Origin of the sequence: Salibacter sp. (assembly GCF_031581065.1) — a bacterium.
GTDB lineage: Bacteria > Bacteroidota > Bacteroidia > Flavobacteriales_G > Salibacteraceae > Salibacter.
In genome coordinates, this window is the sequence record NZ_JAVLBN010000003.1 from 57,672 (window position 1) to 112,634 (window position 54,963).

Below are 54,963 nucleotides of genomic sequence, written 5' to 3' on the forward strand. Positions count from 1 at the left end.
GGTTCACTTTCAAATTTCTACATAGTTGTTGATCAAGGGTCAGGCAATCAAAATGTCACAGCTACTGGAGCAGTGAACAACACCTCTTTCAGTAATTTACCTGTTCAAGGATCCGTACAAAACCGATCAACCTGTTACGCAGCAAATAGTTACAATAACTGGGTTTATTACGATTTTTATCCAGCTTCGTGTAACCAATCTTTGACAATTACATTTGTTGATGGCCCACCTGCTGAGACAACACCAGCTTGTAATGGACTTTTTGGTTTCTCAGTAACTAAAACCTTCAATGATAATGCTGCGCCAACTATTGTTGCCAATGATTTAAATGTGAGTACATCATCAACGAATTGCTCTTATGTAGCGGGGTCGTTTTCAAATGTTACTGTAACAGATAATTGTGATTCAAATCCTAATGTTTCTTACAGTATTAACAATCAGTCAATTAACCCTTCAACTTACCAATTTCCTGTAGGCTCAACAACAGTTGATGTAACAGCATCTGATAATACAGGTGTACCAACTAATAACACTTCAACATCATCTTTTAACGTTGTAGTTTCAGACAATATTAGTCCTACCGTCCAGGCGCAAAACATAACTATACAACTCGATTCCAATGGACAGGCTACAATTTCCACATCAGATGTCGAAAATGGGTCATCCGATAATTGTACAACTCCTACATTAAGTTTAGATAAAACAACTTTTGATTGCAATGATCTAGGTGCAAATACGGTTACACTTTCTGCAGATGATGGGAATGGGAATATTTCAGCTGTTTCAGCAACTGTTACAGTATCAGATAGTATAGCACCATCAGCAATTTCTCAGGATATTACAGTATATCTCGATGCAAATGGCCAGGCAAGTATAACAACCAATGATATCGATAACGGATCAAGTGACAATTGCTCGATAAGTAGTATGACACTTGACCAAACGAGTTTCACTTGTGCGGATACCGGTCAAAATACGGTTACTTTAACCGTAACAGACGGCAGCAACAATGTGTCAACATCTTCAGCTGTTGTAACAGTTGAAGACACAATAGCGCCCAATATCCAAACTCAAAGTGTAACAGTTTACCTCGACAGTTTAGGTCAGGCAAGTACAACAGCTATGAGTATAGATGCTGGCAGCAGTGATAATTGTGCTATTGACACCATGTTCTTAAGTGAAAGTAACTTTGATTGTTCACACATCGGCACAAACACGGTACAGTTGATTGCTACTGATGTTAATGGTAATACTGATTCATCAAGTGCTATTGTAACAGTTGAAGATACTATTGCTCCTGAGGTAATAACTCAGGGTGTAACCCTTTATCTGGATAGTACAGGAACGGCAGTACTAACGCCATCGGTATTTGATAATGGTTCTAATGATAATTGTTCAATAGACAGTATGAGCTTGAGTCAGGATACATTCACATGCTCTGATTTAGGCTTACATGTTGTTGATTTACATGCAACAGATCAGAGTGGTAACGGTGCAACATCAAATGCTCTTGTTTCTGTTACAGACACCATAGCTCCCCTGTTGAGATCTTTCTCCAACATAACAGTTTATCTTGACAGCTCTGGCACTGCCTCAATTGATGCGGGCATGCTCGATAGTAACTCAGTAGATAACTGTAATTTAGATACTATTTATCTATCTCGTACAACGTTGGCATGTGCTGACCTTGGAAGCACAACAGTAGAGTTAATTGGAAAAGATAGATCGATGAACGAATCGCGATTACTGGTAAACATAACTGTAGAGGACACACTTGCTCCTTCGATTGAGTGTCCATCGAGCTTTGATGCATGTGCCGGTATAGTGGACTTCCCAGATGCTGTCAGCAACGATAACTGTACCAGTACAGTAACTAATACAGGGAATGTTTTTTCAGGAGACAGTTTAACAGAAGGTGAATATGTAACATCATTTGAGGCTGTTGATGAAGCGGGCAATGTGGCTAGTTGTACAACAAGTTTTAGTGTCAATGCTATTCCAGAAGTGGATCTTGGAGCAGACACAGCAGTTGGCCCAGGTCATGTTGTGAGTTTTTCAGTAAATGATACAGTCAGCGAATACCTTTGGAGTACAGGAGATACAACCAGATCTCTTGATCTAAAAGTATTGACAGACACAACCGTTTGGATTAGTGTAACTGACAGTAATAGCTGTACAGGATCAGATACAGCAACTGTTACCATTCTCACAGGTATAAAGGGATCTGAAAAAACTCTTAATGTGAGTGCTTATCCAAACCCAACCAGAGGTGAAGTAAAAGTTGAATTGCTTGGGGTAGAAAATTTGAATTACCATTTAATAGATATGGCAGGAAGAATACTCCAAAGCGGTAATATGCAATCGGGTTTAAACCGATTAGATATAAGCAGATATGCAACATCAGTTTATTATCTTCAGCTTCAAAATGAACAAGGAGAAGGTATAAAGGTTATACGATTGGTTAAGCAATAATTTCCAAGGTTTAGTTTAGTTTAACCATGTTTGTTAGGTATAGCAGGCTTGATTTATTTCAAGCCTGCTTTTTTTTTAACTCAGAAGCAATATCCAGTTAATCCAACATCCAGCTAAGTAAAAATCATTCATTTGTTATAAATTCGCCAACTTAAGAATTAATTGACAATTTGAAATTTAAGCTAAGCAAAATAAAGCCTCAGGATACTGAGTTTTACGAAATATTATTCAACTATTTCGAAAATCAAGACAATGAGGTGTTTTGTTTTTTAGCCTTTGATTTAGAAGAATATGTGTTTTCAAACAAAATCAAAAGTCATCTAAATCTAGACAATGAGCAAGTCAAAGCTATACTAAATCAAGGTATTGACCCGGTTTATGAGGGTTACGTAGAGAGTCTTGGTAAATTCGGCATTGGAGAAAGAAGGAGATTTCTTCGAGTAGATTTAAATTTGAATCAAGAAACTAAACCATTTGTTACAACAAAATTAGTTGACTTTACCCCTATTGGCCTAGATTTTATTTTATTCGTTCTGTTCCCTTCAAAATTGTTCTCACCTAAGAAAATTAATGAGAATATAATAAAGTTTATATACGAACCCTCTCACTCTGTAGGCTTATTGAATAATGATACAATCACCCTTTCAAACTCAACGAGTTTGAAGCTTGAAAATGTTAAAGTAAAGACCCAGACAGAGTATAAAGGAAGAAAAATAATCTTTTTTCAAAACCCGAATTCAAACTACCTCAATGAGCTTATTAAAGATTTTAGTGAAGTCCTAAAAAGTAGGGACGAACAAATTCATTACAGAGAGTTACTGACAGAGTCTATCTTCTCAGGTTATTGGGATTGGAACATCAAAACAAATTATGAGTATCTCAGCCCACAATTCAAAGCTATGTTTGGGTATGATGTTGATGAAATGGAACATTCTCCAGAGTCATGGCAAAAGATCGCTTACAAAGAAGACTTACCTAAACTATTCGCAGAATTTGAAAAACATGTAGGTTCTAGAGGAGCCAAGCCGTTTTCCTCAATTACAAGATTTTATCATAAAGAAGGACATACTAAATACGTTTTATGTAGCGGGAGGGTTGTTGAGTGGGATGAGGACTGGAAACCAAAAAGAGCAATTGGTACCCATGTCGATTTGACCGAGCAATTTGAAACTAGAAAAAAACTAGATCAAAAAACAGAGGAAGCGCATAATATTTTTAGTTTTTCAAACTCATTGTTCTTTTTGATTGATAAGGAAGGAGAGATAGTTTGGAACTCACCTAATATCAAGGAGAAGCTCAAAACTTCTAAAGGTGACTTAACCGGAAAGTCTGTTTTAACACTACTAAATCGAAAATCAGACACAATAAGCTCCTTTTTAGAAGATAAAATTGAAATTAAATCTGCACAAAATGAAAGGTGGTATGAAGTCTTTGCAACTGAAATTAGGCAGCACCTAGAAAATGAGAATGTTGATAGTGCAAAATATTTTTTTCAACTCCAGGATATTACTGAAAGAAAAAAAGCTGAAGAAATTTACAAGAAAAATTTAGAAAAGGAAGAGAAAATTATTGAGCAGCAAAAAGTTTTTCTTTCTGCGAGTTCTCATATTTTGAGAACTCCACTTTCTGTAATTAACACCAATATAGAGATTATAAAAGAAAAACTTAAAGCTTTAGAACTATCTAATAAGTTCTCTAACATAGAGGTTATTCAAAATCAAGTTAAAAAGATCAATGGTCTGATCTCTGATATGACAGAATATACCAATGTTAAAGAAAGAGAAAAGTCAAAAGTTAACGGAGAAGAGTTAATCGACTTAATAGTTGAAGAAGCTAGAGATCATGAAATAGGTTTCTCTGTAGAAACAAGGACATCTTTGAAAAATTACTATACTAAGTCAAATAAAGTTAACCTGGCAAACCTATTAAACACTTATTTTACTTTAATAAATGTAGGCGGAGAGCAAAATCATTCATGTGAAATATACAGGTCAGGAAATGAGTTGTGTGTTGTTTCCCGTGGTGGTTTAATTGAAGGGTTTCACAACATTGTTAAAAAACACTTTAGTGACGATAGTACTTTTGATATAGATCATATGTCTAGTAAAATAATAGAGTTACAGTTTAAATTTGAATTTTTTATAGAATTGGTCAATATTGAGCTATTAAAATTCAATTTTAAAGAGGCTGACGATAACACAATCTCTTATAAATTAGCATTTAATCTATATGAAAACTAGAAATATTTTAGTTGTAGAAGACGAACTGGATCTTTTAAACTCTATTAGAGATATATTAGAACTCAAAGGTTATCACGTATTTGACTTTTCAAACCCACAAAGTGCTCTAAATTATATCAACGAAAACAAAAATCAAATTGATCTCATTTTAAGTGATATAATGATGCCTGAAATGAGTGGTTTTGAATTTTTGAGAGAAATAAGATCTAATTCTGAGCTCGATCTTATTCCATTTGTTTTCCTAACTGCTAAAATTAAAGAGGACGATGTAAGGTACGGCTTTGCCCTGGGTGCTGATGATTACTTAAAAAAACCATTCGAGATTTCCATTTTATCAAATTCTATTTCTGCACAGCTAAAGAAAAGAGATTCTTTTTTAGCGCTACTTGAGGAGAATAGTAAAAAAGTAAAAGTAGCTACAAACACATTTGATCAATTGTCCTTTTTTAACAGTCATCTTTTACGTGCACCTTTAGCTAATATTTCAACTATTTTAGAAGAAAAGAACTCTTTAAACGAAGAAGAAACACAGTACATTAAAGGACAAGCAAAGAGAATTGACAGGGCTGTCATGTTATTGACCTCTAAAATGAGCAGGTTCAAAGGTGAAATGGATTACCAGGTCAAAAAATTACCTGACTTCAACTTACTTGAGGAAGTAGTTTTTGTAGACGATGACAACTTCCAGTTACAACATATTAAAATGTTGTTTGAAAGGTTTTTTCCTCACATAAAACTCAGTAGTTTTTCAAACCCTCTTGAAGTGATCAACATTAAAGATGAACCCCAATTGCTAATTACAGATATTAACATGCCTGAAATGTCAGGTTTTGAGCTTTTAGAGACCCTTTCTTCCAAGGGATTTCATCCACCTACAGTAATACTTACAAGCAGTATTGACTTAAATGATTTGGAAAAAGCTATGTCATTTGAGAATGTTTTTCAATTCTTAAGAAAACCATTTACGCCTACTGATTTTGAAAAGGCTTTTATCAATAATAAAGGTGAGCCAGGAAGCATCTCATAAAGACTATCTATCTTTAAAGACTACAAAGGATGAGGTACCCTTGTTAACATTTGATTCTATCATAATTCCAGCATCTTGCATGTTAGCTGCTTTTTTACAGATCAAAAGCCCTAATCCGGTACCTTCATAATTTTTCGTGTTAGACCCTCTAAAAAAAGGTTTAAAAAGTGAAGCTTTATCTTTTTCGGGTATTCCTATTCCATTATCTGTAACACTTAATTTGATGAATTTCTCTTCTTTTTTGCAGTTTATTTTAACTTCACCTGTGGAATATTTTAACGAGTTGTCAATGAAGTTTGTAAGGATTGTGGTTGTTAAATCAATATCCATTCTAACTTTTACATCAATACATAAGTCGAACTTGAGGCGCTTAAACTGATCCTCGTTGTTGTGATAATAACTCTTTAGTGATTGCTCTAATTTTTTTAATGGAATTTTTTTCAAATGTGAAGCTCTGAAGTTATCGCTGTCCAACTTACTATTCTCTAAAAGGTTGGCAATTATGTCGAGAAGTTTATTCAGCTGTTTTTTTATTCGTAAAAAGTATTTGCTTTTGTCAATGTTTTTGAAAGATGAATTGAGTAATTCAAGGTTCGTTAAGATAGTTGAAATAGGGGTTTTAAGCTGATGACTTCCCATATCAATTATGGACTTCTCTAAATTGATTAACTCTTGTGATTTACGAAGCACCTCCACTTTTTCTTTTTCGAGTTCTCTTCTCTTCGAGATGTCCCTGGATGTTGAAACTATTTCGATTAGCCTCCCATCTTCATATATTCCTTTAGCATTAGTTTCAAGAATTATTTTATCACCATTTTTTCTAAACATTTCAATCTCACCTTCATAATGCGTGATCTCTTTATTTATCAATTTGACTAGTAAAGAATCTAATACTTCTCTTTTTTGTGTCGAAGTGGTCATTTCAAATGGATTTTTACCAATCAGCTCTTCCGGTTCATAACCTAGTACATTTTTGACTGATGCTCCAATAAACTTTATCTTTACATTCGGTTTATGTATACATATAATATCAGAATTATATTTAGAAATAGAGTTCAATAATTTTGATTGATAATCTTTTTCTCTATTAAGCTTGAACTCTTTAGTGATATCAATAAGTATGATCTCAAAGCTATTACCAGTTTTAGATTCAAACTTGTCTGCATATACTTGTAGCCATTTGTTGTCAGTTTTTGATTTGGCTTTGAATTTAATTCTTTCGTGATGAGAGTTATTTTCAAAGAATTTGCAAATCTTATCCTTATCAAAGTCTGTTATTAAATCCTTTAACTTGCCTCCTTCAAGTTCAGAATTATTTAGAATTTTATAAGCTCCTCTGTTGGCATAGTTGATTGTACAGTTTTTATCTAATTGAAGAAGCCCAACTGATGTAGTTTCGATTAATCTTTGATATTTCTTACGGAGATTTTCTTCTCTTTCTTTAGAGTTTCTCAACTCAGTTACATTTTCAGAAACTGCAAAAATCATTCTTTCACCCCGGAAATTGAAAGGCGATTTAGTTGTGCGGTATATGCGATTTTCTCCCTTGTAGGTGGTGAAATCCTCATACTTGGTTAACGACTTATTTTTGTTCAGAACCTCTCTTTCAAAGCTATCAAATTGATCCAGTTCACTTTTAACTTTATGAACTTCACTGTTATTGAAATTTTCTATTTCTTCTTTATCTTTTCCAAACAGATCAGCAACAGCTTGATTTACTTTTATAAAGTCACCATTTGAATTCTTGACAAAAATCAAAGATGGACTTAGATCAAAAATGTTGTTTAAAAATTGAGCAGTTTCCCTCTGCAGTTTATAATTTCTGTGTTCCTCATCAACGTTTCTCATTAAGCCAACGACATATACAGGCTTATTATTCTCGAATTTTGCCTTACCCTGGTGTTCAGTATAAATGATGGTTCCATCTTTTTTGACCATCCTGTATATTGTCTTCTCAAAATAATCTGTATGTTTTTTTAAATGCTCATTGACGGGCTTTAAGGCTTTTTCTAAATCTTCAGGTAGAACATGTGATTCGTATGTCTTAAAAGTAGTATCGAGCTCTGAGGAATCCTCATATCCCAGTAGTTGACCCCAGCTCTTAGAATAATAAACTGTGTCTGTACACAAATCCCACTTCCATATTCCAATATTTTGTTTTTCAGTTAGCAGATCAAACAATTCTTTTTCGTAAAGCATATTAAATCAATTTTTTTGGCTAAACTTCTTCGGTGAAACTCTGTATTTGTCCTTAAAGCACTTTGAAAAATAAGATAGCGAGTTATACCCTACCATTGAGCTTATTTCTGAAATAGTGTTTGAATTCTGCTTAATCAAATGTGCAGCTCTCTCCAATTTAAAATTGTTTATAAACTCAGAGTAGTTTTGACCTGTTACGCGTTTAATTTTTTTCTGAACAGCTGAAGGGCTCAGATTTAGTAAGTTCGCCATTTTTTCCAATCCAAAGTCAGAGTCACCACTATGCTTTTGCACTTGATTTTTAACTTCTTCAAGAAATGAGATGTCCTTATCTTTATGGTATTCGTGATCAGGAGTTTGAATTATCTTTTTTATTTGACCCCTTTTTCTTTCTATGATGTTGTTAATTAGGTTAATGAATACTTCGTTATCAAAGGGCTTGTTTAAAAAATAATCACTCCCTTTTTTAAGGGAGCTACTGTAATCTTTTTCTATTTTTCTAGCTGTAATGATGATAATCGATATGTGATCATATTGCTTTTTTGATCTTATTCGATCAAGTAATGTTAAACCATCCATCTCAGGCATCATGATATCTGAAATGATGATTTCTGGCTGATTGTACTTAATTTCCTCAAGTACTTTTTTTGCCGAATCGAATAATGATACGTCAATATTCCTTAAGAGGAGTAACTCTTTTAAAGATTCTCCAAACCCCTTATCGTCTTCCACTAAAATCACATTTGACATTGTTCTTCAGGAATTTTTGTTCAAATTTTGAATTTTGGCTCTAGCCTTTCAATATTTGCTTAAAATTAAATCTTTTTTACTTTAGAATGAAAGCCGTTTTAAAATATACGGAATTTCTATTACTAATATTGAAATAACTTTAGGAAGGGTTTTGTTCGAGTCTATGGAGGGTTTTTTAGTGATCTGTATTAAGACTAAATAAAAAGAGCAAGTGAGAACTTGCTCTTTTTGTTGTACCCGGGGCGGGAATCGAACCCGCACGGTATTGCTACCACTGGATTTTGAATCCAGCGCGTCTACCAATTCCGCCACCCGGGCAGATGTGTTTTGAATGAAGTGGAGCGCGAATTTATCAAAAAAATAAAACTGCAAGTCCTTTTTTACAGATTGATTTACCTTTGCATTATCAAAACCACTCAATTTCATACGGTTAAAGTTTTGGATAAATAGTATTAATTTGGTTAATTTGCAGCCCTTTTGGCAAAGGAGGTCTAAGGCATGGATAACAAAAGAGTTAAAATTTTCACAGGGTCTGCAAGTCCCGAGCTGGCAAAGAAAATTGCCGCTTCATTCGGTTCTGAACTGGGTAACCTCACTATTCAAAAGTTTAGTGACGGTGAATTTACAGCCAGTTTTGAGGAAACTGTTCGAGGTCAGGATGTATTTCTCATCCAACCTACTTTCCCTCCTGTTGACAATCTTTTTGAGCTCTTACTCATGATCGATGCAGCCAAGAGAGCATCTGCGAGACAAATTGTTGCCGTGATGCCTTATTTTGGTTTTGCCCGTCAGGATAGGAAAGATAAGCCGCGCGTGGCAATTGGTTCGAAACTCGTAGCTGATATGCTTACAGCTGCAGGCGTAACGCGCATCATGACAATGGATCTCCACGCTGATCAGATCCAGGGCTTCTTTGAGGTTCCGGTTGATCACTTGTTTGCCTCAACAGTATTTTTGCCTTACATAAAAGAACATTACGACCTCAGCAATCTCGTGATTGCAGCACCTGATACAGGTGGTACGAAAAGAGCAAATGCTTACGCCAAGTACTTTGACCTCGAAATGGCGATTTGTTACAAACAAAGACGCGTTGCCAACGAGGTTCAAAATATGATGGTGATTGGTGATGTTAAAGGAAAAGATGTGCTTCTCATCGATGATATCATCGATACGGCAGGTACGCTTTGTAAAGCTGCCGATCTAATGGTTGAAGAAGGAGCAAAATCTGTAAGTGCAATGTGTTCTCACCCTGTGCTTTCAGGTCCGGCTTACGAGCGATTAGAAGATTCACAAATCAGTGAATTGGTTGTAACAGATACAATACCGCTCAAAAAGCAGATAGACAAAATAAAGACGCTAACAGTTTCTGAATTATTCGCTGATGTAATTGAGAATATTGAAGCGCACAAATCGATAAGTTCAAACTTTATTATTTAAAAGAAGATAAATAATCAACAGCCATGAAAACGGTTACAATAAAAGGATCAGTTCGCGAAAAGATTGGTACTAAACATGCCAAAGATCTTAGAAAAAAAGGGTTTGTTCCCGCGGTTATCTACGGAGCTGATGACAACACGCACATCGTAATTGATGAGAGAGAATTCAACAAAATTGTTTACACTCCAGATGTTTACAATGTAAAAATTGATGTTGATGGCAAAGAATACAGCACAATTTTCCAGGATGCTCAATTTCACCCGGTAACAGACAATGTTTTGCATGCTGATTTCCTCATGGTTCAGGATGGAAAACCTGTAAAACTCCAGATGCCTGTTAAACTTACCGGTAGTTCAATTGGTGTGCGCAATGGTGGTAAACTCGCTCAACCAATGCGTAGAGTGGCAGTTAAAGGTATGATCGATGCTCTTCCTGACGGAATTGAACTCGACATCACTAAATTACGCATCGGTCAGTCGATCAAAGTTGGTACTTTGAAAATTGACGGTGTTGAATTCCTCGATCCTGAATCCAGTGTGATGGTTGCTGTTAGAGCTTCTCGTGGTGCTGTTGATGAGGATCTCGATGGTGAAGGGGGTGAAGAAGGAGAAGGCGATGAGTCTTCTGAAGAAGGAGAGGAAAAGAAAGAAGAAGCTTCTTCTGAAGAGTAAATTTTAGATTATGAAGTATCTCATTGCGGGCCTCGGTAATATTGGTTCGGAATACGAGAATACGCGACATAATATAGGTTTTAAAATACTCGATGAGTTAGCTAACTCATCGGGTATTTTTTTTGAACAGGACCGCTACGCGTATAAAGCCGAATACAAGTTCAAAGGGCGTACATTTGTTCTCATCAAGCCCACTACCTTGATGAACCTGAGCGGAAAGGCGGTTAATTACTGGCTCCAAAAGGAAAAGATTCCTATTGAGCGCTCTCTTGTCATTACTGATGATATCAATCTGCCATTTGGCAAAATTAGGATCAGAGTCAAAGGAAGTGACGGAGGCCACAACGGGCTCAAGGACATTCAAAAAATTCTCAATTCCAGCAAATACCCCAGGCTCAGATTTGGTGTTGGAGATGAATTCTCAAAAGGTAGCCAAATTAACTATGTGCTGGGGAAATGGTCGGCTGAGGAGGAAAAGGATCTGACCGAAAGAATCGACCTCTGCGTTTCTGCGATAAAGTCTTTTGGCACGATTGGACTCGCCAGGACGATGAATCAATTCAATAATAAGTAATTACGGCATCGACCACATGATAACCCTGTCGTTGGCAATATATTTTTGCCAGTCATCGGTGATGAGGATAGCGACAATATCGCTAAGTGGTAAAAACCCGAGTCCGCCACCGAGTGTAAGCGTGTATATCAACGGAACTTTTGTGGCTGTTCCCAAATAAAGTCGATGTACTCCAAATGGCCCAAGGGCAACAGCTAATACCACTGCGTAAAATTTCTTGTGTTTGGTTTCAGGATCCTGAATTTTAGACTGTAAAAACGTTCCTATTTTCGCTTTCAATCCCTTAACTTCCTGGCTGTCATTTAAGGTCACACTCACAGAGCTGTCAAAAGAATAGTTCATTGCTGATCCGGCAAATAAATTGCCGCTCAACAAAAGCGAAAAGACAAGCGTAAGTGTGAATCGAATCATGCAGCGAAGTTATAATTTCCATTCTTCAATCAAACGCAGCAAGTATTCACAAATTTCAAAACATTGTGAAAATACGCTTGTTTCACTAATAGAAAGGAAGAAGTATGAAACGTGATGATGAGTTAATGAGGATTAGAGGAGTTGAAAGTGATGACAGTCAAATAGATCTTGAGAGTTTTGTCAAAATGAGGCTCAGGCCAACCATCGTATTTCAAAAACCGATTCTCATCTCCCTGATTAGGCACTACGTAAAGGAACGAAAAACAAATTTCAACGCCTTCAACCAAAAAGTTCAAAAAGATATTATCAAGGACTTCTTCAACGGGGAAAAAGAGCTGAGAAGAATGCTCATTCAATCTGTCATTGGGCTTTTTACCATCAACGAACTCGAAACATATTACCAGCACTCAATGCGACTTGACACAGAAATAAATGATTACATCAAATCAGAAATCGTGAATAATATTGAACAGCTGTATTGATCACAATGATTCAATATTTTCCAGGTAGTATTGTGCCTGTTTGAGGTATTCCGTTTTACGGTCAGATCCCATCTTATCCCAGGTTCTGTACATCATTCCAACCCTGTGGTTGTCGCTCAGTTTATCTCGATGACGTTCATAGAATTGCCAGTACAAACTGTTGAACGGACACGCCTTTTCTCCTGTCTTTTTGGAGTGGCTATAATGACACGACTTACAATAATCGCTCATCTTATTGATGTAACTAGCCGATGATACATAAGGCTTTGTGCCAATGATACCACCATCAGCAAACTGGCTCATTCCGCGTGTGTTGGTAATTTCCACCCACTGGATTGCATCGATGTAAATTCCCAGGTACCAGTCATCCAGTTCATCGGGGTTGATACCAGCCAGGAGAGCAAAGTTTCCTGTAATCATCAGCCTTTGAATATGGTGAGCATAGGCGTGATCAAGGCTCTGACTAATGGCGTGACTCATGCATTTCATTTTTGTTTCCCCTGTCCAGTACCAGGATGGAAGCGATTTACTGTGATCAAAGAAATTGAGCGATTCATAGTCTGGCATTTTTGCCCAGTAAATACCACGCATGAATTCACGCCAACCCAAAATTTGACGCACAAATCCTTCGAGCTGTGCAATACTAATTTCTTCTTTCCTGGTTTCCCACTCTTCAACCGAACGATCTACAACTTCTTTCGGACTCAACATTTTGGTGTTTAGTGAAAAGGAGAGGCGAGAGTGGAAAAGACTCCAGTCGCGATCAGTCAATGCATCCTGGTATTTTCCAAAAAGCGGTAAACAATCGTTCATGAAATGGTCGAGCAAATCCAGGGACTGCTTACGGTTTACAGGCCACACCAATTTTTCGGCTTCTATATTTCCAAAATAATCGACTCCTTTTTCATCAATTATTTTCACTATTTCAGTGACATCGTTGTCAAAGGATTTTGGAGTGGGAACTTGTTGATCTTTTGGAAGTTTTTTGCGGTTTTCTTTATCGTAATTCCATTTTCCGGTTACAGGCTCCTTTCCATTCATCAGTACATTGTGCTTTTTGCGCATGTGCCGGTAAAAGCTTTCAAGTAAGTATTGCTTTTTATCCTTGAAAAAAACCTGCATCTCTGTCCGTGAAGTGTAAAAATGCTCGGTATCGAAAAATTCGTTCTCAATGCTCAGGTTTTGACAGAAATCTTTAAGCTGTTCATCGAGTCGGTATTCATCGGGAAGTTGATACTCAAACTTTTCAATTTTTTTTGATTCGATGATTTTATTGATCAGATCACTGAAATCATGTGGGTTTTCAGGATCATTGAGCTCAATATATTTTACATTGTGTCCTTTAGAGCTCAGCCACTTTGAAAACTCGCGCATAGCGGCAAAAAAGGAAGTGATTTTTTGAATGTGATGGCGAACATAATCGGTTTCTTGTTTTACTTCTGCCAGTAAGTAAATAACGTCTTCGTCAACTTTTTGAAACCAGGAATGGTTGTAATTGAGCTGATCACCAAGAATGAGACGGAGTGTTTTCATAAAAACGAAACACGCTTTTAAATTTGTTGTTCACAATGATTATGGTTGGAATAGATTTAGGTTCACAGCTGGCTGGTACCACAGCGCTTGCAGTTTTGGATGGTGATGAAGTAGTTATCAGGCAATCTGAAAAAGGAAAATCTGCTGATGATTTCATTCAGAACCAGTTGAAAGAATTGTCTGTTGGCTCGTTGGTTGGAATAGACGCACCGCTCAGCCTGCCCGAGGTTTACAGTAAAGAAGCCCTGGATCTTACTGAAGAACCGGATTTTCATTACAGGGAATGTGATAAAAAGGTTAAGGCAATGTCACCTATGTTCCTGGGCGGACTCACAGCAAGGGCGATGAAGCTAGCGCATCACCTTCAACAAAAAGGCCTTAAAATATTTGAGGTTTATCCAAAGATGGTCTTTCAAAATTCCATTCAGAACCGCGAAGGCTATAAGAAAAAGTGGAATCGTATCCTGGCAGAGGAATGGTTGTGCGAGCTAGAAGCAAAACACGGTTTCAAACTTCAATCAGGCCTGGAGAACTGGCACCAGTTTGACGCTGTTTTGGCTCTGACCGCTACTCTTAGAATTTACAGGGGAGAAGCAGAAAAGGTTGGCGATGAAAACGAAGGAGTTATTTACTTTTAGGACGGTACCACTTTTCTTTAAAAGCTTCGAACAACCAAACATTCATCATGATGAGTAACATTCCGTAGAAAATATCCTCGAAAGGGATAGTGCCTATTCTGAGGCCAATGAATTGTCGCTCGTTGTACCAAACAACTTCTTCTTCTATTCCGGTGCCGGTAAGAACTCCGTTGATTGCAAAAAAACCGATAAGTGCCACGAGATAGGCTCTGTAGAAGTTTCCCAGCCACTCTGCTTTGGCAAAGTAGTGCATGTAAGCGATAAAGGTAGCCAAAAAAATGAATGTCCAAAAAGTGTAGCTGAGATCATGGTAATAGATCCCGATGACAATACTCACTGATATCAGGATTAAGCTGATATTTTCACTTTTATCGTTGAACCAGGTGTTCTTTGGCCAAAAGTAGTTGAGGACCTCATAGATAAAAACACAGGCATAGGGAACTGTAATGAAAAAGAGCCATTCTCCTAAAGGGAGATGCATCAATTCAATTCCGGTTAAGTAGCGATCATTAAAACCCCAAACTCCTTTTTGGGTGAAAATGGAGTCCCATGTAATGAAGAAAACTCCCACAACAATTATGGCCGGAAAAAGCGCTTTCCATTTACCAGCGAAATCAACTCTTGGCTCAAAACTCCTCAAGAGCGGGATTGAAATGGTTGCAAGGTTTAAAAACAAGTACAGATAAGGAGTATCTAGCATAATCAGGCTGCTTTAGCGCGTTTATTTCTGTGCCGTTCATAGGCCTCTTTAAAATAACCCCACGGCACCACGAGCATGCCAAAAGACTCACCATCTTCTTTTCCCTTGTGTTTGTGGTGAGCATTGTGCCCTTTGCGCAAAGCGTTGAAATACGGGTTTTTAATACCTCTAAACCATTTAAAGCGCTGGTGAATCAACACATCGTGTACTAAAAAGTAGCACACACCGTAGATGAAAATTCCTATTCCCACAAAGAGCTTCCAGTCGTAGCCGTGCATCATGCCAAACATAGTAAAGAGCCAGCTAGGCACAGCAAAGATTAGAAAGAACACATCGTTTTTCTCAAAAAAACCAGGCTCTTTTTGGTGATGATCTTTGTGGAAATACCACATGAAGCCATGCATCACATATTTGTGCGTGAACCATGCCATAAACTCCATGAAGAAGAAAGTTGCAATGACAATTAATATGGCTAAAACGGCATTCATTACTGTAAAGATAAATTTAAAATTAAGAAGAAAACCAGCATAATACTATACAAAGACAACCCTAATTTGTTTGAACGCGAAACGTCAAGTTTTTGATACACAAAGTGCATCAAAAAGCCGATGAACCACCAGGCCAGGTAGTTTTCGGTCGGAACCGCAGCTGAACTGAATTCCCAAAAATCGAGTACCGGAGCAACCGGCTCAATGGCGGCATCCAGCATAACCATTAAAGTTGCTCCCACAATGGAACGAACGAGCTTCGTGGCAAACAGCATTTGAGCAATTGATGCTGTTGAAATAACAAGTATCAACCAATTGACCCCAATCAATGGAGGCGTTCCCCAAATCCCAGGCCCAAGAGCTGAGAGGTATTCATATTCGCCAAAGATGACACCGGTATTGATTCCGGCTACTTCAACGAGGTATCCCGCAATATATATCCCGATTGCAGCCAGCCACCATTTTGTGGTTTTCTCCTGGTGAACGATGAGCAGGATCAATGACAGGATGAGGTTTAATGGAGTCAAAGTGATAAAAAGATCGCGATAAGGTGTTTGAAAGCCGATCAACCCGATAAGATGGAAAATGATCAAAATAGCGATGCTGTGTTTGTAGCTGTACTTTTTCATTGCTCGATCAGTTCATCAACAATTTTAGCTGATAACAGGCAGAGTGGGATTCCGCCTCCCGGGTGCACACTTCCTCCGCAAAAGTAGAGGTTTTCAATACTGTTAGAGAAATTTGGATGACGGATGAATGCCGCGAGCGGGTTGTTTGATGCGGCTCCGTAAAGTGCTCCACGATAAGAAGATGTTTGAGATTGAATCAAACGCGGATCTAAAACTGACTCGTTCTCGATCAGTGGCTTGATGTCGATTCCGAGAGATTTGTAAATCTTATCGTAAATCATCTTCCTGGCTTTGTCGATTAACTGGTCCCAATCCTGACCGTAATCTGCCGGAGCGTTGATCATGACAAACCAGTTCTCGCAACCTTTAGGTGCGTCAGTAGAATTGTATTTTGACGAAATGTTGATGTACACCGTGGGATCTGACTGCAGTGATTTTTTCCTGAATAGTGAGTCAAATTCTTCTTTGTAGTCATTGGAAAACAAAATATTGTGGAGGTTGAGTTCTTTGAACACACCTTTGACGCCCCAATAAAAAATCAGAGCCGAGCTGGAGCGTTCTTGTTTAAGGGTGCGTTCAGGAGCTTTTTGTTTGGGCATCAACTTGCGGTAAGTGGGAACGATATCCATGTTTGAAACGACAAGATCTGCAAACTCTTGTTTGCCAGTGTTAAGTTTAATGCCTTTTGCTTTTTTATTCTCCACAATGATTTCATCGATGTAAGACTCAAACTGAAACTCAACACCAATATCCTTTGCGAGCTTGAAAATAGACTGGGTGATTTCATGCATTCCGCCTTTTGGGAAAAAAGTACCAATCCCGTGTTCCAAATGAGGAATCATAGTCAGGACCCCAGGGGCTTTATATGGGTTGCTCCCATTGTAAGTGGCGTAGCGATCAAAGAGCTGAACGAGTTTTTTACTGGAAAACTTTTTGGCGTTCACTCGATGCATGGATTTACCCAGGTTGAACTGCCAAATTCTCAAAAGAGCTTTTCCCACATGGCTTCTCAAGTAGTTTTTGATTTTGTGTAATGATTGCTCAAGAAAAACGGGGGAGTTGTATTCGTAGAGTTTGTGAGAATATTTTAGGTAATCGAGTACTTCAACCTCGGGAACTGAAAAAACCTTTGCAGCCTCTTCAGCAAACTTTTTAGGATTTGTAGAAGCATTAAAAACTGTGAGATCATCCCAAAAGTAGTGGCATGCAGTATCCAACTTAATATAATCGAAATAGTCTTTTGGGTTTTTACCGCTCAGTTTGAATAAATCATCTACTAAATGCGGCAAGGTGAATAATGAAGGCCCTGCATCAAAGCGGTAATCTCCCTGTTGGAACGCAGTCAATTTTCCTCCCGGGTAGTAGTTAGCTTCGTGGACTTTAACTTCGTAACCTTTAGCTCTTAATCTTATGGCTGTGGCGAGTCCGGCTATACCTGCACCTATTACTTTTGCTTTCAAGAAACAGCTTTTCTGAATTTAGTTTTTGCAAGATTTAAATAATCGGGACGATCTGAGGCGTATTTGTGGATGAATTTTGAAACAACTTCACCTTCATGGATAACAAATACGCCAGGCATTTGCCAGCCATCACCTTGTTCCTTACCCACTAAGTGACCTTTGAAAATTCCGGCAACAATTGCTCTCCACCAAACTTTTAAACCAAATACCTGGCTCCAGGTACCTCTTTTGAGGTGGAAATAATCGTAGAGGTGTAAGCCCGGGTCACTTATTCTGTGTAAATCGTTTAAGTGGTAAATATTTAAAATTTGTTCAGCATATTCATCGTTCATTTGATGGACAAGAACAATTTCAGTATCCTCGTTTTCAATGTCATTTCTAAGATTTAGTAGTTCTGTCAGTGTTTCACGGCAAAAAGTGCAACCAAAGTGCCTCAAAAACACCAGTAGTACTTTGCTATTCTCAGAAAGTTCAACTAATGTGACGCCTTTATTTGTTACCATATTTTCCATTCTGCACCTCTCTTCTTAAATCCTTTTCTGTCAAATTATTAAATGCTTACATGTGAATAAGCAAGTATTGGCTTTTTTTGTTCAAAATTTTTGAAAGTTATTGAAGCTTTAAATTTTTGTTTCTTTAGTTGCGATTAAACAAGCCCTAAAGAGTTTTGTTTTTCAAATATGTTGAGAAACAAAAATAAACTTCAAATCCTTTTTGTGGGTTGGTTTTTAACCATGCTTATTTTGCTGATTATCTTTTTTCCAGAAGATAGACCCATAAGGCTAAATGATGTCAGTTTTCACGTCACTGAACCGGAAGAGCTCTTTTTTAAAAACGTGCGCAGCTACTATTACGAGTTTGAAAAGAGGGAGGATGCCAATTTTCATCTGTATCGAATAAAGAGTAGGAATAAAGACGCGACACAGCCCAACATCACTTTTTTCATCGCCAATAACTGGCTCAAAGATGAAGCTTATATCATTGCTGAGCCCAACAGCGCAGTTGATACTGCAAAGTCGCTGAAGGTGCGGTACTCGGTTTCCGGATCTGACTGGGATACTGTTTCATTGAATACGCCAAACAGCTACAATAACTACCTTTTTGCCGGAAAAATTTATCTCGCAATGACTGAAGATGCCCGTTTTGAAATTCTCAACAATGGAGAAACGAGCGAAATATTTGGTCCTGATGACCGGCCAAGTGTCAAGAAAACGCTAAAAGACTATTTCAAGTTGGTGGGCAAAATGCCTTAGCGCCAATATACGCTTATGTATATCATTTCAGGGTAATCTGGAGCGAGTTCTTTTCGGTCAGATCCTGAATAGTTGTGCCAGTTGAGGATTTTTTTAGCATCTAAATGATTTAACTCCGGAACCCAAAGCTTGATGTACTCTGCGTTTTTGTCGTACTTCTGAGCTTGAAGAGCTATGTTGAAACGCCTTTCTTTTCTAGGGTCAGATCCAACTCCAGAAACGTAATTCCAGTTTCCCCAATTTGAATAAACATCATAGTCGATGAGTTGAGATTCGAACCAGTAGGCTCCGTAACGCCAATCGATATTGAGGTCTTTGGCCAGGAAAGAAGCAACGTTCTGTCTCCCTCTGTTACTCATGAAGCCTGTATGGAGCAACTCGCGCATATTGGCATCGATGAACGGAACTCCTGTTTTCCCGAGTTTCCATTTTTCAAACAGCTCATTGGGCTTTTTCCATTCTTTGTGAACATCCCACAATCCGGTAATTTTGAAAATGGAGGTTTTGTGTTTGACCATTAAAAAACGGAAGAAATCGCGCCACATCAATTCAAAAATAAGCCAGTAAGTGCTTGAATTACTCTTTACCTCCTGCTCAAACTTTTTCACTTCGTGGTAGATTTTACGAGGAGAAATACAACCGGCAGCGAGATACGGTGAAAATTTAGAGCTGTAATCTGCCCCGATTAAGCCATTTCGTTTTTGTTTGTATTCGAGGAGTTCACGGGTTTCCCAAAAATAATGTTGTAATCTATCCAATGCAGCATTTTCACCACCATTAAAAGCGAGAGCAGATCGGTCATCGGTTTGTGGTTCTTCTAAATTGAGGTCGTGAAACGCTGGAATATTGCCGGGGTGAGTTAATAATGGCGTTTTGATTTTTGATGGAGTGTGAAAAGTGGATCTGACCGTTATTCTTTTATCAACCTTTTTGCGAAATGGAGTGAACACGTCAGGCATTTCTTCACTATCAAAAGGGAGGTCATTTGGATGAAAAAGGGATGCTTGATGGTAAAAATGAGTTTTGATATTTAGCTTTTCAACCTGGTTTTGAAGTTCTATTTCTTCATGAGCTACTTCAATGGAAGTATAGATTGCTGTCACCTCAAATTCTTCAATAAGGTTTTTGAAGATGTTGATCGGATTTCCGGATCTGACCATTAGCTCTCCGCCTTTAGCCCTTATGTTTTGCCTGAGGTTTTCAATGCTTTCGATGATAAATCGCGTTCTGAAAGAACCCGTTCTCACATGCCCAAATTTTGACTGAGCCCAGTATTTCTCATCAAAAACAAAGATTGGTAGCACCTGGTCGCTATTGTTTATTGCAGAAACCAGGGCTTCGTTATCGTGTAGCCTGAGGTCGTTCCTGAACCAAACTATTGATGTTTTCATGATGAGGAAAGTACAAAAGAATGGAAATTGTTTTGAGTCAAAAACTATATTTCACGTGTCGATGCTATTGATAGGGCGGGCAATTTTAATATTTTGCTTTGATTAGCCGTTGTAAAATTTTATTTTAGCTCCATGTGTTTATGAGAAGTTCAATTTTAATATTTCTTGCTTTGATTGGGACGAATGTGTGTTTCAGCCAAAGCCAAAGCGGTCATAGTATTGCTCGTGTTTGGAATGATGCATTAATCGAATCAATTCGAAATGATTTTGCACGTCCCACTGTACATGCCCGAAATTTATATCACTTGTCAACTATTTCATATGACGCCTGGGCGGCCTACGATCCTTCAAAAGAAACAGTATTTCTTGACAAGGTTTATCATGGGTATCAAGTAGATTTTGATGGGGTTGTAATTCCGCAGGATGTTCACTCTGCCAGAGTTGAAGCAATATCTTATGCAAGTTACAGGTTGCTTATGCACAGGTTTCAAAATTCACCCGGTTATGCAGGGGTTGTAAACAGGGCAGATAGCATCATGCAATCTTTGAATTTTGATGTCTCAAATACTTCAACAGACTATGTTAATGGCGGTCCTGCAGAATTTGGTAATTATTTGGCCCAGGAAATGATAAGTTACGGTCATCAGGATGGGGCTAATGAGCAAAATGATTATGCAAATAATTATTATCAGCAGGCAAATCCTCCAATAGCAGTTGAACAGCCTGGTAACCCAAATATTAACAACCCAAACAGATGGCAGGCTATTTCATTAACTGTAGCTATTGATCAGGCTGGGAATCCTGTACAATCTACCCCGCCACATTTATCTCCGGAATGGGGGAATGTTGATCCTTTTGCTTTACATGATACATTGATAACTATTAAAACAAGAAACAATAATAACTACAATGTTTACATGGATCCGGGTGGTCCATCTTTGATCGATACTACTGATACAGCTGGCCTGAGCTCTTTGTACAAGTGGAATTTTTGTATGGTTTCAGTTTGGCAATCACACAATGATCCTAACGATACAACAATGTGGGATATCTCGCCAGCATCAAGAGGTAATATTTCAGGATATCCTTTGAACAACGATAGTTTACCTAATTTCTATAATTTTTTTGAAGGGGGAGTTAATGATCCCAATCAGGGGTACTCTGTAAACCCAAAAACAGGGCAGCCTTACACACCGCAAATTGTTCCGCGAGGTGATTATGTTAGGGTTTTGGCTGAGTTTTGGGCTGATGGTATCGACTCTGAAACACCACCCGGCCATTGGTTTGAAATTACAAAAGAAACGATGGATGATTCGTTGTTTCAACGAAAGTGGATGGGACAGGGAGCAACTCTTTCAGATTTAGAATACGATGTGAAATCATTTTTAGCTCTTGGTGGCGCTGTTCACGATGCAGCTGTGGTTTCGTGGTCAATCAAAGGGTGGTACGATTTTATAAGACCTGTTTCTGCTATTCGTTATATGGCGAGTAAAGGGCAGTGTACAGATACGAGTTTATCGAATTTTCATCCTGCTGGAATTCCGTTGATTCCCGGTTACATTGAAGTTGTACAACCAGGTGATACGCTCGCTGGTCAGAACCAGCAGCATGTGGGGAAAATAAAGCTGTACTCGTGGAGAGGTCCAGATCATATTACCGATCCAAATGTTGATATTGCCGGGGTTGGTTGGATATTGGCTGAAAACTGGTGGCCTTACCAGCGCCCATCATTCGTTACACCTCCTTTTGCCGGGTATGTTTCAGGGCACTCAACTTTTTCAAGTGCAGCGGCTGAGGTTTTGACACAAATGACAGGAGATCCTTTCTTCCCGGGGGGAATGGGAACTTTTGATGCTCCACAAAACGATTTTTTGCATTTTGAAGAAGGGCCAAGTGTAGATATTGAATTACAGTGGGCAACTTATAAAGATGCTGCAGATGAGTGTAGTTTATCGAGAATATGGGGCGGAATTCACCCTCCGGTTGATGACATAGATGGAAGAAAAATGGGGGTAGATATCGGAGATATTGCTTTTACGAAAACGAATGAGTTTGTGTCAAAGAAAAAGCCGGCTATTACGGATCTTACTGTCACAGATTCACTCATTTCAAGAAGTGATATTGGGAACTCCATTTCGTGTGTGTTTACTTTTGATGAGTACATGGACACTACGAAGTTACCCAACTTCACCTTTTTAAATGATAATCCGTTAACTGTTTGTTTGGACTCTGTTAGTTATTCCTGGGTTGATACAAATGTTATAGAATTGAACTACCATGTAAATAATAGCATCGAAGAGTTAGATAGTGTTACAGTTAAGGTCTCAGGAGGGGAGGGTCAAAATGGTGTAGTTCAGTCACCTGTTTTATTCAGAAAACCTTTTGAGATTGATACGAAAAAGCCAGAGGTCATATCTGTTACTGTTTCCGATTCTGTGTTGAATAGCAAAACTACCGGCTTTAAGAATGTAGAGGTTGTTTTTTCAGAACCCATGGATACATCGGTACTTGTACAGGCTGAATTTATAGCGCCTACTTCTATTCAGCAAGACCTCTCTTATGATCAGGGACAGAGTTACTGGATAGACTCACTTAGCTACGTTGCTCATTACAATACTCAGGATTTGGATAATGAATACTTTCAAACTGAATATGCTATTACTTCAGGATCTGATTTGGCGGGAAACGCAATTGTAGCTGATACCGCTCATAATGTAATTACAGTAGATACAAGAGAGCCTGCTTTAACGAGCTCTACAATTAATGATACCGGGTTAACCAAAACAGATATTGGTCAAAACGCTATGACGGTAACCCTCACGTTTGATGAGGAAATGAAAACGAATCACAAGCCCGCTCTATCTTTTTCTGATACTAACGTTTTTACCGCTTTAGCGCAAATATATCAGCTAAGCGAATGGGAAAGCGATTCTGCTTATAAAGCGGTATTTAGTTTGAATAATAACAGCTTTGAATCGCACAACATTTCGGTTCTGACTAACTCTGTAGTTGATCTTGCCGGCAATTCACCACAACAACAGCTTTTGCCACAGTTAATACATGTTGACACTAAAAAACCATCAGTTACATCAATTCAACTATCAGCAGATACTGTTTACGATGCTCATAAGGGCGTAGCCAATTATGAAATGTCGTTGAGGTTTGACGAGCGAATGGATACTACACAGTTGCCTGCAGTTTCTACATCAGTTAGTTCTGTAGATGCGAGTTCTATGATTTATAATCCATTTGAAAGTGAGTGGCAGGGAGATTCATTGTTAATTGCCAGGTTTAATATTCAGGATCACGATGTTGAGGTTGATCAGGTAGGTGTTACGGTTAATTATGCTAAAGACTTACTAGGGAATAACCAAAACCAGGGAAGCTTCCCTGATCAATTGTATTTTGATACTCGTAACCCTCGTGTTCTATCAGCGATGACGAATACTTCTAATGTCAATAATGAGACTGATGTTTTATCGGCAATCATAGTGTTTGATGAAGAAATGAATACTTCAGTTTTTCCGGAGCTTTCATTTAGTGATTCCACTGTAAAAGGGATATTTAATATTGATCACACTGCTTCAGCCTGGCTAAATAACACCTCCTATAAACTAGAGTACACTATAAATCAACAAACATTTTGGCAAACTGACATTGAAGTTTATGTGGATAAAGGAACAGATCAATCAGGGAATAAAGTTTTGGTGGATACAGTAATGTCCGGGTTTGAAGTTGACTTAGCTGCAACTGGAATAAGCATGAATAACTTACAGGGAGATGTTAAAGTTTATCCAAACCCTGTCAAAAAAGGCAGGGAGGTCATTATTGAGACAAGCTCGAATATTAGCAAAACTGAAGCGACACTCAAAAATGTGGCTGGTAAAACGATTCTAATTCAAAGTTTGATTTTCGAAAATGGGCGCTCTACTTTTAGTACAAAAAACACAAAACAGGGAGTTTATTTTTTAACCCTAAACCTTAAAAGAAGTCCAATAACAATTAAACTCGTAGTCGTTGAATAAATTCAAAGCATACATATTATCGCTTGCCTTGTTCGTTATGCCCTTTTTGATGTATGGGCAGTCCTTTAATGATGTTGCCGGCTCACAGAACATTCATACGGGACTTGTAACAAACGATCGCTATGGAAGTGGAGTCAGTTTTTTTGATATTAATAAGGATGGATGGGATGATCTGACGTTTGCTATGGAAAACGACAGTTTAATAGTTTTTCTAAATGATAGTGGAAGCTATGTCAAAACAGATGTTTCCATCTACTGTAATGGTCCTGTAAAACATGTGCTGTGGGTGGATTTTGACAATGATGGAGATTACGATTTGTTTATGACAACTTACTCTGGAGCATTTGAATTGTTTGAAAATGATGGAGATTTAAATTTAACAAATATAACTTTACAGGCAGGGCTTTCAAATGCATTTGCAAACACATATGGTGCATCTTTTGGAGACTTTAATAAAGATGGGTTCCTGGATTTTTATGTGTGTAAATATGAATATGGGAATAACGCATCTCAAAATAGAACGAATGAATTATATAAGAACAACGGGGATGGGACTTTCACAAATATTACTCAAAGTGCAGGGGTAGGAGATTCAATTAAAACTACTTATCAAAGTGTGTGGATAGATTACAATAATGATAATTGGCCTGATCTGTTTGTGATGAATGACAGGTTACCCTATAACAACAGGCTATATATCAACAATCATAATGAGACCTTTACTGATGTAGCCGATAGTGTTGGGTTAAATATGCCTCAGCAATTTCCAATGACAAGTACATTTGGTGACTTTGATAATGATGAAGATTTAGATGTGTATCTTACTAATACGGGGGATTATTACAGTACTAAACTCTTCATAAAAAATTCAGGGATTTACCAGGAGCAAAGCAATCAATACGGTGTTTCTCTTAACGAATATTCCTGGGGAGCTACATGGGTTGATTTCAATAATGATATATGGAAAGACCTTTACGTTGCAACAGGGCACCCTGACGACTCAAGTGTAGCCCCTCAGGTTGCAAGTCATTTTTTTATAAATAATAACGGTCAGGGATTTAGTAATGGTGATTCAGTGTTTTCCAACTCAACTGTAGCTGCTTCATATGCAGTTGCAAGAGGAGATATTGACAACGATGGATTTTATGATATTGTTTCTCATAACGGAAGAAATGACGATCCTTTCCTTTGGCAAAACACTGGAAACCAAAACAACTGGATCAAGATTACTGCTAAAGGAACAGTCTCAAATAAACAAGCTATAGGGACTTTGATCAAAGTTTATGCTGACACTAATGTGTTTACAGAATACACTTTTTGCGGAGAACAATACGTAAGCCAAAACTCACAGCATTTGATTTTTGGCCTTGGACAGCTGACAACAGTTGACTCTGTGAAACTGCGCTATATTAGCGGGCATACTGATACGTACTACAATCCTGCAATAAACACTCATCATTACTTTAAAGAAGGCGAAACACTGTCAGAAAGTGTTCAGATAATTGGTGACACAGCTACATGCACAGGAAATGATTACACGAAACTTGTTTTAAATGGTCAGGGATATCAATCTGTTATTTGGAATAATGGAGTACATTCTGATACTTTGGAAGTTACTAATTCTGGAAGCTATTATGCTGAAATAATGACATCTCATGGCGTTTCCTTTACTACAGATACCGTTAACGTAAACTATCACTCCACTCCTTTTTTGACGGAGTCTGCAACAGACATAAGTTGTTACGGAGACTCCACAGGCGAAGTACAGGTAGAGCCCTATGATTCCAGCTTTTCTATACCTTATGAGATTATTTGGTCAACAGGTGATACAGGGAATACAGTATCAAACCTGAAGTCTGGGGAGTACGTTTATTTTTATTCTGATTTTTATGGATGTGAGGATTCAGGAATAGTCCTTATCGATGAACCACAGGAGTTGTTCGCACAGTCAGTTGCGCAGGATGTGGAAACAGGAAATGATGGGTTTGTCGATGTCCTTGTTTATGGGGGAACGCCACCTTACAGTTATTCATGGAATGGTAACAGTCAGAGCCCGCCATACGATAGCTTGAGTGTAGGGCAATACTTTTTAGAAGTTTCAGATGCTAATTCCTGTGAATTGTTCGATACAGTGATAATCGACTCAGCTCAAGGTCCTTCAACAGGTTTGGCAAATGAGTCAACCAACAATGACGCATTGATTTATCCAAACCCTGTAAACGATGATTTTATTAATGTCAATCTGCCTAAAAACTGGGATATAAGCAGGGTTGAAATCCTCGACCCCATGGGTAGGCTGGTTGCCGTCAAGAAGTCCGGCTCTGACCGAAAAATGAGGATTGATATTTCAAAAATCGGGAATGGATTGTACTTTATTCGTTTTTATAGAGAAAATGACATCCTGACTACGAAGAAATTAATTAGGCATTAGTTTTCACTCTCTTCTTCAGTTTCTTTGTGACCCTGTCAAAACGCCAAATCAAAAGAATTGCGCTAACTGTTAGGCCACTAGCGAGGCCGTACCAAATACCATCAACACCAAACGGGCCTATTATGCCGGCTAAATAACCTACGGGGAGTCCAAAAACCCAATAGGCGATAAGCGTTATAAAGGTTGGAATTTTGACATCCTCTAATCCGCGCAGAGCTCCGAGGCCAATAACCTGAATGCCATCGCTCAGTTGAAAAACAACAGCAACAATCAACAAGCTACTGGCAATTTGAATGACTGTTTCATCAGTGACATAGAGTTTTGGTAGAAGATCCTTTCCGGCAAAGAGTAAAACACCAGCAATGAGCATAATCCAAATTACCATTTTGATTCCGGTAAATCCGGCTGTTCGTAGGCTTTGAATATCGCGTCTTCCAAGCTGGTTTCCAACTCTTACGGTTGTTGCTGCTGCTAATCCGGTTGCTACCATATAGCTGATTGAGGCGAGGTTGATGGCGATGTTGTGAGCTGCCTGAGCTTGCGGAGATATCCATCCGGCCATTACAGCCGCACCTGCAAAAGCACCCACTTCAAATACCATTTGCATACCGCTGGGGACACCAATTTTGAGAATCCGGTTGAATGTGTCCCACTGAATGCGCTTCCATTTAATAGCTTTCCAGTATTTCCTGAACGGATTATTTGCTATCACAAGCCAGGCAATACCACCCATCATTAAAAATCTTGCTATAAGTGTTGCGTAACCGGCTCCGTCTAAACCCATAGCCGGGAGACCAAATTTCCCGTAAATAAGAAGGTAGTTGAGCAAAATATTGAGCGCATTGGTAACCAGCGTGATAATCATTGCCGGTTTCGTACTCGAAAGGCCTTCAGCAAACTGTTTAAATGCGAAAAACAACATGGTGGGCAACAGAGACATGTTGATGATAAACATGTAGCTGAGAGCTGATTTTTCGACTCGAATATCCTGGTCAAACCAATGGAGGTTGAAGTTGAAGATTAATACAATACCGGTCAGAACCAAACCCAGCGCAGCATTGATATAAACCGCATGCTTGAGTAGGGAGCTTATCCGTTTAGTGTTTTTCTCGCCATCAGCATTTGCCACGAGCGGACTAACAGCATAGCTGATGCCAATACCAAATACAAATACGATGAGAAAAATACTGTTAGCAAGAGTTGAAGCAGCTAATGGAATAGTCCCCACCCGGCCAACCATAATACTGTCAGCAGTAGCAACCATGATTTGGCCAAACTGGCTGAGCATTACAGGGTAGGCCAGGCGCCACGTTTTAATTCTATGCCAGGTGCTCCTTTTCATTTCCGCGTCAAAAGTACAGAGGTGTACATTACCGCAGTGGCTCTGACCATAAATTTTCTTTAGAGATTGAGTTTGCGCAATTCTTCTTCCAGGCTCTGATTGTGGTCGAGATTGAGCTTTTTCCTGAGCTTGGAGCGCAAGTTGTTAACATATGAGGCTTTGCGGTTCAAAGTAGCAGCTATTTCTTTTGATGACATTCCTGACTTTATGAGGCGAGCTATTCTAATCTCTCTATCAGTTAAATCCAATTTTTCTTCTAAAGTTAAAGATTGGTCATGAGTCATTGTATTACTAATCGCTTTTTCCTTAAAGTTGAGAAGTGTTTTGAGCCTGTCTAGGTTTTCCCGAAATGTGAGGTACTTTATTTTCATTGATTTAGGGAGTCCAGGGAGCATTTCTTTAATGTTAAGACTGAGCTCATCAAAAAATGGAATCAGCTCTTCAAATACATTATTTTTAATTGAAATGAGCTCTTCTTTTGTTTGAGCCTCTCTGCTTTTGGCTTCAGCGAGTCTTTTTTGTTTTATAAGACTCGCTTCTCTTGATTCATTGAGTTTGAGCTTATATGAAGTTTGTTTTTTATAAAGGAAGAGCACTATTAAGATGAGACCAACAATTAAAGCTAAACTGACTATTACAATAATTAAAAGCTGATTTTCTCTTTCTGATTGTTTGACTTTTTTATCCAAAGATGAAATTTGAAAATCCATTTGCTTGATTTTGTTGTAAATAGATAGATCTTTCTTGATGAGTGAGTCATTTGCCTCAAAAAAGCCTGATGTCACTTTATGATAATGCGTAAGTATTGAGTCTTTTGACCCTACCCATTGATTTTTGCTTATCATATAACCAATTGTAGCAGCATATTTTTGATAATCACTATCTGAAGCAAACTTTAAGAGATCTTCGAGTTCTTTATTGGTAAGGGCCAAACCATCAATTTCTCTGTAAAGATCAAGAGCAAAATCGAGGAAAAAAGCTGTATCCTCCAACATTTTAGTCTTGTCCTTGTTAAGAATGATCCTCGCGCTATCAATTTCACCATTATCAAAATAAAATCTTGCTATTTCAGTCCTTATTGCTGTTTGATAGGGTCCTGGATCGTCTTGAGTTTGGTTAAGGAGTTTGAATGAAGTCTTTCTAAGAGAGTCTGGTATCAAATCTGAGTAACAGCGCAAAACATTAATTGCTATTAACTTATTTGTGTTTCCATTTGATTTCAAATCCTTTTTAGAAGGAAATACTTCAATTAGCTGTTTTGCTGCCTTATCATAGTTCTCAATAGTATTGAGAATGGCCGCAATGTTATTTTGAACATTCTTTGTGTTGATGTAATTCAGATCTTTATTGCTGTCAACAACTGTTTGAAAATAATATAGGGCAGTACGGTACGCGCCAAGTCCATAATAGCAACTTCCAATGTTGACTTTATTTGACAAAATTGCCAATGTGTCTTTTTCGAGTAAAGATAGATCGAGCGCTTTTTTAAAGTAATGAATAGCAGAGTCATAACGTTGGACATAGTAAAACCCTGTTCCAATAGACTGAGCTAATATATAGTTTTGTCGAGCAGTTTTGCACTTTCTTTCATTAATTAGCCTTTTAGCGTTTTTGATGCCTTTATCAATATCACCCTTATCAATTGTGTCCTGAACCTGAAAAATTTCAACATGTAGCCAATCTTCACAATCATCAACCTTTGATCGCAGGATTTTTGTGGTTTTTTCCAGTGAAATATTGGGGTGGTTCTTGGCTTTGAAGAATACGTTTAAGGTTGGAGTAAGAAATTTCTCATCTGTCTTTATCAAAGTTTGATTAAATTCTTCAATCTGTGATTGAGTCAAAGAATCGGTATTTTGAATAGAACTTAAAAGAGAGTCGAGGCTCGTTTCGGCTATCATTGATGAAAACGTGATAAGCTGAAAGATGAAAAGTGTAAGTGTGAGCTTTTTGAGCAAAATATCTTTTTTTATTGTTTTAGAAAAATATTGATGGCAAAGTTAGTCAGTTCTCACATTTTCTCACATTACGGTATTAATCATACGTTATAGGGCTGTTAAAACAAGTGTATGATTAGGTTTGAAGCGTCTAAGGTTTATTGTTTTGGTTAAAGCAATAGTTAATTAGCAACGTACTTGAAATCTAACAGTTTGAATGTTTGAGTGCAAAGGGGGTACGTTGTCATAAAAGGAGGCAGTTTTACTGCTTCCTTTTTTTATTTTAAGAACGGCTTCATCATTTCAGCTAGCACTCGATCATCTGCTAATCTCGGAATTTTGTTTTGACCACCCAGTTTTCCTCTTTGTTTCATCACATTATTGAACCCACCTTTCACAACTCTTGAAATTACAAGGGGCCTCAGGATATTTCCCTGTATTAAGTCTTTGTAATAGGGGTTTCGGTCCTGGAGAGCCTTGTCTAGTTTTAGTCTAAAAGCATCGAGGTTGTGGGGCTCATCATCAAACTCGAAAAACCACTCGTGGTAGGGTAATCCATCCTCAGGGTTGATTTGAGGAGCTAAATGGAATTCTTTCACCTGTGCATCAAAGTGATGAATAACTTCTTTGAGGCTACTTTCCACTTCCTCTGCAATGACGTGTTCACCAAATGCAGAAATAAAATGCTTGATTCTGCCTGTTACAACAATTTTGTAAGGATCGAGGGAAACAAATTTTACGGTGTCGCCAATGTTGTATCCCCACAAGCCCGCATTTGTGCTGAGAATAATAGCGTAGTTTTTATTCAGTTCCACTTCACCTAAATGATAGCGAGGTGGATTTTCTTCGAAAAATTGATCGGCCGGAATAAATTCGAAAAACATTCCGGCATTGACGTTGAGCCGTAACCCCGGTTCTAACTGTGAATCCTGAAAAGCAATAAATCCTTCACTAGCGGGGTAGGTTTCTACGGAATCGATGCTTTCGCCAATCAACTTATCAAAAACGGGCTTGTAAGGAGCATAATTGAGCCCTCCATAAACGAAAAGCGAAAAGTTTGGGAAAACTTCCTTCACATTATTAGCAGCGGTTTTTTCTAAAAGTTGCTCAAAATACATTTGGACCCAACTGGGAATACCGCTAATGAGCCTCATATCCTCAACCCGGGTTTCTTCAATTACTTTGTCAACTTTGGTTTCCCAATCATCAATGCAATTGGTTTCCCAGGAGGGCATTCTGTTTTTTTGCAGGTAATTGGGGACCCAGTGAGCTGTGATTCCGCTGAGCCTACCAAGTGGTATATCGCCAACTTTATCGAGTTCAGGGCTGCCCTGTAGAAAAATCATTTTTCCATCTAAGAACGAACTGTTGCCTGTTTCAGCAATATAGCTGAGCAATGCATTTTTTGCAGCGTTTACATGATAAGGGACGGAGTCTTTTGTTAAAGGAATAAACTTTGCCCCTGAAGTAGTACCTGATGTTTTGCAGAAATAAGCCGGCATACCTGGCCATAATACATCTTTTTCGCCCTTTATGATTCGGTCGATATAAGGCCTGTGTGCTTCGTAGTCACGGATGGGAACTCTATTCTTAAAATCAGAGTGCGTTTCAATATTGGCAAAGTCATGGTCAGATCCGAATGCCGTTTTTCGGGCTCTTGTCACCAAATTTCGCATTATTTTGAGCTGAAGATCAACTCCTCTTTTAGCATCGCTTTTGAGAGCGCTGCTAATTATGTGTGCGTATGGCTTGCTAAGCGTCCCTTTTAATCCCATTTATTAAAATTGAATGAGTGAGCTGATGTTACTCGTGAATAACTTGACCGAAATAGCGAGAATAATCACCCCGAATATCTTTCTGATAATATCAATTCCTGATGGCCCCAAAAAACGCTGCATTTTAGCCGATGATTTGAGCACTGTATAAACAAATGCAATGTTGATTATGATAGCAGTAATAATGTTTTCTGTTTCGTATTCGGCTCTGAGTGAGAGAATAGTTGTCAATGTTCCAGCTCCTGCTATTAAAGGAAATGCAAGAGGGAAGACTGCTGCTGTTTTGGGTGCATCATGCTTAAATAGTTCTATACCCAAAACCATTTCAAGCGCCATAAAAAACAGGACAAAAGCTCCGGCAACAGCAAAAGAGTTGACATCTATTCCAATGAACTTCAAAATGGTTTCTCCCACAAAAACAAAAACAATCATGATGATAGCTGCTACAATGCTGGCCTTTTCACTTTGAATATGGCCTAATCTTTCCCTGAGGTCAAGAACAATAGGAATATTTCCAATAGGATCAACAACAGCGAATAATACCAGTGTTACAGTAATAATCTCTTTTAAACTCAATTCCATTTTAGAGTGACCTTACAAGTTTTTGAATGATTTTGGGGAAATGCTCGTGCTCGAGTTTTTGCACTCTCATGGCGAGAGATTCGGGAGTGTCAGTTTGCTTAACCGGAATGCTTTCCTGAAAGAGAATTTTTCCCTCATCGTATTCTTCGTTCACAAGATGAATCGTAATGCCTGTTTGTTTTTCGCCAGCTTCAATTACAGCCTCGTGAACTTTATTACCATACATGCCTTTTCCGCCAAACTTTGGCAATAGAGCAGGATGAATATTGACAATTCTGTCTTCAAATTCTTCCAGCAAAAAAGGTGGAATTTTGCGCATAAAGCCAGCGAGAACGATCAGGTCAATTCCGTGTAGCATATTGAGCATGATCTCCTCGTCATGGAGTTGCTCATTAGAGAAAATTGCGGTTGGTACACCGCGTTCAACAGCTTCATCGAGAACACCTGCTGTGTCATTGTTGCTGGCAACCACCGAAACAAAAATCTGAGGGTTTCCGATAAAATGATCCATTATTTTTGCAGCATTCGTGCCTGTGCCTGAGGCTAAGATGGCAATGTTTTTCATAATTTTAAGTTCTGTTTTCGGTCAGATCCAAAAACAAGCTTTTGTAATTTATTAATATACAGCTATTTGATTAACTTTCGGCAAAATTAGTATTAATCAATTGGTTTGTTCTCAAATTCAACATTAAACTTAGAACATGGCAAAAGATTTCATACCCTATAGTATAGAGACGTTTTCAGAAGAGGAAATGTTGGAGAGATCTCATGATTTTGCAGAATGGCTTTCGGAAAGACGAACAGTTAGGCACTTCGCCAAAAAACCGGTTCCGATCGAAGTGATTGAAAATATTATTGCTGCTGCCAATACAGCTCCCTCGGGAGCAAATCTTCAGCCCTGGACTTTTTGTGTGGTGTCGGATCCGACCATTAAAAAGGAAATAAGAGGGGCTGCAGAAAAAGAAGAGTATGAAAATTACAAAGAACGAATGAGTGATGAGTGGCTTGAAGATATTGATCACTTAGGGACTGATCATCACAAACCATTTTTAGAGGAAGCTTCACACCTTTTAGTTGTTATGAAACAATCACACGGCTACAATAAGGATGGGAGCAGAAAACGCCATTATTATGTCAATGAAAGTGTGGGGATAGCTTGTGGTATGCTTTTGAGCGCTATTCACAATGCCGGTTTGGTAGCCGTTACACATACTCCAAGTCCCATGGGATTTTTGAAAAAAATACTCAACAGACCACGTAACGAACAGCCCTTTTTACTCATCCCTGTAGGATTTCCAGCGGATAATACCGAGGTTCCCAACATCGCCAGAAAGAGCTTAAGAGAGGTAATGAGCTGTTATTGAGATAGTAACAAAAATTTGTACCAATTAAAGGTTTTACTTTTCTTTGCAGCGTTTCTAAACTCTAAAATTAAGGAAAATGTCTGACATCAAAAGTAAAGTTACTTCTATCATTGTTGACAAGTTAGGTGTTGACGAAAGTGAAGTTACTCCTGAATCTTCATTCACTAATGATCTGGGAGCTGATTCATTAGACACTGTTGAACTCATCATGGAATTTGAGAAGGAATTCAATATCGCTATCCCAGATGATCAAGCTGAAAACATCTCAACTGTAGGAGAAGCTGTAAAGTACATCGAAGAGAACGCGGATAAGTAAACATCATCTTGCCAATTTTTAATACTACTGTGGCATGCAATTGAAACGAGTTGTAGTTACGGGTTTAGGCGCGCTTACACCCATTGGAAATTCTACTCAGGAGTACTGGGAAGGACTTATTAGTGGAAAAAGTGGAAGTGCCCCCATTACTAAGTTTGACGCCTCTAACTTTAAAACACAGTTTGCCTGTGAGGTTAAAGGCTTTGACCCAAAGGATCATTTTGATCGCAGAGATGCGAGAAGAATGGACCTGTTCTCGCAGTATGCTATGGTGGTAGCTGATGAGGCAGTGAAGAATGCTAATCTGCTCGATAATGATGATATTGATATCAGCCGGGTTGGAGTCATATGGGGCTCCGGAATCGGTGGTATTCAAACATTCCAGGATGAAGTGCAGGGTTTTTACAGAAATGATGGAAACCCTCGCTTCAATCCGTTCTTTATTCCAAAAATGATCGCTGATATTGCTGCCGGTAATATTTCGATCAAGTACGGTTTTCGCGGACCAAACTACTCTACAGTATCTGCATGTGCTTCGGCTACTAATGCATTGATCGATGCTTTCAATCTCATTCGTTTGGGGAAAGCTGACGTTATTGTTTCAGGTGGGTCTGAAGCTGCAGTGAACGAAAGTGGAGTAGGTGGATTTAATGCTCTACAGGCATTGTCAACTCGTAATGATTCTCCCGAAACGGCATCGAGACCTTTCGATAAAGATCGCGATGGTTTTGTCCTCGGTGAAGGAGCCGGGGCAATTATTCTCGAAGAGTACGAGCATGCTGTTGCCAGAGGGGCCACAATCTATGCAGAAATTGCAGGTGGCGGACTCAGCGCTGATGCTCACCACTTAACAGCTCCCCATCCTGAAGGACTGGGCGCTACAAGTGTTATGGAAAACGCTCTCAATGATTTCAGCGGTGTCAAAAAAGAAGATATCGATTACGTGAATGTTCACGGTACTTCAACACCATTAGGCGATGTGGCTGAAGTTAAAGCGATCAAAAAAGTATTTGGTGATCACGCTTACAAGATGAATATTTCATCTACAAAGTCGATGACGGGTCACTTGCTGGGAGCTGCGGGAGCTATTGAAGCAATCGCTTCAATCATGGCGGTTAAAGAAAATATCGTTCCGCCAACAATCAATCACTTTACCGATGATGAAGAGATTGACGATAAACTCAATCTTACTTTCAACAAAGCAGAAGAAAGAGAAGTAAATGCGGCTCTCTCAAACACATTTGGGTTTGGTGGTCACAATGCTTCAGTGATCTTCCGCAAACTTGTGAAGTAGCACCTTGGCACTCAGTCGATTTATCAAAAACTTCTTAGGAATTTCACCGTCAGAACCGGAATTGCAAAAGGCTGCTGAGGTATTTGGGTATGTCCCTGAAAATGTAGAACTCTTCAAGCTCGCGTTCAGGCATAAATCTGTCTTTGAAAAACGCAATGCCAATAATGAACGGCTCGAGTTTTTGGGTGATTCTGTCCTGGATGCTATTGTAGCTGATTACCTCTACAAACATTACCCTGAGAAAGATGAGGGCTTTTTAACCAAGATGCGCTCCAAAATTGTGAGCCGAAACACGCTCAATAAAATGGCGATGGATTTGGGAATCAACTCGCTTATAATAGCACGTGTAGAACGCTCTAAAAACGAAACTTCTCTTGGCGGAAATGCGATGGAAGCGCTGATAGGCGCTGTTTACCTCGATCGTGGATTTGAGGTTGCTAATCAGTTGATCCAGGAAAGGCTTCTGCTCCGGTTTGTGGAGTTGTCAAAATTTGAAAAGCTCGACTTTGATCCCAAAAGCAAATTAATCGAGCACTCTCAAAAATCGCGCTTCAAGCTCAATTTTCAAACAATAGAAGACTCAAAAGAAGGAGATGCCTTTAGAACTTACAAAGCAATTGTCAAAATTGACGGGAGAAATGTTAGTGAAGGAACGGGAAGATCTAAGAAAAAGGCAGAACAAGCAGCGGCCAAAATAGCCCTTAACCAAATAGCAAAAGAGAAATAATATCCGGTAATAGCTCTAAATCTCTATTAGAGTAGTAATTTCGAAGCCTGAAATGGCTAAGAAAAAGTTAGTTCTCGACACAGGTGATCAACAGGATTACTTTTTGGCAGGAATCAGCTGTCATCAAAAAGAGTTTCGTTTTGTTTGGGGGCTCGATCAGGTTTTAGAAAGCAAATTTGAAAAAGAACCCGACTACCAAATCAAAACCACATCAGGTGAAACGGCTTCATTTCCTTTTTATATTTGGGAAGAGCCTGAAGAGCACTTCACTTACTTTGTACTCGGGAATAGAAGCCCGGTTGGTACATTGGTGCCGGAGTTTAAACACGCTGATTATATCTTTGCTATTACCGGACTCTACAGTCAGCTCGATACGGATGCTATTTGTGACCAAATAGGTTCGCTAAAAATGGTTCTGACCGTTTTTGAGATTGACCCACAAAAAACAAAGTCGACTAAAAATTTGATATTGGAATGAATAGATTGAGAAATAAAACAAAAATTGTCGCTACTCTTGGGCCGGCTTCAGATTCAAAGGAGCAAATAAAAGAGTTGATCCAAAACGGGGTCAATGTTTGCCGTTTGAATTTTTCACACGGTCAACACGAGCATGTTGCGAAGATCATTGACAGGATACGTGAAGTGGATCGTGAACTGGGTTCCTTTACCGCTATCCTTGCCGATTTACAGGGACCAAAAATCAGGATTGGTGATGTTGAAAACGGAAGTGTGAATCTTGAAGATGGATCTGAAGTAACTTTTACGGTTAAGGAGCAGTTGAGTAATGCTGAAATAATTTACATCAACTACGAGCAGTTCCCTACTGATGTGAGCAAGGGAGAGCGCATTTTGATCGATGATGGAAAATTGATGTTTGAAATCGTTGATACTGACGGCAAGCAAGAGGTAAAGGCTAAAGTTTTACACGGAGGTGAGCTCTCATCCAAAAAAGGAGTGAATTTACCCAATACGCTTATCTCACTTCCCTGCCTCACAGAAAAGGATCGCAAAGATCTCGACTTCATCCTCACCTGTGATGTGGATTGGATAGCGCTTTCATTTGTACGCAAAGCAAGTGATATTGATGAGTTAAGAGAATTGATCAAAGATGCCGGACAAGACATCAGGATAATTGCCAAAATAGAAAAGCCACAGGCAATCGACAACCTGGATGGAATTATCGATACAACCGATGGTGTCATGGTTGCACGTGGAGATTTAGGTGTTGAAATACCCATGCAGGAAGTGCCGCTCATTCAAAAAGAAATTGTGCGCAAATGTCAACTTCAGGCAAAGCCGGTGATCATCGCCACACAAATGATGGAAACGATGATCGATAATATTACACCAACTCGTGCTGAGGTCAATGATGTGGCAAACGCTGTAATGGACGGAGCCGATGCCGTAATGCTGAGCGGAGAAACATCTGTTGGGAAACACCCCCATGAGGTGATTAAAGCGATGTACAAGATCCTTATTGAGGTTGAATCCTTTGGAGGCATTTACTACAAAGAGTTTGAGCCCGATATCAATCAAGATCGTTTTATCTCTGACAATGTTTGTTTCTCGGCAGTTAGATTGTCTAAAAGGACAGGAGCATCCGGAATTGTGACCATGACTTTTAGCGGTTACACAGCTTTTAAAATTTCATCTTTCAGACCCAAATCTCACGTGTTTGTGTTTACGGGAAATATCAAGCTTCTCAACACGCTCAGCTTGCTTTGGGGAACGCGTGCGTTCTTCTACGATAAGTTTGTGAGTACTGATCAAACGATCGATGATATCAAGTTTGAACTCAAGAAAAAAGGCTACCTGGATGAAGATGATCTCGTGATCAACATCGCGAGCATGCCCATTGCAAATAAAGGCATGTCAAATATGCTTCGCCTTAGCTATGCTTAAATGATTTACGAATTTACGGTCAGAGCCGGGCGAAAGTCCGGCTTTTTTTATTGTTGTGGGATGCTGATATCAACCCGTGTGAATTCTTTCGGTTCTGACTGTAACGTGAGTTTTCCATTCATGCTTTCGGTGATTCCTTTAGCTATTTATAGCCCAATTCCGGCCCCGTTACTTTTTGGGTTTCCACGGTAAAAGAGATCGAAAATTTTGGGCATTACTTCTTTGTCTATTCCTTCTCCATTGTCGGTTATGGAAATGCTTAAAGATTTTTTGTCATCAATGTTGATATCGACACTAATTTTGCTATCACCCTCATCTTTTTGATAGTTGATAGCATTTGATATAATAGCACTAAGCACAACATTGAGTTTTTTGGAATCACCCATAAATGATTGGTCAGGTCCGTTTATCGTCAACTCAACATTGTTTTGGTGCATGAAACGCAATTGATTCCATAGATTGTAAATTTGCTCTTTTGGATTAAACACTTCTACTAATAGTTATTTTTTAATGTAAGAGGATAAGTTTCAAAAAGCAGGAGCATTAATTGTTTAATCAGTCGTGATAACCCAACTTGTAAAATGAGAATAAATACGTTGTTATAAAAATGATGAAACTCAAAAAAAGAGCAATTCTATTGTTATCACCTGAAAAAGACTGTATTTGTTTTACTTGTTCTGGATATACTCCTGGAGTTCACTCACTGAAGACTCAAATGAAAAGGCATCATTCAATTTGAAGTAATTGTCAATGTCATAGGTGTGTTCGTATGCATATTTTGCAAATTCGAGTTTGGTATCTTCAAAACTGAACTGCTCCATCAAGCCTTTGACCTGATCTACTGTCAAACATTTTGATGAAGCAAATTGCTTTGCCGTGTTGAGTTTTGTGTCAGAAAATGACTGATTCTCAATTGTGCTGATAATGCTCGAATATTCTTCATCAGATGCCGGCCAATCACAACCAACCGCACCAGTGTAGCCCGGCATTTGGTAATGAGTTGGTTCTTGTGGTTCTGAATATGTTGGTTCAGGAACATCAGCTGTTGATCCTGTTGATTGCAAAAAAGTGAGTAGTGATTCTCTTTTGCTTTTAGAATCAAAAGTATTCACTACTACCATGTAATCTTCAGTGTTGAAAGTGCTTCTGTAGGCCAGGCGAGCTATTCTCATGTTGTCGACCGTGCTGTATTCAAGTTTGAGAAGAGCAGCAATTTGCTCAGCTAAAAAACACTGATGATCCAGTGCATTTTCAATAGCATCTTCACGCTTAAACATATTTTCTTCTTCCAAATTGTACTTGAAATCCATGAACTCTTTTGCATTCATTGAAGGAGAAGAACACATTGTGCCGTTTGGAACAAATTGCCCGTTATAGCTTTGAGCAGAGTGTTTTACTTCCGTTTTTTCAATACGTTGATCAACTCTTTGAACGTTGTCAATGCGTTTAAAACCTGTTTTCACCTCATCGGGGCTGTTTTCTTTTACTGTTACATCAGGTTCCGTTTCAAAATGAACAACCTCTTCTTTTGTTGGTGTTGGCATTCCGTTGATAGAAGACTCACTGTGCCAGCGCATCACATATCGGCCGTTATTTTTCATTTTTATCGCATAAACCGATTCCATTCCCGGCTTTAGAAAAACATTTTTATCAATGACTCCCTTGCTTTTATCTTTGAACTCAATTTTGACCGAATAACGCGGCTGATCGAGGTTCTTGATTTTTACGTTCGATTGAGCTGTATCAGTTTTTTGAATGCCGTTTATCGTGAGGTGGAAAAGCTCTTCGGATTCTGAAAATACAGTCAGGTTGCTTTTTTGGCTGTAAGAAGTGAGTGCGATAAAAAGACCTAATAGAATTGATGCAAAATATTTCATAGTTATTGCTTTATGAAGATAGTTATCAAAAGTGCTGCCAAAATAAATAATAGTTTATAAATCAGTAAGGTAGGGGTTTGTTGAGCGCTAATTTACAATCTGTTTGTCATTGGTCATAGCCCAAAGCAAAAAATAAGGGCAAAGGACTCCCCAGTGCTTTAATCAAAGTTTAAACCAAATATGGCTTGCTCCGTTTCTTCAATAGTCAAAGCGAATATTAAATTTGTCCTTCTTAGCAAAAATACGACATGTCAAAAAACAAAGTATACATTCCCATCATCATATCACTAGCAGTTGCAGTAGGATTTCTTTTGGGAATAAACCTCAATACAGGATCATCCACAATTTCCTTTCAAAAGATCAACCCGGGGGAGAGTAAAAACTTCAATATTCTCAACGAAGTAATCGGATATATAGAAAGTGAATATGTCGATACAGTTCAGCGACAAAAACTCGTTGACGAAACTGTTCAGTACCTGCTCCAGGAACTCGATCCGCATTCGTATTACATCAGTGCAAAAGAGTTGCAGGCAATGAATGAGCCACTCGAAGGGAATTTCGAAGGAATCGGAATTCAGTTCAATATTCAAAAAGATACAGTTGTTGTGATCAACCCTTTACAGGGCGGGCCATCAGAAAAAGTTGGAGTAAAAGCCGGAGATCGCATCATCAAAGTAGAAGAAGAATTAATTGCCGGGAACGGAATCTCCAACAGTAAAGTTTTAAAGCTTTTAAAAGGAGATAAAGGAACTAAAGTGGATATCACGGTAGAACGAAATGCGCAAAAGCTCGACTTTACCATAACTCGCGATAAAATTCCAATTCACAGTGTTGATGTGGCTTACATGATGACGGGTAAAACGGGTTACATCAAAGTGATTCGCTTTGCTAAAACGACCTACCAGGAGTTTATGGATGCTGCTAATGAACTCAAATCTAAAGGAATGGAAAACCTGATTATCGACTTACGCGGTAATGGAGGAGGTTTTCTCGATGCGGCTGTAGATATGAGTGATGAGCTTCTCGAAAGCGGAAAAATGATTGTTTACACAAAAGGCAGGGCGAGGCCAAAAGAAGTTTACAAATCCGGATCTGGCAATTCATTTACTGAGACTTCGCTCGCTGTTTTGGTCGATGAGAGTTCAGCCAGTGCCAGTGAAATTTTGGCAGGAGCTGTTCAGGATAATGACCGCGGACTCGTAATCGGGCGCAGGTCATTTGGTAAAGGGCTCGTGCAGGAGCAAACGATGTGGCCTGATGGCAGCGCCACACGATTAACCGTTGCTCGCTATTACACACCCACCGGAAGATGCATTCAGCGTCCTTACGATGAGGGTGTTGAAGCTTATCGCGAAGAGATTTACGACCGCTACAAGCACGGTGAAATGATGCATCCCGACAGTACGAATTTTCCTGATTCATTGAAATACGAAACACCTGAAGGAAAAACCGTTTACGGAGGTGGCGGAATTTTTCCAGATATTTTTGTTCCCTACGACACGGCTGGCGGGTCAACCTTTTTAAACAGGCTCGTTTACCGCGGAGTCGTTTATCAGTGGGCGTTTGATTATGCTGATACGCACCGGGAGCAGCTCAATGGAAACTATGAGTCGGCAAGGGAATTCCAGGAAAACTTCAGTATCGGTCAGAGCCTAATCGATGATTTCGTCAACTTTGCTAAAAGCGAAGGAGTTGAACCGGAACCGGGCGAACTCGAAGAATCCCAAACAGAAATCAAACACCGATTGAAGGCTTACGTTGCCAGAAATATTTGGAACAATGAAGGATTTTATCCAATCTGGAACAAAAATGATAACGTGGTAAACAAAGCTCTGGAGAGTTTAGAAAGCGGTAAACCACTTTCAGCTTTGAGAAATAAGTAAGCTTTTTTGGTTCAATTTTCGGATCTGACCAAAACCAGTTACTTAAAAAACAGACTCACAATAAAACCGCGTTTAAGGGGAAAAATCGTTTATCTGGCATCTAATTTGCCTAACTTTGTCGCAGGCAAAAGAAAAACGATTTATCACTCCTTTGTTATGAAGTATCCAGAGAGTTTGAGTTCCAAATTACCCAAGGTAAGCACCACTATTTTTACGGTGATGTCACAATTGGCAAAGGAGCACAATGCCATTAATCTCTCTCAGGGATTCCCTGATTTTCCTGTTGCTGAAAGCCTGGTTGACAAGGTGTATGAATACATGAAAAAAGGCTTTAATCAGTACGCTCCTATGCAGGGTGAAATGGCTTTGCGTGAGGCAGTTGCTGAGAAAATGGAAAACATGTATTCTCAGCCTTACAATCCCGATACTGAAATTACCATAACTGCCGGAGGGACTGAGGCTATTTTCTCAGCAATTACATCTCTGATCAAGGAAGAAGACGAAGTAATTATTTTCACTCCTGCTTACGATTGCTATGCGCCAACTGTTGAACTGAGCGGAGGAAAAGCAATTTATTTTCCGTTACGCGCTCCCAACTATGATATCGATTGGAATGAGGTGAAAAAACTGATCACTCGCAGAACGAGAATGATCATTATTAATACGCCTCACAATCCAACAGGTCAGGTGTTGAGTGCCGGTGATATGCAACAGCTCGAGCGAATTACGAAGGACAATGAAATCGTCATTTTGAGTGACGAGGTTTACGAGCACATCATTTTTGATGGATATGAACACCAAAGTGTTGCGCGCTACCCAAAACTTGCTGAGCGATCGTTCATCGTTGGCTCATTCGGAAAAACATTTCACGCCACGGGATGGAAAGTTGGTTATTGTGCTGCTCCTGAAAATTTGATGAAAGAATTCAGAAAAGTGCATCAATACAATATTTTTGCAGTAAACAGGCCTGTTCAACTAGCACTGGCCGATCACTTGAAGGACTCTTCAAATTATCTTGAAGTGAGCGAGATGTACCAGGAAAAGCGGAATGTTTTTGTTTCCTCGTTAAGAGGAAGCCGCTTTAAAATTAATCGCTCAGCGGGAACTTATTTCCAACTTTTGGACTACAGCGAAATAACCGATGAAAAGGATACTGATTTTTCAGTTCGGTTAACGAAAGAACACGGAGTGGCATCAATACCAGTGTCTGTTTTTTACAACAATCCTGTTCACGATAATATGTTGCGCTTTTGCTTTGCCAAGGAAGAAGAAACGCTAAAGCGAGCTGCAGAAATTCTCGTAAAACTGTAAACTTTGCAGATATCAAAATATAGAAAAAAGGTAAATAGTTTATTAAAACAGTTCCTTGTTTGGCGAGCTAAACACATAAAAGATCGCCAGTTCATCTATATTTTAAGTGTCATTACAGGATTACTTTCAGGTCTTGCAGCAGTTGTCATCAAAAACACGGTTCACCTTGTTGAAATTCTTTTGACTGAAGGAATAAGCGGTGTTCATTCATTTCTCTATTTCGTTTACCCACTTGTGGGAATATTGCTCTCAGTTGCTTTTGTGTTGTTCATCATCCGCAAGCCCGTTGGTCACGGTATTCCCAATGCGCTGTACGCAATATCAAGAGGAAACGGGAACATTCATAAGCGCGACACCTGGACATCAGTCGTTACTTCAGCATTAACGGTGGGGCTTGGAGGTTCTGTGGGGCTCGAGGGTCCAACTGTTGCAACATCTGCAGCTCTGGGCTCTAACCTGGGGCAAAAATTTAAAATGACTCGCAAAACAAAGGTGTTGCTCATTGCGTGTGCTTCATCGGGAGCGTTATCTGCAATTTTCAACGCGCCTGTGGCCGCTATCGTCTTTGCCCTTGAAGTAATCATGATAGACCTCACAGCGGTTTCACTTGCACCAGTCCTGCTCGCCAGTATTTCAGCGGTTCTCACTTCAAGATTATTCCTCGGTGAAGAAACGCTATTTCACTTCAACCTTTCTGATCCTTTCATCGTGGGCGACACCTTGTTTTACGTTCTGTTGGGAGTTGTGTGTGGCCTGTTGTCAGTTTACTTTACCAAGGTTTACTTCTTTGTAGAGAAGTATATGCAAAAAGTCAGCAATAAGCTGGTCAGAGCCATACTGGGGGGTACAATAGTGGGCGCCCTGATTTTTCTTATGCCACAGCTTTACGGTGAAGGTTACGGACTCATCAACGCATTGATTGAGGGAGACGAGGAAAAAGCGCTTATCGGTACATTTCTAAAAACAATTGGAGATAATTCCTGGTCGATAATCCTCTTCCTTGGAGTACTTGTCATGGTGAAAGCTTTTGCAACTTCAGTAACTCTTCAAAGTGGAGGTGTGGGAGGTATATTTGCTCCAACACTTTTTATGGGAACAACGGTTGGTTATTTGTACGCCAAGTTTTTCCGCGAATCGGGAATTGCTGACTTGTCATCGAGTAATTTCACCCTTGTCGCAATGGGTGGCATGATGGCCGGAATCCTGCACGCTCCACTCACCGGTGTCTTCTTAATAGCAGAGATAACGGGCGGTTATGAGCTTTTCCTCCCACTCATGATCACGGCCGCTATCGCTTTTATAACAGTGAAATACGGAGTGAAAAACTCTGTTTACACCATGCAGCTCGCAAAACGCGGTGATTTACTCACACATCACAAAGATCAGGCGGTTCTTACGCTCATGAACCTGAAAGAAGAGATTGAGCAAGATTTTGTGAAAGTTCACCCTTATGATAAACTCGAGGGTTTGGTAAAAGCAGTAGCTGATTCTAAGCGAAACCTTTTTCCCGTGGTGGATGAAGACAATATTTTTCTCGGAGTCATCACATTGAACGACATCAGGCAAATCATGTTTGATCGCGATCAGTACGACAAAGTGCTCGTTCACGAGCTCATGACCTCAGCTCCGGAGTACATTTATTACACCGATTCAATGGAGTCTGTGATGAATAAATTCGATCGAAGCGGAGCCTGGAACCTGCCGGTTATTGATGCTGATAATCATTACGTTGGATTTGTTTCTAAATCAAAGCTATTCTCCGGTTACCGCAGCCGACTTAAAGATTTCTACGATGAAGAGGACTAGAAAAACTCACGATCAGAACCGATAGCGCCTGAGGACATAGGATCTGACCGGGAGCCCCTGATAACGAGCTGGATTCCATGCCGGCATTTGCGATAAATATGCGATGACGGCTTTGTCAACAGCAGGGTGAACAGATCGAAGAATATTTACTTTATCGATGATTCCAAACTCATCTATAGCAAACCTCACGAGAACAGAACCTCTAATTTGTTCTTCTTCTACAATCTTTGGAACGAGTTGATTTACTTTAAAATAACTCCTCTCATTTCCCGGGAATTTGGGTTTCACAAAAACAGGTTGATAGGTGAAATCTTTATCGCGATAATCGGGTGTTAACTCTACCTCGGTTTCGTAGAAATCAAAACCTCTTTCGAGTAGTTCTGTACCTGCAATTTTTGGGATGAAATACGCTCCGGTTATAAATTGATTGAGCGTATCATTAATTGGGTCGTTGATGACAAAATCGAGGCTATCTGTCGTTACCGGAATGAAATTTTGAGGAACTCTATTGAAAGCCTCATTGAGCTTTATTTCATTGTTGAAGCTCTGTTCGTAAACTGTTTGCCCCATTTGGTTGAAGTATTTCCAGGTACCTGTTTTTGAACCGTTTTTGTATTCACCTAGAATGCGAGTGGCTGAAGAATTCGGCTGGTAGGTTTTGACACGGCCATTCAGTAGTCCCTTTTTGTAGTTGAATTCAACTGTGTTATGACCGTAAGGATTTTTTTGAGTCCAGCTTCCTGCTCTGTAGCCATTGACTAGCTTTCCTTCTTCAACTTCCTGGTCGCTTGGGGAGAGCGATTTTGAAGCGAAGGCTCCTTTAGCATCAAACTGGAAAGTTGCTATTTTGTTAAAGTACTCTGATTTCACTGTCCAGTTGCCGGCCGGCTTGTCGTTTTTGTACTTTCCTGTTACGTAGAGCCTGTCTCCTGAGCGGGAAGAATAAGAGCCGTTTTTGAGTCCGTTTTCGTAGTTTGTTTTGGAGTAAATTAATCCGGTTGAAAAGTATTTTCTTACGCTTCCGTTTCCGTTTTTGAAAGTACCCACATCTCTCGGCTGGCCTTTATCGCTCCGCATTATGTGAACGCTGATGAGTTCGCCCTCGAAATAGGTGAAGTGTTCCCACGCAGCTCCGGTTCTGTGGTAATAATTGACTCGACCGTTTAGTTTTTGGTTTTTCAACTCTTTGTAGCTGTGTATTTTTTCATTTTCGTAGTAGTAGGATCTGAACGTTAAGGTGTCCTTGTTTTTGATTTCTTTTTCAGTGTTGATGCGAATTCTACCCGATGCATCGTAAAGGACTGTTTGCATCGCCAGGCCTTCATTTGAAAAGACGATGTCGAGTCTGTTTTCCCCGGCTACGTAAGTTGTCCAATGGCTTATGGCAGTATCGTTGCGAAAGTACCACTCGGCTTTGAGCTCCTGGTTCTGACCGTAATAACGCCATTTACCGTGCTTTTTACCGTGGATGTAATTTCCGGTAATTCTGGGGTTTCCTTTGTTGTTGAAGAGCGTCCATTTACCGTGACGGTGCCCGTTTTCATTGTTTCCTTCAACCCTAAGGCGGTTGTTGAAATAGAGCTTATAATAGCCGTTGAGAACTTTTGAGTTTTGGGATTTGTATTGTGCAACGAGCCTAACGGCATCGTTGAACTCTGTGCTAATCCGCTTTTGAGCCTGGGTCACCAGGAATAATACGGATAGAAATATTGTAGCGAGTGTTTTTTTGATCATAAAAAAGCCGTGCTTGATTAAAACACGGCTTTAAAATACAAAATGTTTTGTTATGTCGCCTGATTAAAGCGTTCCGCGGAGCTCTTGCTCGCGCTCTATCGCTTCAAACAATGCTTTGAAGTTTCCTTTACCAAATGATTGCGCACCTTTACGCTGGATGATTTCGATAAACATCGTTGGTCGGTTTTGCAATGGCTTGGTAAACAGTTGAAGTAAATATCCTTCATCATCACGGTCAACAAGAATCCCCAGCTTTTTAAGGGGGGCCATATCTTCATCAATCTTACCAACTCGATCTTCAAGATCATCATAGTATGTTGATGGTACCTGTAGAAATTCGACACCGCGAGCTTTTAGTTTGTTTACTGTGTCGATAATGTCATCTGTAGCTACTGCGATGTGTTGAACGCCTGAGTCGTGATAAAAATCGAGGTATTCTTCAACCTGAGATTTTTTAACACCTTCAGCCGGTTCGTTAATCGGGAATTTGATACGACCATTTCCGTTCGTCATCACTTTACTCATAAGAGCAGTGTACTTGGTTGAAATGTCTTTATCATCAAATGAGAGCAATTGAGCAAAACCCATTACATTTTTGTAAAAGTCAACCCATTTGTCCATTTCATTCCAGCCAACATTACCAACCATGTGGTCGATATATTTTAGCCCAACCGGATCTGGATTGAAATCAGTTTTGTGTTCTACGAATCCGGGTAAGAAAATACCGTTGTAGTTCTTGCGCTCGATGAATACGTGAACTGTTTCACCGTATGTGTAAATACCTGATCTCATAATGTGACCGTGCTTATCTTCCACTTTTTCAGGCTCCATGTAACTTTTGGCACCACGTTTAGTGGTTTCTTCCCACGCTTTTGTAGCATCATCAACCCAAAGCGCAACAGTTTTAACACCATCACCGTGTTTGTCAATGTGTTCGTTCATCCAGCCTCCGGGACTCATCGGGCTGGTCAGAACCAGACGAATTTTGCCTTGCTGTAGTACGTAAGAATTGCTGTCTTTCATTCCGGTTTCAAGTCCGGCATAAGCCATATCCTGAAATCCGAATGCTGATTTATAAAAATGAGCTGCCTGCTTGGCATTACCCACGATTAATTCAACGTAATCAGTTCCATTAATCGGGAGAAAATCTTCAGCTTTAGGATAAACCTTATCGAGCTCTAGTGAAGTTTTGTCTTTTACAGTTGCCATAACTTTATCTGTTTTGAGCAAAGTTCAAAAAATAATTCAAATAGCGGCCTTACTTGTCTTCGTCTTCAAGCCATGAACGGTAATAATCCTGATCGGCAATTTTCATTGCGTCTTCAGTTAGCATGAGTGGCTTGAATGTGTCAACCATAACAGCCATCTCTTCAGTTTCTTTTTTGCCAACACTTCTCTCATAAGCACCCGGGTGTGGACCGTGTGGAATTCCAGCCGGGTGTAAAGAAATGTGTCCTTTGTCGATGTCATTTCTGCTCATGAAGTCACCGTCAACATAGTACAGTACCTCGTCAGAGTCGATGTTACTGTGATTGTACGGAGCAGGAATTGCCTCGGGGTGGTAATCGTAGAGGCGCGGACAGAAAGAGCAAATCACGAATCCTGCTGCTTCAAAAGTTTGGTGAACCGGTGGCGGCTGGTGTACACGTCCTGTAATCGGTTCAAAATCCTGAATGTTGAAAGCGTACGGATAGTTATAGCCATCCCAGCCAACAACATCAAAAGGGTGTCGCGTGTAGATGAGTTCGTGGATCTCATCTTGTTTTTTGATCTTGAAAAGGAACTCGCCTTTTTCATCGTGAACCTCTAGCTCTTCAGGCCTTCTGATGTCGCGCTCGCAATACGGAGAATGCTCGAGGAGCTGTCCAAAGTAGTTGCGATAGCGTTTTGGTGTGTAAATAGGGCTGCTGCTTTCCACGATAAACAGGCGATTGTCAGATCCGTCAAAATGCATTTGATAGATCATACCTCGGGGAATTACCAAATAATCGCCATAACCGAACTTGATATTCCCGAGTTGAGTTTTGAGTGTACCTGATCCACGGTGAACGAAAATAACTTCGTCTGAGTCGGTGTTTTTATAAAAGTAATCCTTGTTTGATTCTTTTGGTGCAGCTAAAGCAATACTCGCGTCACTGTTGGTCATGACTACCTTTCGGCTGTCGAGGAAATCGTTTTCGGGTTTGATGTTGAATCCGTGAAAACGAAAAGACTGCATGTTGTTTTCAACTGCAACTTTTGGCTTTACGCTGTATTGCTTCACGATTTTCTTCACCTGTGTGGGCCTGTGAAGGTGATACATCAATGACGACATACCGTCAAAACCGATAGTTCCAAAAAGTTGCTCGTAATGCAACGAACCATCAGGCTTTTTGAATGTGGTGTGTCGCTTATGCGGTATTTTTCCTAATTTGTGATATATCGGCATAATCCAGAAATTTCGTTCAAATATACAGTCGCGATCTGACCAAAAAAATGACGATCATCAGCTTTCCTTTTGCTTGAGCGGGCTCTCGATGATTTCGCCATTTTGCACAAATTCATCGAGGTGTGGGCGCAAGCGTCCTTTTTTGTAAACGTTTCGCTGTTCGCCAGTTTTGTTTTGGTTCTTTCTTAGCTTACGTTGTTCTTCTACAGGAAGTTTGATGATATCGGAACATGTTTTTGAGCAGCAACCGTCATATTTCTCAGCACACTCTTCACATTGGATGAAAAGCAGGTGACAGTCATCATTGTTGCAGTTGGTGTGCGTGTCGCAAGGCTTGCCGCACTGATGGCAATGGGCGATCACTTCATTTGAAATTCGCTCTCCCAGTCGCTCGTCAAATACAAAGTTTTTCCCGATGAATTTATTGTCGAGCCCCTCAGCATCAATTTGTCGCTTGTAATCGATAATCCCGCCAAGCAATTGATTGACATCGTTGTAGCCGTGATGCTTGAGGTAAGCACTGGCTTTTTCACAGCGAATTCCGCCCGTGCAATAGAGAAGTACTTTCTTATCTTTTTTGTCTTCCAGCTCTTTCAGAACCATAGGAAGTTCCTCGCGGAATGTGTCACAATCTGGCGTGACAGCACCCTCAAAATGGCCCACTTCACTCTCGTAGTGGTTGCGCATGTCGATCACTACGGTGTCTTCGTTGTCCATTGCCTCGTTCCATTCTTTAGCAGAGAGGTGCTTCCCGATGTTTGTTACATCATAATCCTCGGGCTTTAAGCCATCGGCAACGATGTTCTTGCGGACTTTAATGATGAGTTTGTAAAATGACTTGCCGTCATCTTCAACGGCAACTTTGAACGGGATGTCTTTAAACTCTCTTCGGGCGTAGAGTTTTTCTTTGAACTCTTCCCAGTTGTGCTCGGGAACGCTCATTTGGGCGTTGATTCCTTCTTTTGCCAGATAGATACGACCAAAGCAGTTGAGATCTGACCATTCGAGGAATAATTCATCCCTGAGTTCTTCAGGGTTGTCAATAATGATATAACGATAGAACGACAGGGTGACGCGTTTGAAGTCTTCCTGCATTAAGCGCTCTTTGAGCACTTTTTTGTCTACCTTATTATACAGTTGCATGCTATACAATTTAAGGTTTAACAATTGAGAAATTTGAATTGCAAAGGTAGGGTTTTTGAATAATGTTAGTTTCCCGGTAGATTAGTGGAGTTGTTATATTACAGAGCTCTCGAAGAACCTTTCAAGGATAAGCTTTTAATTCCCATGATTCGAGCTGAGGTGCTTCATTGAGATTTTTCTTAACTTAGCAATTATTGAGGGTTGATTTTAAGCCGGATAGGTGTATGAGATATTGTTTAGTTGTAATTTGTTTATTCCTGTTATCATCTTGTGAGAAAGATGAGCCTATAAAGGATGATCTTTCTTCGGGTAACTGTAGGGATTTTCCTATGATGGCGAGGACGTTTTTTACTGAATCCAGGTTTCAATACAAAGCTCCCTGCTTTAACCCGGAAAACCCTAATGAGTTCGTTTATTACTATAAAGATAATGAACAAAGGATTTACCAGTTGATAACGTACAATTTAGAAACAGGAAAAAAGACTATACTGACTAACACCGATAAAATATACGGGCAACCCAGGTGGGGTAGTAGCGGGTGGATTGCTAACACAAGGAAACAGGGTTATGTCGATCACATTTTTATCGTCAAAGAAAATGGAGACAGTCTTTCTCAGTTTACCTCAGTAACAGCCAACCTCAGTCCTTTTTGGAATAATTCAAAGAATGAATTGCTTTGGACACATAGTCCTGATTTAGGAGCTGAATGGTATTTGTTGGGTAAAACCCTTTATAGTGAGGATGTTGATACGCTGAGTTCTATTTGGGGAGGGGGAGCTGTAGACATATCAAATGGGAAGGTATTACATAAAAAAAACATAAACGGAACTCCTTTCTATGGTTATTTTAACCTTTCTGATAGAGTAGATAGCTTAACTGATGACGAGTTCGTTAAAATAAGCAATTTAAAAGGAGCAACAGGAGGTATAAGCTGGCACTCATCTGGAAGCTTTTTTTATGTGTCTCATGTAGGTGGGGACAACAGAGGACTTTACAAGGTAAGTTTACAAGGAGCATCTGAACGATTGATGAGGTATTGCGATACAAAGCGCTATTCTATAATGTCGTGCTCATCTGATGGAAAATATATAGTAGCAGAACGGATAGATAGCAGCTTAGGGCTCAACGAAAATAATCAACCTACAGGGGAAATTATTGAAGAATCCTCTATTTGGCTTATTGACACTAAAACGCTTGAAGAGAAAAAAATAGAACTCAACTAAGATGAACGCAGGTAGTTTAAATACGAGAAATATGGGGCTTGTTTTAATTTTAGTCATGGCTGCCTATTCATTTGTTTCCTGCGAAAAGCTGTGTATTGAAAAAAGAAATAAGGACTGCGCTTGTTTTACGATTTACGATCCTGTTTGCGGGTGTAATGACAAAACCTACAGTAATTCTTGTAAAGCTGAATGTGCCGGGATAACTGAATATTCTGAAGGGACTTGTGAATAATTAGTTGTAATCTAAACTTCAATCCTGCCTGATTCCATTATACTCTTTTTAGAGAAATATCTATCTTAGCACAAACTCTACGTTATGAAACTGCACATTTTTCGTCCTGAAAGTGATTTGTACTGGCTTCGCAGAATGCACGTTAAAGCCAATGGCAAAACAATTTCAAAATTACATCCCGGAGGTGTCGATACTGTCGAGATTGATGAAGAAACTCTAAAGATCAGTTCTAGAATAGATATTTATTCCGGCAAATCGTTGCGGTGCAATGAAGAGGATGTTTATTTGATCGTTTACCACGAGACAAAATCTGTTTTACAAACGATTAATCCATTGTGGTGGTTTCGCTTTACGCATGTAGCTGAAGTGAGCAAGTCTGAGTTTGATCATGTTGTCGCTAATGGTGGATCTGATTATTGTTTCAAGCCTGAGCCTGTTACGAGGGAACACGAAATAGCCTACAAGCTTTTGGGAGCTAACTACTTGATTTGGTGTTTTGCGTTGATTTATTATTTCAATCAATATGATATTTCAGGTTTTATGGCGTCAGACTGGTTTTTGGCTGCGATTACTTTGAGTTGCGGACTCAGCGGCTTCAGCATTCTGAGAAGAAAAATCAATTCACGCGATAAAGTTTTGGATCAGGCACTGTTGTCTATGGTTGGGGGAGTGTTTTTCTACTTTCAATACGATGGTCAGAGTCCTGTTTTATTTCTTTTCTCGGCAATTTTTTCAGCTTTGGTTTTTATGAGTTACAGCTTCTTGAAGAATAGAAATGTAGAAGCTTTGAGAGAGTGAGAGCCAATTTATTACCATAAAAAAATCCCTCAGCACGAAATGTGTGAGGGATTCTGAAATTTGTTTGGCTCTGACCGAAACCTTTTAACGATTACACAATCTCGTCATAAGCTGCTTTGAGGTTCTCAGCAATTGCTTCAGCCGGGCGACCTTCAATGTGGTGACGCTCGAGCATGTGCGCTAATTTTCCGCCTTTAAAAACAGCAATTGCCGGTGATGATGGCGGATAAGGGAGCATGTACTTGCGCGCCTGGTCTGTCGCCTCTTTGTCAACACCCGCAAAAACAGTTACCAGTTTGCCTGGTTTTTTGTCGTTTTCGAGCGACATTTTAACTCCCGGACGAGCATTTCCTGCTGCACAGCCGCATACTGAGTTTACAACTACCAATACCGTTTCGTCTTTATCTTTGAGCACCTCATCAACCTGATCTGGAGTTGTGAGTTCATTAAATCCCACGCTTGTGAGATCTTCTTTCATCGGTGCTACTACTTCTGCTGGATACATATTATCTTATTTTTATTGAGTCTTAATTACTTTACAAATGTATTAAGTTAATTTACTTCTAAGTTAGCGTTTTGTTGCAAAAAATGTTTTTAGAAGTTCACTGCATTCTTTTTCCAAAACACCTCCTTTAACTTTCGTTTTTGGGTGGAGGAGTCCGCCAAATTTTGAATAACCTCGTTTTGGATCCTGTGCTCCGTAAACGATCTTGCCGATGTGACTCCAAAACGAAGCTCCTGCACACATCACACATGGTTCGAGCGTGACGTAAAGCGTACAATCTTTGAGGTATTTTCCGCCAAGCGCTTCAGCTGCCGAGGTAAAAGCCTGCATTTCAGCGTGGGCAGTGACATCGTTTAATTGCTCGGTGAGATTGTGAGCACGAGCTATAATCCTTTTATTCCCCACGATGACGGCTCCAACCGGAACTTCATCCAGTTCGAGTGCGCGGTGTGCTTCTTTCAAAGCCTGCTTCATGAAATGCTCATCACTGTGAACGCTCAACGTCATTTTATCCTCTTTTGGTTCTGAAAACAAATCTACTCATTTCCTTTTGCCACTCTCAAGCGTGGAGCTAATAAAAAGCTCGTTGCCGATACACAAATCGACAGCACGCCAACCCAATTGTAGTTGTGAAATAAACCGTCATCACCAATAACCATAATGGCACCACTCACAAGTGAAGCAAGCGCTGCACTCAATTGTTGAATACTCGATTTAAAACTCATGAAACTACCGCGTGTTTCAGGACTCACAGCAGCAGTAATCATTGTGTTGGCCGGAATCATTCGCCCGTTCACCATCATGAAGAATATCGTTGTTAAAATGAGCGCGATGTAGATTGGTACTTTTGGTAAATTGGTAATGATCAGAACCAGTACAAATGAACTCAAAAGGAATATTGTAAACACTTTCAATGGTCCGATCCTGTCAGTCAGCCTTCCAACGAGTGGAGCCGAAAACACTACAGCACCACCGCCAAAGAGATAGATCAATGTCACTGTTTCTTCGCTGAATCCCACGTTACGCATCATGTAAGGTGTTAGAAACGGAACGAGCAAAAACTGCCCAAGTATAATCGTCATTCCCATTAAAAGTGCGTAAACCTGATTGCGATCGCTGATGACGTTTTTGATGACCTTCAGCGGTTTTGGTTTAGGTAACGAGCTGATGTGCCCTTTCATCTTTGGAAAGACGAAAGCAGTCACGACAGTAAAAACAGATGCGAGTCCGCCAACCATGAAAAATGGAGCGTGCCAGGAAAACTGGCTTGCTAAATACAACCCTATTGGAACCCCAATAACTGATGCTAAAGCAAAAGCTGAGCTCACCACACCCATAGCTTTTCCGCGTTCACGGTAGCTGTACAAGTCGCTCACGACAGATAAAACCAAAGCGGCTACCAGCCCGCCAAAAACACCGGTTAGTGACCTTGCTGCCACGAGGAGTATATAGGAGTTTGCCAGTCCCACCAACACGGTTCCGACCGAGAAACCGGTAAACGTAAAAATCAATGCGGTTTTGCGGTCAAATCGATCGATGAGGAAAGCAGCGAAAAAGCTGGAAATACCTGCGCTAAAAGTATAAGCCGATACGATTACACTGAACTCTCCCGGCCCAATATTGAATGAATTCATCAGGTAATCACCCAGTGGCATCATGATCATGAAGTCCACGATGTGCGAAAAGTTCATTGCAGCAAGGAGGTAGAGGAGCAGATCGCGCTTTTCGAATTCCCTGTTCCTTATTTTTAAAATTGGATTGGTCATTCTCTAAAGCTCCTGACTATAAGGAGCGCTTTACCAGTATAATAACTGGAGATGCAATATCCGCAAGTTTCTATCTTATTTATCACGGTGCAAAATTGCTTTCATTTAGTTGTATATACAATCAAATGCGTGATAAAGTTCTAATAGAACGATAAAGAAAACTGATGTGAATTATTTAGTAGTGAATTTTATCGTTTTTGAATGACC

The 54,963-nt window shown here is 39.6% G+C and carries 47 protein-coding genes and 1 tRNA gene (1 of these 48 cut by a window edge); 23 read left to right on the forward strand and 25 right to left on the reverse strand.

The features are described from left to right. The 3 genes from RI557_RS01495 to RI557_RS01505 form a co-directional block, all read left to right on the forward strand. A protein-coding gene (locus RI557_RS01495; protein ID WP_310681607.1) for a T9SS type A sorting domain-containing protein crosses the window boundary here: on the forward strand, nucleotides 1-2,472 show its 3' portion. It extends 108 nt beyond the left edge of the window; 2,472 of the gene's 2,580 nt are visible here — the last part of the coding sequence; its start codon lies beyond the left edge, outside the window; its stop codon occupies nucleotides 2,470-2,472. Between the two features lie 170 nt (nucleotides 2,473-2,642). Beyond that, nucleotides 2,643-4,712, forward strand: a complete 2,070-nt coding sequence (locus RI557_RS01500; RefSeq protein WP_310666768.1) for a PAS domain-containing protein — start codon at nucleotides 2,643-2,645, stop codon at nucleotides 4,710-4,712. Then, nucleotides 4,702-5,739: a response regulator gene (locus RI557_RS01505; RefSeq protein WP_310666769.1), complete on the forward strand. Its 1,038-nt coding sequence runs from the start codon at nucleotides 4,702-4,704 to the stop codon at nucleotides 5,737-5,739. The genes RI557_RS01500 and RI557_RS01505 overlap by 11 nt, the downstream gene beginning before the upstream one ends. A 3-nt stretch (nucleotides 5,740-5,742) precedes the next feature. Here the strand turns inward: RI557_RS01505 and RI557_RS01510 are convergent, their stop codons facing one another. The 3 genes from RI557_RS01510 to RI557_RS01520 all read right to left on the reverse strand — a co-directional run bounded on the left by RI557_RS01510 (nucleotide 5,743) and on the right by RI557_RS01520 (nucleotide 9,006). Then, nucleotides 5,743-7,938, reverse strand: coding sequence for a PAS domain S-box protein (locus tag RI557_RS01510; RefSeq protein WP_310666770.1), 2,196 nt, complete (start codon nucleotides 7,936-7,938; stop codon nucleotides 5,743-5,745). Nucleotides 7,939-7,944: 6 nt separating this feature from the next. Then, entirely contained in the window at nucleotides 7,945-8,670 is a 726-nt protein-coding gene (locus RI557_RS01515; protein WP_310666771.1) for a response regulator, read from the reverse strand. Nucleotides 8,671-8,922: 252 nt separating this feature from the next. Continuing rightward, a tRNA-Leu gene (locus tag RI557_RS01520) sits at nucleotides 8,923-9,006 on the reverse strand. 180 nt (nucleotides 9,007-9,186) lie between these two features. On the opposite strand from RI557_RS01520, the gene RI557_RS01525 reads away from it, so the two are divergent. The 3 genes from RI557_RS01525 to pth are packed head-to-tail and all read left to right on the forward strand — an operon-like array spanning nucleotide 9,187 to nucleotide 11,370. Continuing rightward, complete coding sequence (locus tag RI557_RS01525; RefSeq protein WP_310666772.1) at nucleotides 9,187-10,125, forward strand: ribose-phosphate pyrophosphokinase; 939 nt, start codon at nucleotides 9,187-9,189, stop codon at nucleotides 10,123-10,125. A 23-nt stretch (nucleotides 10,126-10,148) separates the two neighbouring features. Then, nucleotides 10,149-10,796, forward strand: coding sequence for a 50S ribosomal protein L25 (locus tag RI557_RS01530; protein WP_310666773.1), 648 nt, complete (start codon nucleotides 10,149-10,151; stop codon nucleotides 10,794-10,796). Nucleotides 10,797-10,806: 10 nt separating this feature from the next. Beyond that, the gene (pth, locus tag RI557_RS01535) at nucleotides 10,807-11,370 is read left to right on the forward strand and encodes an aminoacyl-tRNA hydrolase (protein ID WP_310666774.1); all 564 of its coding nucleotides are present in this window, start codon (nucleotides 10,807-10,809) and stop codon (nucleotides 11,368-11,370) included. Here the strand turns inward: pth and RI557_RS01540 are convergent, their stop codons facing one another. Beyond that, a complete protein-coding gene (locus RI557_RS01540; RefSeq protein WP_310666775.1) occupies nucleotides 11,371-11,781 on the reverse strand; it encodes an NINE protein in 411 nt (136 codons plus the stop codon). It abuts the gene before it with no gap. Between the two features lie 104 nt (nucleotides 11,782-11,885). Between RI557_RS01540 and RI557_RS01545 the strand changes: the two genes are divergently transcribed. Then, a complete protein-coding gene (locus tag RI557_RS01545; RefSeq protein ID WP_310666776.1) occupies nucleotides 11,886-12,263 on the forward strand; it encodes a hypothetical protein in 378 nt (125 codons plus the stop codon). On the opposite strand, the gene RI557_RS01550 is transcribed toward RI557_RS01545, so the two are convergent. Continuing rightward, a complete protein-coding gene (locus tag RI557_RS01550; RefSeq protein WP_310681608.1) occupies nucleotides 12,264-13,796 on the reverse strand; it encodes a cryptochrome/photolyase family protein in 1,533 nt (510 codons plus the stop codon). Between the two features lie 41 nt (nucleotides 13,797-13,837). Here RI557_RS01550 and RI557_RS01555 point away from each other — a divergent pair, with 41 nt between their 5' ends. After that, nucleotides 13,838-14,434, forward strand: coding sequence for a DUF429 domain-containing protein (locus RI557_RS01555; protein WP_310681609.1), 597 nt, complete (start codon nucleotides 13,838-13,840; stop codon nucleotides 14,432-14,434). On the opposite strand, the gene RI557_RS01560 is transcribed toward RI557_RS01555, so the two are convergent. Genes RI557_RS01560 through RI557_RS01580 form a run of 5 tightly spaced genes read right to left on the reverse strand, consistent with a single transcriptional unit; the run spans nucleotide 14,421 to nucleotide 18,214 of the window. Beyond that, nucleotides 14,421-15,134: a lycopene cyclase domain-containing protein gene (locus RI557_RS01560; protein ID WP_310666779.1), complete on the reverse strand. Its 714-nt coding sequence runs from the start codon at nucleotides 15,132-15,134 to the stop codon at nucleotides 14,421-14,423. The genes RI557_RS01555 and RI557_RS01560 overlap by 14 nt on opposite strands. Nucleotides 15,135-15,136: 2 nt before the next feature. After that, complete coding sequence (locus tag RI557_RS01565) at nucleotides 15,137-15,622, reverse strand: sterol desaturase family protein (protein WP_310666780.1); 486 nt, start codon at nucleotides 15,620-15,622, stop codon at nucleotides 15,137-15,139. Continuing rightward, complete coding sequence (locus RI557_RS01570; protein ID WP_310681612.1) at nucleotides 15,622-16,251, reverse strand: carotenoid biosynthesis protein; 630 nt, start codon at nucleotides 16,249-16,251, stop codon at nucleotides 15,622-15,624. The genes RI557_RS01565 and RI557_RS01570 overlap by 1 nt, the downstream gene beginning before the upstream one ends. Then, the gene (gene crtD / locus RI557_RS01575; RefSeq protein WP_310666782.1) at nucleotides 16,248-17,711 is read right to left on the reverse strand and encodes a 1-hydroxycarotenoid 3,4-desaturase CrtD; all 1,464 of its coding nucleotides are present in this window, start codon (nucleotides 17,709-17,711) and stop codon (nucleotides 16,248-16,250) included. Before crtD ends, RI557_RS01570 begins: the two co-directional genes overlap by 4 nt. After that, a complete protein-coding gene (locus RI557_RS01580; RefSeq protein ID WP_310666783.1) occupies nucleotides 17,708-18,214 on the reverse strand; it encodes a SelL-related redox protein in 507 nt (168 codons plus the stop codon). Before RI557_RS01580 ends, crtD begins: the two co-directional genes overlap by 4 nt. A 177-nt stretch (nucleotides 18,215-18,391) precedes the next feature. On the opposite strand from RI557_RS01580, the gene RI557_RS01585 reads away from it, so the two are divergent. Next, complete coding sequence (locus tag RI557_RS01585) at nucleotides 18,392-18,964, forward strand: hypothetical protein (protein WP_310666784.1); 573 nt, start codon at nucleotides 18,392-18,394, stop codon at nucleotides 18,962-18,964. Here RI557_RS01585 and RI557_RS01590 read toward each other — a convergent pair. Continuing rightward, nucleotides 18,961-20,355, reverse strand: coding sequence for a DASH family cryptochrome (locus RI557_RS01590; protein WP_310666785.1), 1,395 nt, complete (start codon nucleotides 20,353-20,355; stop codon nucleotides 18,961-18,963). The genes RI557_RS01585 and RI557_RS01590 overlap by 4 nt on opposite strands. Nucleotides 20,356-20,660: 305 nt before the next feature. Between RI557_RS01590 and RI557_RS01595 the strand changes: the two genes are divergently transcribed. Together RI557_RS01595 and RI557_RS01600 are read left to right on the forward strand one after the other, a co-directional pair. Continuing rightward, on the forward strand, nucleotides 20,661-24,380 hold the full coding sequence (locus tag RI557_RS01595) for a DUF6851 domain-containing protein (RefSeq protein WP_310666786.1): 3,720 nt from the start codon (nucleotides 20,661-20,663) through the stop codon (nucleotides 24,378-24,380). Next, nucleotides 24,373-26,811 carry an FG-GAP-like repeat-containing protein gene (locus RI557_RS01600; RefSeq protein ID WP_310666787.1) on the forward strand — a complete coding sequence of 813 codons (2,439 nt, stop codon included), beginning with the start codon at nucleotides 24,373-24,375 and terminating at the stop codon, nucleotides 26,809-26,811. The genes RI557_RS01595 and RI557_RS01600 overlap by 8 nt, the downstream gene beginning before the upstream one ends. Here the strand turns inward: RI557_RS01600 and RI557_RS01605 are convergent. The 5 genes from RI557_RS01605 to RI557_RS01625 all read right to left on the reverse strand — a co-directional run bounded on the left by RI557_RS01605 (nucleotide 26,801) and on the right by RI557_RS01625 (nucleotide 33,012). Further along, entirely contained in the window at nucleotides 26,801-28,153 is a 1,353-nt protein-coding gene (locus RI557_RS01605) for an MATE family efflux transporter (protein WP_310666788.1), read from the reverse strand. The two genes, RI557_RS01600 and RI557_RS01605, sit on opposite strands and share 11 nt — an antisense overlap. 59 nt (nucleotides 28,154-28,212) lie before the next feature. Further along, the gene (locus RI557_RS01610; RefSeq protein WP_310681642.1) at nucleotides 28,213-30,111 is read right to left on the reverse strand and encodes a LuxR C-terminal-related transcriptional regulator; all 1,899 of its coding nucleotides are present in this window, start codon (nucleotides 30,109-30,111) and stop codon (nucleotides 28,213-28,215) included. Between the two features lie 257 nt (nucleotides 30,112-30,368). After that, the gene (locus RI557_RS01615) at nucleotides 30,369-31,865 is read right to left on the reverse strand and encodes a GH3 auxin-responsive promoter family protein (protein ID WP_310681644.1); all 1,497 of its coding nucleotides are present in this window, start codon (nucleotides 31,863-31,865) and stop codon (nucleotides 30,369-30,371) included. A 3-nt stretch (nucleotides 31,866-31,868) separates the two neighbouring features. Next, the gene (locus RI557_RS01620) at nucleotides 31,869-32,447 is read right to left on the reverse strand and encodes a MarC family protein (RefSeq protein ID WP_310666791.1); all 579 of its coding nucleotides are present in this window, start codon (nucleotides 32,445-32,447) and stop codon (nucleotides 31,869-31,871) included. A 1-nt stretch (nucleotide 32,448) separates the two neighbouring features. Beyond that, the gene (locus RI557_RS01625; protein WP_310681647.1) at nucleotides 32,449-33,012 is read right to left on the reverse strand and encodes a phosphoribosylglycinamide formyltransferase; all 564 of its coding nucleotides are present in this window, start codon (nucleotides 33,010-33,012) and stop codon (nucleotides 32,449-32,451) included. 136 nt (nucleotides 33,013-33,148) lie between these two features. On the opposite strand from RI557_RS01625, the gene RI557_RS01630 reads away from it, so the two are divergent. The 6 genes from RI557_RS01630 (at nucleotide 33,149) to pyk (ending at nucleotide 38,050) form a co-directional block, all read left to right on the forward strand. Next, nucleotides 33,149-33,811 (forward strand): nitroreductase family protein, encoded by a 663-nt coding sequence (locus RI557_RS01630; RefSeq protein WP_310666794.1) that lies wholly within the window; start codon nucleotides 33,149-33,151, stop codon nucleotides 33,809-33,811. Nucleotides 33,812-33,887: 76 nt separating this feature from the next. After that, nucleotides 33,888-34,127: an acyl carrier protein gene (locus RI557_RS01635; RefSeq protein WP_151168328.1), complete on the forward strand. Its 240-nt coding sequence runs from the start codon at nucleotides 33,888-33,890 to the stop codon at nucleotides 34,125-34,127. A 34-nt stretch (nucleotides 34,128-34,161) separates the two neighbouring features. Beyond that, nucleotides 34,162-35,421 (forward strand): beta-ketoacyl-ACP synthase II, encoded by a 1,260-nt coding sequence (fabF, locus tag RI557_RS01640; protein ID WP_310666795.1) that lies wholly within the window; start codon nucleotides 34,162-34,164, stop codon nucleotides 35,419-35,421. Between the two features lie 4 nt (nucleotides 35,422-35,425). Beyond that, the gene (rnc, locus tag RI557_RS01645; RefSeq protein WP_310666796.1) at nucleotides 35,426-36,148 is read left to right on the forward strand and encodes a ribonuclease III; all 723 of its coding nucleotides are present in this window, start codon (nucleotides 35,426-35,428) and stop codon (nucleotides 36,146-36,148) included. 52 nt (nucleotides 36,149-36,200) lie between these two features. Next, nucleotides 36,201-36,626, forward strand: a complete 426-nt coding sequence (locus RI557_RS01650; protein ID WP_310666797.1) for an IPExxxVDY family protein — start codon at nucleotides 36,201-36,203, stop codon at nucleotides 36,624-36,626. Continuing rightward, complete coding sequence (gene pyk / locus RI557_RS01655) at nucleotides 36,623-38,050, forward strand: pyruvate kinase (protein ID WP_310681649.1); 1,428 nt, start codon at nucleotides 36,623-36,625, stop codon at nucleotides 38,048-38,050. The genes RI557_RS01650 and pyk overlap by 4 nt, the downstream gene beginning before the upstream one ends. 146 nt (nucleotides 38,051-38,196) lie before the next feature. On the opposite strand, the gene RI557_RS01660 is transcribed toward pyk, so the two are convergent. Both RI557_RS01660 and RI557_RS01665 read right to left on the reverse strand, forming a co-directional pair. Further along, the gene (locus RI557_RS01660) at nucleotides 38,197-38,538 is read right to left on the reverse strand and encodes a HAMP domain-containing sensor histidine kinase (protein ID WP_310681652.1); all 342 of its coding nucleotides are present in this window, start codon (nucleotides 38,536-38,538) and stop codon (nucleotides 38,197-38,199) included. Between the two features lie 180 nt (nucleotides 38,539-38,718). Beyond that, nucleotides 38,719-39,927 (reverse strand): DUF4476 domain-containing protein, encoded by a 1,209-nt coding sequence (locus RI557_RS01665; RefSeq protein ID WP_310681655.1) that lies wholly within the window; start codon nucleotides 39,925-39,927, stop codon nucleotides 38,719-38,721. A gap of 248 nt (nucleotides 39,928-40,175) precedes the next feature. On the opposite strand from RI557_RS01665, the gene RI557_RS01670 reads away from it, so the two are divergent. From RI557_RS01670 to RI557_RS01680, 3 genes are all read left to right on the forward strand, one after another. Further along, entirely contained in the window at nucleotides 40,176-41,810 is a 1,635-nt protein-coding gene (locus RI557_RS01670) for a S41 family peptidase (protein WP_310681657.1), read from the forward strand. 156 nt (nucleotides 41,811-41,966) lie between these two features. Beyond that, the gene (locus tag RI557_RS01675; protein ID WP_310681659.1) at nucleotides 41,967-43,121 is read left to right on the forward strand and encodes a methionine aminotransferase; all 1,155 of its coding nucleotides are present in this window, start codon (nucleotides 41,967-41,969) and stop codon (nucleotides 43,119-43,121) included. 3 nt (nucleotides 43,122-43,124) lie between these two features. Continuing rightward, nucleotides 43,125-44,927 (forward strand): chloride channel protein, encoded by a 1,803-nt coding sequence (locus RI557_RS01680; RefSeq protein ID WP_310666803.1) that lies wholly within the window; start codon nucleotides 43,125-43,127, stop codon nucleotides 44,925-44,927. Between the two features lie 12 nt (nucleotides 44,928-44,939). Here RI557_RS01680 and RI557_RS01685 read toward each other — a convergent pair whose 3' ends face one another. The 4 genes from RI557_RS01685 to RI557_RS01700 form a co-directional block, all read right to left on the reverse strand. Then, entirely contained in the window at nucleotides 44,940-46,661 is a 1,722-nt protein-coding gene (locus RI557_RS01685) for an energy transducer TonB (protein ID WP_310681661.1), read from the reverse strand. 63 nt (nucleotides 46,662-46,724) lie between these two features. Continuing rightward, nucleotides 46,725-47,870 (reverse strand): 4-hydroxyphenylpyruvate dioxygenase, encoded by a 1,146-nt coding sequence (gene hppD, locus RI557_RS01690; protein ID WP_310681663.1) that lies wholly within the window; start codon nucleotides 47,868-47,870, stop codon nucleotides 46,725-46,727. A 49-nt stretch (nucleotides 47,871-47,919) separates the two neighbouring features. Next, complete coding sequence (locus RI557_RS01695; RefSeq protein ID WP_310666807.1) at nucleotides 47,920-49,089, reverse strand: homogentisate 1,2-dioxygenase; 1,170 nt, start codon at nucleotides 49,087-49,089, stop codon at nucleotides 47,920-47,922. A 57-nt stretch (nucleotides 49,090-49,146) separates the two neighbouring features. Further along, the gene (locus RI557_RS01700; protein WP_310666808.1) at nucleotides 49,147-50,232 is read right to left on the reverse strand and encodes a rhodanese-related sulfurtransferase; all 1,086 of its coding nucleotides are present in this window, start codon (nucleotides 50,230-50,232) and stop codon (nucleotides 49,147-49,149) included. A gap of 224 nt (nucleotides 50,233-50,456) precedes the next feature. Here RI557_RS01700 and RI557_RS01705 point away from each other — a divergent pair, with 224 nt between their 5' ends. The 3 genes from RI557_RS01705 (at nucleotide 50,457) to RI557_RS01710 (ending at nucleotide 52,485) form a co-directional block, all read left to right on the forward strand. Next, nucleotides 50,457-51,455: a hypothetical protein gene (locus RI557_RS01705; protein WP_310681665.1), complete on the forward strand. Its 999-nt coding sequence runs from the start codon at nucleotides 50,457-50,459 to the stop codon at nucleotides 51,453-51,455. Between the two features lie 55 nt (nucleotides 51,456-51,510). Next, nucleotides 51,511-51,687, forward strand: a complete 177-nt coding sequence (locus RI557_RS11725) for a hypothetical protein (RefSeq protein ID WP_409079660.1) — start codon at nucleotides 51,511-51,513, stop codon at nucleotides 51,685-51,687. 84 nt (nucleotides 51,688-51,771) lie between these two features. Continuing rightward, on the forward strand, nucleotides 51,772-52,485 hold the full coding sequence (locus RI557_RS01710) for a hypothetical protein (protein WP_310667544.1): 714 nt from the start codon (nucleotides 51,772-51,774) through the stop codon (nucleotides 52,483-52,485). A gap of 91 nt (nucleotides 52,486-52,576) precedes the next feature. Here the strand turns inward: RI557_RS01710 and RI557_RS01715 are convergent, their stop codons facing one another. From RI557_RS01715 to RI557_RS01725, 3 genes are all read right to left on the reverse strand, one after another. After that, nucleotides 52,577-52,990 (reverse strand): BrxA/BrxB family bacilliredoxin, encoded by a 414-nt coding sequence (locus RI557_RS01715; RefSeq protein ID WP_310667543.1) that lies wholly within the window; start codon nucleotides 52,988-52,990, stop codon nucleotides 52,577-52,579. 63 nt (nucleotides 52,991-53,053) lie between these two features. Then, nucleotides 53,054-53,497 (reverse strand): nucleoside deaminase, encoded by a 444-nt coding sequence (locus RI557_RS01720; protein WP_310667542.1) that lies wholly within the window; start codon nucleotides 53,495-53,497, stop codon nucleotides 53,054-53,056. A gap of 29 nt (nucleotides 53,498-53,526) precedes the next feature. Further along, complete coding sequence (locus RI557_RS01725) at nucleotides 53,527-54,756, reverse strand: MFS transporter (protein ID WP_310667541.1); 1,230 nt, start codon at nucleotides 54,754-54,756, stop codon at nucleotides 53,527-53,529. Nucleotides 54,757-54,963: the final 207 nt, after the last annotated feature.

What these genes read in the sequence shown, in the direction of transcription:
- RI557_RS01505 (WP_310666769.1), top strand. Translation starts at nt 4,702, where the DNA reads ATGAAAACTAGAAATATTTTAGTTGTAGAAGACGAACTGGATCTTTTA.
- RI557_RS01510 (WP_310666770.1), bottom strand. Translation starts at nt 7,938, where the DNA reads ATGCTTTACGAAAAAGAATTGTTTGATCTGCTAACTGAAAAACAAAAT.
- RI557_RS01525 (WP_310666772.1), top strand. Translation starts at nt 9,187, where the DNA reads ATGGATAACAAAAGAGTTAAAATTTTCACAGGGTCTGCAAGTCCCGAG.
- RI557_RS01530 (WP_310666773.1), top strand. Translation starts at nt 10,149, where the DNA reads ATGAAAACGGTTACAATAAAAGGATCAGTTCGCGAAAAGATTGGTACT.
- pth (WP_310666774.1), top strand. Translation starts at nt 10,807, where the DNA reads ATGAAGTATCTCATTGCGGGCCTCGGTAATATTGGTTCGGAATACGAG.
- RI557_RS01540 (WP_310666775.1), bottom strand. Translation starts at nt 11,781, where the DNA reads ATGATTCGATTCACACTTACGCTTGTCTTTTCGCTTTTGTTGAGCGGC.
- RI557_RS01545 (WP_310666776.1), top strand. Translation starts at nt 11,886, where the DNA reads ATGAAACGTGATGATGAGTTAATGAGGATTAGAGGAGTTGAAAGTGAT.
- RI557_RS01550 (WP_310681608.1), bottom strand. Translation starts at nt 13,796, where the DNA reads ATGAAAACACTCCGTCTCATTCTTGGTGATCAGCTCAATTACAACCAT.
- RI557_RS01555 (WP_310681609.1), top strand. Translation starts at nt 13,838, where the DNA reads ATGGTTGGAATAGATTTAGGTTCACAGCTGGCTGGTACCACAGCGCTT.
- RI557_RS01560 (WP_310666779.1), bottom strand. Translation starts at nt 15,134, where the DNA reads ATGCTAGATACTCCTTATCTGTACTTGTTTTTAAACCTTGCAACCATT.
- RI557_RS01565 (WP_310666780.1), bottom strand. Translation starts at nt 15,622, where the DNA reads ATGAATGCCGTTTTAGCCATATTAATTGTCATTGCAACTTTCTTCTTC.
- RI557_RS01570 (WP_310681612.1), bottom strand. Translation starts at nt 16,251, where the DNA reads ATGAAAAAGTACAGCTACAAACACAGCATCGCTATTTTGATCATTTTC.
- RI557_RS01580 (WP_310666783.1), bottom strand. Translation starts at nt 18,214, where the DNA reads ATGGTAACAAATAAAGGCGTCACATTAGTTGAACTTTCTGAGAATAGC.
- RI557_RS01585 (WP_310666784.1), top strand. Translation starts at nt 18,392, where the DNA reads ATGTTGAGAAACAAAAATAAACTTCAAATCCTTTTTGTGGGTTGGTTT.
- RI557_RS01590 (WP_310666785.1), bottom strand. Translation starts at nt 20,355, where the DNA reads ATGAAAACATCAATAGTTTGGTTCAGGAACGACCTCAGGCTACACGAT.
- RI557_RS01605 (WP_310666788.1), bottom strand. Translation starts at nt 28,153, where the DNA reads ATGAAAAGGAGCACCTGGCATAGAATTAAAACGTGGCGCCTGGCCTAC.
- RI557_RS01615 (WP_310681644.1), bottom strand. Translation starts at nt 31,865, where the DNA reads ATGGGATTAAAAGGGACGCTTAGCAAGCCATACGCACACATAATTAGC.
- RI557_RS01620 (WP_310666791.1), bottom strand. Translation starts at nt 32,447, where the DNA reads ATGGAATTGAGTTTAAAAGAGATTATTACTGTAACACTGGTATTATTC.
- RI557_RS01625 (WP_310681647.1), bottom strand. Translation starts at nt 33,012, where the DNA reads ATGAAAAACATTGCCATCTTAGCCTCAGGCACAGGCACGAATGCTGCA.
- RI557_RS01630 (WP_310666794.1), top strand. Translation starts at nt 33,149, where the DNA reads ATGGCAAAAGATTTCATACCCTATAGTATAGAGACGTTTTCAGAAGAG.
- RI557_RS01635 (WP_151168328.1), top strand. Translation starts at nt 33,888, where the DNA reads ATGTCTGACATCAAAAGTAAAGTTACTTCTATCATTGTTGACAAGTTA.
- fabF (WP_310666795.1), top strand. Translation starts at nt 34,162, where the DNA reads ATGCAATTGAAACGAGTTGTAGTTACGGGTTTAGGCGCGCTTACACCC.
- RI557_RS01650 (WP_310666797.1), top strand. Translation starts at nt 36,201, where the DNA reads ATGGCTAAGAAAAAGTTAGTTCTCGACACAGGTGATCAACAGGATTAC.
- pyk (WP_310681649.1), top strand. Translation starts at nt 36,623, where the DNA reads ATGAATAGATTGAGAAATAAAACAAAAATTGTCGCTACTCTTGGGCCG.
- RI557_RS01665 (WP_310681655.1), bottom strand. Translation starts at nt 39,927, where the DNA reads ATGAAATATTTTGCATCAATTCTATTAGGTCTTTTTATCGCACTCACT.
- RI557_RS01670 (WP_310681657.1), top strand. Translation starts at nt 40,176, where the DNA reads ATGTCAAAAAACAAAGTATACATTCCCATCATCATATCACTAGCAGTT.
- RI557_RS01675 (WP_310681659.1), top strand. Translation starts at nt 41,967, where the DNA reads ATGAAGTATCCAGAGAGTTTGAGTTCCAAATTACCCAAGGTAAGCACC.
- RI557_RS01685 (WP_310681661.1), bottom strand. Translation starts at nt 46,661, where the DNA reads ATGATCAAAAAAACACTCGCTACAATATTTCTATCCGTATTATTCCTG.
- hppD (WP_310681663.1), bottom strand. Translation starts at nt 47,870, where the DNA reads ATGGCAACTGTAAAAGACAAAACTTCACTAGAGCTCGATAAGGTTTAT.
- RI557_RS01695 (WP_310666807.1), bottom strand. Translation starts at nt 49,089, where the DNA reads ATGCCGATATATCACAAATTAGGAAAAATACCGCATAAGCGACACACC.
- RI557_RS01700 (WP_310666808.1), bottom strand. Translation starts at nt 50,232, where the DNA reads ATGCAACTGTATAATAAGGTAGACAAAAAAGTGCTCAAAGAGCGCTTA.
- RI557_RS01705 (WP_310681665.1), top strand. Translation starts at nt 50,457, where the DNA reads ATGAGATATTGTTTAGTTGTAATTTGTTTATTCCTGTTATCATCTTGT.
- RI557_RS11725 (WP_409079660.1), top strand. Translation starts at nt 51,511, where the DNA reads ATGGCTGCCTATTCATTTGTTTCCTGCGAAAAGCTGTGTATTGAAAAA.
- RI557_RS01710 (WP_310667544.1), top strand. Translation starts at nt 51,772, where the DNA reads ATGAAACTGCACATTTTTCGTCCTGAAAGTGATTTGTACTGGCTTCGC.
- RI557_RS01715 (WP_310667543.1), bottom strand. Translation starts at nt 52,990, where the DNA reads ATGTATCCAGCAGAAGTAGTAGCACCGATGAAAGAAGATCTCACAAGC.
- RI557_RS01720 (WP_310667542.1), bottom strand. Translation starts at nt 53,497, where the DNA reads ATGACGTTGAGCGTTCACAGTGATGAGCATTTCATGAAGCAGGCTTTG.
- RI557_RS01725 (WP_310667541.1), bottom strand. Translation starts at nt 54,756, where the DNA reads ATGACCAATCCAATTTTAAAAATAAGGAACAGGGAATTCGAAAAGCGC.